Origin of the sequence: Micromonospora sp. NPDC005553 (genome assembly GCF_042871765.1) — a bacterium.
Classification (GTDB): domain Bacteria; phylum Actinomycetota; class Actinomycetes; order Mycobacteriales; family Micromonosporaceae; genus Micromonospora.
Map to the genome: position 1 here is coordinate 1 of NZ_JBIAJD010000011.1, position 56,137 is coordinate 56,137.

General features: G+C 72.1%; 56 protein-coding genes (1 of these 56 cut by a window edge). 32 read left to right on the forward strand and 24 right to left on the reverse strand.

Translation table 11 applies throughout. The annotated features are described in order from the left end of the window. Window positions 1–166 precede the first annotated feature (166 nt). On the reverse strand, window positions 167–400 hold the full coding sequence (locus tag ACFYPG_RS31095) for a hypothetical protein (RefSeq protein WP_091402071.1): 234 nt from the start codon (window positions 398–400) through the stop codon (window positions 167–169). Window positions 401–645: 245 nt separating this feature from the next. Further along, on the reverse strand, window positions 646–2,250 hold the full coding sequence (locus ACFYPG_RS31100) for an RNA polymerase sigma factor (protein WP_355009337.1): 1,605 nt from the start codon (window positions 2,248–2,250) through the stop codon (window positions 646–648). Window positions 2,251–2,915: 665 nt separating this feature from the next. Between ACFYPG_RS31100 and ACFYPG_RS31105 the strand changes: the two genes are divergently transcribed. Next, entirely contained in the window at window positions 2,916–3,734 is an 819-nt protein-coding gene (locus ACFYPG_RS31105; protein ID WP_355009338.1) for an inositol monophosphatase family protein, read from the forward strand. A gap of 139 nt (window positions 3,735–3,873) precedes the next feature. On the opposite strand, the gene ACFYPG_RS31110 is transcribed toward ACFYPG_RS31105, so the two are convergent. Beyond that, window positions 3,874–4,386, reverse strand: coding sequence for a LytR C-terminal domain-containing protein (locus ACFYPG_RS31110; protein WP_355009418.1), 513 nt, complete (start codon window positions 4,384–4,386; stop codon window positions 3,874–3,876). Window positions 4,387–4,819: 433 nt separating this feature from the next. Here ACFYPG_RS31110 and ACFYPG_RS31115 point away from each other — a divergent pair, with 433 nt between their 5' ends. Together ACFYPG_RS31115 and ACFYPG_RS31120 are read left to right on the forward strand one after the other, a co-directional pair. Continuing rightward, window positions 4,820–5,116 (forward strand): DUF4193 domain-containing protein, encoded by a 297-nt coding sequence (locus ACFYPG_RS31115; RefSeq protein WP_007075406.1) that lies wholly within the window; start codon window positions 4,820–4,822, stop codon window positions 5,114–5,116. Window positions 5,117–5,235: 119 nt separating this feature from the next. Continuing rightward, window positions 5,236–6,168, forward strand: a complete 933-nt coding sequence (locus ACFYPG_RS31120; RefSeq protein WP_387354796.1) for a hypothetical protein — start codon at window positions 5,236–5,238, stop codon at window positions 6,166–6,168. 79 nt (window positions 6,169–6,247) lie between these two features. Here the strand turns inward: ACFYPG_RS31120 and ACFYPG_RS31125 are convergent, their stop codons facing one another. Then, window positions 6,248–6,781, reverse strand: coding sequence for a DUF3093 domain-containing protein (locus tag ACFYPG_RS31125; protein ID WP_387354798.1), 534 nt, complete (start codon window positions 6,779–6,781; stop codon window positions 6,248–6,250). Between the two features lie 84 nt (window positions 6,782–6,865). Between ACFYPG_RS31125 and dut the strand changes: the two genes are divergently transcribed. The 4 genes from dut (at window position 6,866) to ACFYPG_RS31145 (ending at window position 9,294) form a co-directional block, all read left to right on the forward strand. Continuing rightward, a complete protein-coding gene (dut, locus tag ACFYPG_RS31130) occupies window positions 6,866–7,402 on the forward strand; it encodes a dUTP diphosphatase (protein WP_355009340.1) in 537 nt (178 codons plus the stop codon). 25 nt (window positions 7,403–7,427) lie between these two features. After that, window positions 7,428–8,090 (forward strand): DUF3710 domain-containing protein, encoded by a 663-nt coding sequence (locus ACFYPG_RS31135; protein WP_238683354.1) that lies wholly within the window; start codon window positions 7,428–7,430, stop codon window positions 8,088–8,090. A 114-nt stretch (window positions 8,091–8,204) separates the two neighbouring features. Continuing rightward, the gene (locus ACFYPG_RS31140; RefSeq protein WP_238671853.1) at window positions 8,205–8,585 is read left to right on the forward strand and encodes an OB-fold nucleic acid binding domain-containing protein; all 381 of its coding nucleotides are present in this window, start codon (window positions 8,205–8,207) and stop codon (window positions 8,583–8,585) included. A 25-nt stretch (window positions 8,586–8,610) separates the two neighbouring features. Next, window positions 8,611–9,294, forward strand: a complete 684-nt coding sequence (locus tag ACFYPG_RS31145) for a DUF3159 domain-containing protein (RefSeq protein ID WP_355009342.1) — start codon at window positions 8,611–8,613, stop codon at window positions 9,292–9,294. A gap of 38 nt (window positions 9,295–9,332) precedes the next feature. Here ACFYPG_RS31145 and ACFYPG_RS31150 read toward each other — a convergent pair whose 3' ends face one another. Together ACFYPG_RS31150 and ACFYPG_RS31155 are read right to left on the reverse strand one after the other, a co-directional pair. Next, complete coding sequence (locus tag ACFYPG_RS31150; RefSeq protein WP_355009343.1) at window positions 9,333–10,022, reverse strand: TrkA family potassium uptake protein; 690 nt, start codon at window positions 10,020–10,022, stop codon at window positions 9,333–9,335. A gap of 3 nt (window positions 10,023–10,025) precedes the next feature. Then, the gene (locus tag ACFYPG_RS31155; RefSeq protein ID WP_355009344.1) at window positions 10,026–10,691 is read right to left on the reverse strand and encodes a TrkA family potassium uptake protein; all 666 of its coding nucleotides are present in this window, start codon (window positions 10,689–10,691) and stop codon (window positions 10,026–10,028) included. Window positions 10,692–10,854: 163 nt separating this feature from the next. Between ACFYPG_RS31155 and ACFYPG_RS31160 the strand changes: the two genes are divergently transcribed. The 3 genes from ACFYPG_RS31160 to dxs all read left to right on the forward strand — a co-directional run bounded on the left by ACFYPG_RS31160 (window position 10,855) and on the right by dxs (window position 16,291). Next, window positions 10,855–12,939, forward strand: a complete 2,085-nt coding sequence (locus ACFYPG_RS31160; protein ID WP_355009345.1) for an APC family permease — start codon at window positions 10,855–10,857, stop codon at window positions 12,937–12,939. A gap of 37 nt (window positions 12,940–12,976) precedes the next feature. After that, complete coding sequence (locus ACFYPG_RS31165) at window positions 12,977–14,230, forward strand: class I SAM-dependent RNA methyltransferase (protein ID WP_387354875.1); 1,254 nt, start codon at window positions 12,977–12,979, stop codon at window positions 14,228–14,230. Window positions 14,231–14,344: 114 nt separating this feature from the next. Then, a complete protein-coding gene (gene dxs / locus ACFYPG_RS31170) occupies window positions 14,345–16,291 on the forward strand; it encodes a 1-deoxy-D-xylulose-5-phosphate synthase (RefSeq protein ID WP_387354801.1) in 1,947 nt (648 codons plus the stop codon). Between the two features lie 1,010 nt (window positions 16,292–17,301). Here the strand turns inward: dxs and ACFYPG_RS31175 are convergent. Then, the gene (locus ACFYPG_RS31175) at window positions 17,302–18,495 is read right to left on the reverse strand and encodes a hypothetical protein (protein ID WP_387354803.1); all 1,194 of its coding nucleotides are present in this window, start codon (window positions 18,493–18,495) and stop codon (window positions 17,302–17,304) included. 269 nt (window positions 18,496–18,764) lie between these two features. On the opposite strand from ACFYPG_RS31175, the gene ACFYPG_RS31180 reads away from it, so the two are divergent. Then, a complete protein-coding gene (locus tag ACFYPG_RS31180) occupies window positions 18,765–20,654 on the forward strand; it encodes a hypothetical protein (protein ID WP_387354876.1) in 1,890 nt (629 codons plus the stop codon). Continuing rightward, window positions 20,654–22,450 carry a hypothetical protein gene (locus ACFYPG_RS31185; RefSeq protein WP_387354805.1) on the forward strand — a complete coding sequence of 599 codons (1,797 nt, stop codon included), beginning with the start codon at window positions 20,654–20,656 and terminating at the stop codon, window positions 22,448–22,450. The genes ACFYPG_RS31180 and ACFYPG_RS31185 overlap by 1 nt, the downstream gene beginning before the upstream one ends. Here ACFYPG_RS31185 and ACFYPG_RS31190 read toward each other — a convergent pair whose 3' ends face one another. Next, window positions 22,451–24,349, reverse strand: a complete 1,899-nt coding sequence (locus ACFYPG_RS31190) for a hypothetical protein (protein WP_387354807.1) — start codon at window positions 24,347–24,349, stop codon at window positions 22,451–22,453. 97 nt (window positions 24,350–24,446) lie between these two features. On the opposite strand from ACFYPG_RS31190, the gene ACFYPG_RS31195 reads away from it, so the two are divergent. Continuing rightward, a complete protein-coding gene (locus tag ACFYPG_RS31195) occupies window positions 24,447–25,745 on the forward strand; it encodes a PQQ-binding-like beta-propeller repeat protein (RefSeq protein WP_387354808.1) in 1,299 nt (432 codons plus the stop codon). Further along, the gene (locus ACFYPG_RS31200) at window positions 25,742–27,019 is read left to right on the forward strand and encodes a PQQ-binding-like beta-propeller repeat protein (protein ID WP_355009350.1); all 1,278 of its coding nucleotides are present in this window, start codon (window positions 25,742–25,744) and stop codon (window positions 27,017–27,019) included. The genes ACFYPG_RS31195 and ACFYPG_RS31200 overlap by 4 nt, the downstream gene beginning before the upstream one ends. On the opposite strand, the gene ACFYPG_RS31205 is transcribed toward ACFYPG_RS31200, so the two are convergent. Beyond that, the gene (locus ACFYPG_RS31205) at window positions 27,020–28,171 is read right to left on the reverse strand and encodes a peptidase C39 family protein (RefSeq protein ID WP_387354810.1); all 1,152 of its coding nucleotides are present in this window, start codon (window positions 28,169–28,171) and stop codon (window positions 27,020–27,022) included. A 141-nt stretch (window positions 28,172–28,312) separates the two neighbouring features. On the opposite strand from ACFYPG_RS31205, the gene ACFYPG_RS31210 reads away from it, so the two are divergent. From ACFYPG_RS31210 to ACFYPG_RS31220, 3 genes are all read left to right on the forward strand, one after another. Then, the gene (locus tag ACFYPG_RS31210) at window positions 28,313–28,981 is read left to right on the forward strand and encodes a response regulator transcription factor (RefSeq protein WP_355009352.1); all 669 of its coding nucleotides are present in this window, start codon (window positions 28,313–28,315) and stop codon (window positions 28,979–28,981) included. Further along, window positions 28,978–30,153 carry a HAMP domain-containing sensor histidine kinase gene (locus ACFYPG_RS31215; protein WP_355009353.1) on the forward strand — a complete coding sequence of 392 codons (1,176 nt, stop codon included), beginning with the start codon at window positions 28,978–28,980 and terminating at the stop codon, window positions 30,151–30,153. The genes ACFYPG_RS31210 and ACFYPG_RS31215 overlap by 4 nt, the downstream gene beginning before the upstream one ends. A 240-nt stretch (window positions 30,154–30,393) precedes the next feature. Continuing rightward, window positions 30,394–30,831 (forward strand): VOC family protein, encoded by a 438-nt coding sequence (locus tag ACFYPG_RS31220; RefSeq protein ID WP_355009354.1) that lies wholly within the window; start codon window positions 30,394–30,396, stop codon window positions 30,829–30,831. Between the two features lie 124 nt (window positions 30,832–30,955). Here ACFYPG_RS31220 and ACFYPG_RS31225 read toward each other — a convergent pair whose 3' ends face one another. From ACFYPG_RS31225 to ACFYPG_RS31260, 8 genes are all read right to left on the reverse strand, one after another. After that, the gene (locus tag ACFYPG_RS31225; protein ID WP_387354813.1) at window positions 30,956–31,582 is read right to left on the reverse strand and encodes a dihydrofolate reductase family protein; all 627 of its coding nucleotides are present in this window, start codon (window positions 31,580–31,582) and stop codon (window positions 30,956–30,958) included. Beyond that, window positions 31,579–32,055, reverse strand: a complete 477-nt coding sequence (locus ACFYPG_RS31230; RefSeq protein ID WP_387354815.1) for an SRPBCC domain-containing protein — start codon at window positions 32,053–32,055, stop codon at window positions 31,579–31,581. The genes ACFYPG_RS31225 and ACFYPG_RS31230 overlap by 4 nt, the downstream gene beginning before the upstream one ends. Further along, window positions 32,052–32,390, reverse strand: coding sequence for a metalloregulator ArsR/SmtB family transcription factor (locus tag ACFYPG_RS31235; RefSeq protein ID WP_355009357.1), 339 nt, complete (start codon window positions 32,388–32,390; stop codon window positions 32,052–32,054). Before ACFYPG_RS31235 ends, ACFYPG_RS31230 begins: the two co-directional genes overlap by 4 nt. A 158-nt stretch (window positions 32,391–32,548) precedes the next feature. Next, entirely contained in the window at window positions 32,549–33,409 is an 861-nt protein-coding gene (locus ACFYPG_RS31240; RefSeq protein ID WP_387354817.1) for a hypothetical protein, read from the reverse strand. A 170-nt stretch (window positions 33,410–33,579) separates the two neighbouring features. Continuing rightward, a complete protein-coding gene (locus ACFYPG_RS31245; protein WP_387354819.1) occupies window positions 33,580–35,649 on the reverse strand; it encodes a 3-hydroxyacyl-CoA dehydrogenase NAD-binding domain-containing protein in 2,070 nt (689 codons plus the stop codon). Next, window positions 35,646–36,842: a thiolase family protein gene (locus ACFYPG_RS31250; RefSeq protein ID WP_387354821.1), complete on the reverse strand. Its 1,197-nt coding sequence runs from the start codon at window positions 36,840–36,842 to the stop codon at window positions 35,646–35,648. Before ACFYPG_RS31250 ends, ACFYPG_RS31245 begins: the two co-directional genes overlap by 4 nt. 216 nt (window positions 36,843–37,058) lie before the next feature. After that, window positions 37,059–38,387, reverse strand: coding sequence for a ribonuclease D (locus tag ACFYPG_RS31255; protein ID WP_387354823.1), 1,329 nt, complete (start codon window positions 38,385–38,387; stop codon window positions 37,059–37,061). A gap of 95 nt (window positions 38,388–38,482) precedes the next feature. Then, complete coding sequence (locus tag ACFYPG_RS31260; RefSeq protein ID WP_357207090.1) at window positions 38,483–39,055, reverse strand: DUF3000 domain-containing protein; 573 nt, start codon at window positions 39,053–39,055, stop codon at window positions 38,483–38,485. Between the two features lie 136 nt (window positions 39,056–39,191). Between ACFYPG_RS31260 and hemE the strand changes: the two genes are divergently transcribed. Genes hemE through hemQ form a run of 3 tightly spaced genes read left to right on the forward strand, consistent with a single transcriptional unit; the run spans window position 39,192 to window position 42,403 of the window. Then, entirely contained in the window at window positions 39,192–40,289 is a 1,098-nt protein-coding gene (gene hemE, locus ACFYPG_RS31265) for a uroporphyrinogen decarboxylase (protein ID WP_355009363.1), read from the forward strand. 6 nt (window positions 40,290–40,295) lie between these two features. Further along, a complete protein-coding gene (hemG, locus tag ACFYPG_RS31270) occupies window positions 40,296–41,705 on the forward strand; it encodes a protoporphyrinogen oxidase (protein WP_387354825.1) in 1,410 nt (469 codons plus the stop codon). Continuing rightward, window positions 41,702–42,403, forward strand: coding sequence for a hydrogen peroxide-dependent heme synthase (gene hemQ / locus ACFYPG_RS31275; protein ID WP_355009365.1), 702 nt, complete (start codon window positions 41,702–41,704; stop codon window positions 42,401–42,403). Before hemG ends, hemQ begins: the two co-directional genes overlap by 4 nt. A gap of 295 nt (window positions 42,404–42,698) precedes the next feature. Here hemQ and ACFYPG_RS31280 read toward each other — a convergent pair whose 3' ends face one another. From ACFYPG_RS31280 to ACFYPG_RS31300, 5 genes are all read right to left on the reverse strand, one after another. Next, complete coding sequence (locus ACFYPG_RS31280) at window positions 42,699–43,214, reverse strand: GNAT family N-acetyltransferase (protein WP_387354828.1); 516 nt, start codon at window positions 43,212–43,214, stop codon at window positions 42,699–42,701. 90 nt (window positions 43,215–43,304) lie between these two features. Beyond that, window positions 43,305–44,405 (reverse strand): lytic polysaccharide monooxygenase, encoded by a 1,101-nt coding sequence (locus tag ACFYPG_RS31285; protein WP_387354829.1) that lies wholly within the window; start codon window positions 44,403–44,405, stop codon window positions 43,305–43,307. Window positions 44,406–44,522: 117 nt separating this feature from the next. Next, entirely contained in the window at window positions 44,523–44,978 is a 456-nt protein-coding gene (locus tag ACFYPG_RS31290; protein ID WP_387354830.1) for a GNAT family N-acetyltransferase, read from the reverse strand. Window positions 44,979–45,002: 24 nt separating this feature from the next. Then, window positions 45,003–45,944: a DMT family transporter gene (locus ACFYPG_RS31295; RefSeq protein WP_387354831.1), complete on the reverse strand. Its 942-nt coding sequence runs from the start codon at window positions 45,942–45,944 to the stop codon at window positions 45,003–45,005. 211 nt (window positions 45,945–46,155) lie between these two features. Beyond that, complete coding sequence (locus ACFYPG_RS31300; RefSeq protein ID WP_355009369.1) at window positions 46,156–46,416, reverse strand: Prokaryotic metallothionein; 261 nt, start codon at window positions 46,414–46,416, stop codon at window positions 46,156–46,158. 156 nt (window positions 46,417–46,572) lie between these two features. Here ACFYPG_RS31300 and ACFYPG_RS31305 point away from each other — a divergent pair, with 156 nt between their 5' ends. The 3 genes from ACFYPG_RS31305 (at window position 46,573) to ACFYPG_RS31315 (ending at window position 48,371) form a co-directional block, all read left to right on the forward strand. After that, entirely contained in the window at window positions 46,573–46,848 is a 276-nt protein-coding gene (locus ACFYPG_RS31305) for an isoamylase early set domain-containing protein (protein WP_355009370.1), read from the forward strand. A 109-nt stretch (window positions 46,849–46,957) separates the two neighbouring features. Beyond that, window positions 46,958–47,698 carry a lytic polysaccharide monooxygenase gene (locus tag ACFYPG_RS31310; protein ID WP_387354832.1) on the forward strand — a complete coding sequence of 247 codons (741 nt, stop codon included), beginning with the start codon at window positions 46,958–46,960 and terminating at the stop codon, window positions 47,696–47,698. A gap of 64 nt (window positions 47,699–47,762) precedes the next feature. Beyond that, window positions 47,763–48,371 carry a DUF305 domain-containing protein gene (locus tag ACFYPG_RS31315; protein WP_387354833.1) on the forward strand — a complete coding sequence of 203 codons (609 nt, stop codon included), beginning with the start codon at window positions 47,763–47,765 and terminating at the stop codon, window positions 48,369–48,371. A 12-nt stretch (window positions 48,372–48,383) separates the two neighbouring features. Here ACFYPG_RS31315 and msrB read toward each other — a convergent pair whose 3' ends face one another. Beyond that, window positions 48,384–48,788 carry a peptide-methionine (R)-S-oxide reductase MsrB gene (msrB, locus tag ACFYPG_RS31320; protein WP_091400676.1) on the reverse strand — a complete coding sequence of 135 codons (405 nt, stop codon included), beginning with the start codon at window positions 48,786–48,788 and terminating at the stop codon, window positions 48,384–48,386. A gap of 47 nt (window positions 48,789–48,835) precedes the next feature. Here msrB and ligD point away from each other — a divergent pair, with 47 nt between their 5' ends. Beyond that, a complete protein-coding gene (gene ligD / locus ACFYPG_RS31325) occupies window positions 48,836–49,867 on the forward strand; it encodes a non-homologous end-joining DNA ligase (protein WP_387354835.1) in 1,032 nt (343 codons plus the stop codon). Window positions 49,868–49,880: 13 nt separating this feature from the next. On the opposite strand, the gene ACFYPG_RS31330 is transcribed toward ligD, so the two are convergent. Further along, window positions 49,881–50,051, reverse strand: coding sequence for a hypothetical protein (locus tag ACFYPG_RS31330; protein ID WP_387354836.1), 171 nt, complete (start codon window positions 50,049–50,051; stop codon window positions 49,881–49,883). A gap of 202 nt (window positions 50,052–50,253) precedes the next feature. On the opposite strand from ACFYPG_RS31330, the gene ACFYPG_RS31335 reads away from it, so the two are divergent. The 8 genes from ACFYPG_RS31335 to ACFYPG_RS31370 all read left to right on the forward strand — a co-directional run. Then, window positions 50,254–50,442 carry a hypothetical protein gene (locus ACFYPG_RS31335; protein WP_357221000.1) on the forward strand — a complete coding sequence of 63 codons (189 nt, stop codon included), beginning with the start codon at window positions 50,254–50,256 and terminating at the stop codon, window positions 50,440–50,442. Window positions 50,443–50,515: 73 nt separating this feature from the next. Then, a complete protein-coding gene (locus tag ACFYPG_RS31340) occupies window positions 50,516–51,766 on the forward strand; it encodes a DUF222 domain-containing protein (RefSeq protein ID WP_387354837.1) in 1,251 nt (416 codons plus the stop codon). Window positions 51,767–51,970: 204 nt separating this feature from the next. Then, window positions 51,971–52,225: a hypothetical protein gene (locus ACFYPG_RS31345; RefSeq protein WP_355009376.1), complete on the forward strand. Its 255-nt coding sequence runs from the start codon at window positions 51,971–51,973 to the stop codon at window positions 52,223–52,225. 47 nt (window positions 52,226–52,272) lie between these two features. Further along, window positions 52,273–52,917, forward strand: a complete 645-nt coding sequence (locus tag ACFYPG_RS31350) for a YdeI/OmpD-associated family protein (protein ID WP_355009377.1) — start codon at window positions 52,273–52,275, stop codon at window positions 52,915–52,917. A 31-nt stretch (window positions 52,918–52,948) separates the two neighbouring features. After that, complete coding sequence (locus ACFYPG_RS31355; protein WP_355009378.1) at window positions 52,949–53,428, forward strand: DUF2975 domain-containing protein; 480 nt, start codon at window positions 52,949–52,951, stop codon at window positions 53,426–53,428. Further along, the gene (locus ACFYPG_RS31360) at window positions 53,428–53,643 is read left to right on the forward strand and encodes a helix-turn-helix transcriptional regulator (protein WP_030336216.1); all 216 of its coding nucleotides are present in this window, start codon (window positions 53,428–53,430) and stop codon (window positions 53,641–53,643) included. The genes ACFYPG_RS31355 and ACFYPG_RS31360 overlap by 1 nt, the downstream gene beginning before the upstream one ends. Next, window positions 53,640–53,804: a hypothetical protein gene (locus ACFYPG_RS31365; protein ID WP_355009379.1), complete on the forward strand. Its 165-nt coding sequence runs from the start codon at window positions 53,640–53,642 to the stop codon at window positions 53,802–53,804. Before ACFYPG_RS31360 ends, ACFYPG_RS31365 begins: the two co-directional genes overlap by 4 nt. Window positions 53,805–53,919: 115 nt before the next feature. Next, on the forward strand, window positions 53,920–56,137 hold the 5' portion of the coding sequence (locus ACFYPG_RS31370) for an FtsX-like permease family protein (protein WP_387354838.1). The gene runs 968 nt beyond the window's last position; 2,218 of the gene's 3,186 nt are visible here — the first part of the coding sequence; its start codon is at window positions 53,920–53,922; the stop codon falls past the right edge of the window.

A 56,137-nucleotide genomic window follows, 5' to 3' on the forward strand; every position in this document is an offset into this window, starting at 1 on the left:
GGGGCGCGGGGCGCGGGGCGCGGGGCGCGGGGCGCGGGGCGCGGGGCGCGGGGCGCGGGGCGCGGGGCGCGGGGCGCGGGGCGCGGGGCGCGGGGGTGTCCAGACAGAAAGAGCTGACCGGAGGCACCCTCGGGGTGCCTCCGGTCAGCTATGTCGGTTTGCGGATTTAGTTCGCCATCAGATCGGCGCCACGCCAGCTGAAATCGGGCTCCGTTGCGAACCGCTCGGTGATCTTCACGAGATCCTCCGCGTACTTGTTCGCGTGGTGCCCGCAGAACACCAACTCGCTCCCACCCGCCAGAGTGATCCGGAGCTTCCCGGCAGCATTGCAGCGGTCGCACCGTTCATCGGCGGCTGGGGGAGCCGCCGTGACGGGCGGCGGCGTGAGGGTCGGGGTCATCGCCTTCCTCCTCTGGTCGTCACCGATGAACAATCTCTTCGGTCGTTGCTCACCTATCGTGCAACACCCTTACTAGGCACTGCCTTCCCTGTGTGCCCGCGGGGGACCGAGGTCACACCTGGAAGGGACAGTGTGCCGTGCACCCAGGGTGCCACGTCAACGATCACATTCGTGCATCCGGACGATCACCATCTGGTGTTGCACACCAGGTGGTCAAAACGACACGTTCGGTTGACGAAACCCGCTCAGTCCAGGTAATCCCGGAGGACCTGCGACCGGGACGGATGACGCAGCTTGGACATCGTCTTGGACTCGATCTGCCGGATCCGCTCCCGGGTCACCCCGTAGACCTGGCCGATCTCGTCGAGCGTCCGCGGCTGGCCGTCGGTCAGGCCGAAGCGCAGACGTACCACGCCCGCCTCACGCTCGGAGAGCGTCTGCAGCACCTGCTGGAGCTGGTCCTGCAGGAGCGAGAACGAGACGGCGTCGACGGCGACGACGGCCTCGGAATCCTCGATGAAGTCGCCGAGCTGGCTGTCGCCCTCGTCACCGATGGTCTGGTCCAGTGAGATGGGCTCCCGAGCGTACTGCTGGATCTCCAGCACCTTCTCGGGTGTGATGTCCATCTCCTTGGCCAGCTCCTCCGGGGTGGGCTCGCGGCCCAGGTCCTGGAGCAGCTCACGCTGTATGCGGCCGAGCTTGTTGATGACCTCGACCATGTGCACCGGGATGCGGATGGTGCGGGCCTGGTCGGCCATGGCGCGGGTGATGGCCTGTCGGATCCACCAGGTGGCGTACGTGGAGAACTTGTAGCCCTTGGTGTAGTCGAACTTCTCCACGGCCCGGATCAGACCGAGGTTGCCCTCCTGGATCAGGTCGAGGAAGGCCATGCCACGGCCCGTGTAGCGCTTGGCCAGCGACACCACCAGTCGGAGGTTCGCCTCCAGGAGGTGGTTCTTGGCCCGCTCGCCGTCGCGGGAGATCCAGCCCAGGTCACGGACCATCTCCCGGACGAGCTTCTCTTCGCCCTCGTCGGCGGCCCGCAGCCGCTCGGCGGCGTAGAGCCCGGCCTCGATCCGCTTGGCCAGCTCCACCTCCTGCTCGGCGTTGAGCAGCGGAACCTTGCCGATCTGCTTCAGGTACGCCCGGACGGAGTCGGCGGAGGCGGTCAGCTCGGCGTCGCGTCGCGCCTGCTTGAGGGCCTCGGACTCCTCGTCGTCCCACTCGAAGTCGTTGTCGGTCGCCGAGGCGGCGGCGTCGGTCTCGGCTGCCTGGGCCAGCTCGGCCGGCTCCTCGACCACCACGTCCTCGATCGCGGCGGCCAGCTCCTCCGGGTCGATCTCGCCCTCGGCGCCCTCGCCCTTGGCCTTGCCGCCAGCCTTGGTCGGCTTGGCCCCGGCAGCCGCTGCCACCGTCGCCTTGGTGGCTCGGGTCGACTTGGTCGCCTTCGTCGGCGTCGCCATTGCGGCCTCGGCGCCGGTCGCCTTGCGAGCGGCCACCTTGCGCGGGGCCGACGTCGCCGGGGCGTCGTCGCCGGCGGGTGCCTGCTTCGGAGCCGGCGCGGCGGCCTTCTTGGTGGTCTTGGCCGTGGTGGCCCGGGACGCGGGCGTGGTCGAGCGGGCCGCGGCGACGCGGCGGCGGGTGCTCGCCGAGCCGTCCACCACGACGGTCACTCCCGCCTCGGAGAGCGCCCGCAGGATCTTCTTGGCCTGGGCCGGAGTCACCTCGGCGGACTCGACGGTGCGCGCGAGCTGAGCCGACGTGAGCTGACCGCCGGCGCTCTGGGCGTGGGCGATCAGGGTGTCGGTGAGCGAGCGAACGTCGGCGCCGGGCTGGCGGGGTTCTGTCACGAATGACCTTCCGGAGGCGAAGAGCGGGCACGGCGGGTTCGTCCAGCGCAGCGAGGGTTACCGTGCCGGGCGATGTGGTTGAGGGACCCTCGTGTCACGGTCCGGCCGGTGGTCGGCGGTCCGTGCCGCGTGGGCAGGGGTGAATTGTAACGCCGTCTGCGGCGATCATCCTGCTCCGCACCGCGTACCGCCGGTGGGGACCGTCGGTGGGGTGGAGATATGGGCTTCGCGGTAATGATAGCCGCGCCTCCGGCGAAGGGCTTCCGTCGTTGCGCCGGGTGGCGCGCAGAACGTGTCCGAACTGCCGTTTGAGCAGGCAGTACGTGGTCGACGTGGCGGTTGCGAGGGTGCGCGTGTGGATCACCGGGGTCGTTGTCGGCCTGGCCGGTGGCGTCCCCACCGGGTCGCGGTTGGGCAACGGTTGTGAGCCGAGCGTGGACGGGGCGGTAAGCACTTAAGCGACATTACCAACCGAAAGGGGCATATTGGCGGAGGTCGGCCGCTCAAGCTTCGAGGGCGGTGCGGTGCGCCCACGTCGCAGCGGATCCCGGCGCCGAAGATCCTGCTCTGGTGCCGTCGTACGGCGTCGGGAACGATGATCTTCCGAGGCTGGGTCGGTAGTTTCACCCACCCACATGCACTCGGAGTGCGGAAAGAGGCGAATCATGACCAACTCGGCTACGACACCGTCGGAGCTGTTGACCATCGCGGTGAAGGTGGCTCGGGACGCGGCGGACACCGCGTACCGGATGCGTGCCGAGGGGGTCGTCGTCGCCGCCACCAAGAGCACCGTCACCGACGTGGTCACCGCCGCCGACCGCGCGGTCGAGCGGCAGATCCTCGCCGCTTTGGCCGCGCTACGCCCCGACGACTCGGTGCTGGGCGAGGAGTACGGCGAGGAAGCCGCCGGTGCGGCGCACAGCGGAGTGCGCTGGATCGTCGACCCGATCGACGGCACTGTGAACTACCTCTACGGGCTGCCGTACTCCGCTGTCTCGTTGGCCGCCGAGGTGAACGGGGTGGTGGTTGCCGGCGTCGTGCGCAACGTGAGTACCGGCGAGGAATGGACCGCCACGGCCGGCGGCGGGGCCTGGCGCGACGGTGCACGCCTGCGCTGCTCCGGCGAGGTGGACCTGGGGCAGGCACTGGTGGGCACCGGCTTCGGGTACGACGCCGGCCGTCGGGCGCACCAGGCGCAGGTGGTGGCCGGGCTGATCGCACACGTACGGGACATCCGCCGGCTCGGCGCCGCGGCGCTGGACCTCTGCCTGGTCGCCGAGGGGCGGCTCGACGCGTACTTCGAGAAGGGACTTGCGGCTTGGGACCTGGCGGCTGGCGGGCTGGTGGCCGCCGAGGCGGGGGTCCGGGTCGCTGGCCTGGCCGGTCGGCCGCCGGGGCCGGACCTGGTGGTCGCGGCACCGCCCGCGCTCTTCGCGCCGCTGCACGACCGGTTGGCCGCGCTGGACGCCTCCGGCGGCCCCTGACCGGCGGACCAGGTCGGCCGGCTCTGAGCGGCCGGCTCCGGCCTTCCGACACCCATTCCGGCCGGTGGGCCGGGTTCCGGCCGGTGGGCCGGGTCGCTACCGGTCGCCGGCCTGGCGCTGCGGGGGACCGGTTACGCCGTCACTTGGCGGGTGGGGACGGGCAGGCGCCCTTGGGTGCCTCCGGGGGGCCCGAGTCGCCGAGCGACTGGTTGACCTCGGTCGTGGTGGCGAGCTGCTGGAAGCGGTTGCCCAGCACCACGTCGACGGTGTCGTCGGCGCGCTTCGGGTCGTAGCCCGGCACCGCGTTGTTGAGGAAGTACGCCTGGAGCAGGTGCGCGGAACCGACGCCCTTCGGGCCGTACCGCAGCACCGCGACGCTGTCGACCTTCTTCTCGTTCCCGGTCTTCTTGACCTGGAACTGTCGATTGCTGAACTCGTCGGCGACGGTGTGGGCGAGGCCGGGCTGATCCGTGGCGTTGAAAACGTTGATCTTGACGTCCTTGCGCTCGCGCAGGGTCAGATCCGCCAGCGGCCAGCCCTCGGGGCAACCCGCCGCGGTGCCCACGTTGCCCTGGCTGTCGCGGACCACGGCCACGACGACGAAGACCAGGGCGATGATCGCCAGCAGGCCGACGACGACGAGTGCTCGCACGCGCGCAAAACTCATCAGGGCGCTCCCCGGAACCTCAGTGGGTGATGGCGGCCGGGAACGATCGCTCAGGCCGCCGGCCGTCGAATACGCCGCTGAGGTTAACGGTTGTCCGGCCGTCGCGTGGAAACAGCCCGACATGCCGGCGCGCCGACCGCGAACCGGGTACTACTACCCCTATCTTCGTGTCGCCTGAGTCACATTGGGAACAATCTCGCGTGCGGGGGCGTACATCTCAGCCGCAAGGGCGGTATACATGCCTCGCCCAAGGGGGGGTAAGGTTCCGCGCTCGCAGGGGAGTCTCCCCAGCGAGCTCGACCCGTTCGGTCCTCGGGTCGGGTGCCCGACACAAGTGATGGCCGGCCAGCGGAACCGAAACAGCGTCGTCCGGCGTTACAACCGGAAGCGACAACATCGATATGGGAGAGTGAAACCGATGGCCACCGACTACGACGCCCCGCGTCGCGACGAGGTCGACCTCGGCGAGGACAGCCTGGAAGAGCTCAAGGCACGGCGCGTCGACTCACAGTCGGGCGCGGTGGACGTCGACGAGGCCGAGGTCGCCGAGAGCTTTGAGCTGCCCGGTGCCGATCTGGCCGACGAGGAGCTCACGGTCAAGGTGCTTCCGATGCAGCAGGACGAGTTCCGGTGCGCCCGCTGCTTCCTGGTCCACCACCGTAGCCAGCTGGCAGTCGAGCGTAACGGCGAGCTGATCTGCCGCGAGTGCGTCTGACAAGCACGACAACACCGGCGGCGGCCTCCTGAACGGGGTCGCCGCTGCCGGTGTAGGCATGCGGCTGCGGTGGGTACCTGCTTGACTCGTAGCGGGTAGCCACAGCACCGGGAGGTCCGATGAGCGATCGAGGCGGCACCACCGAAGGCGGCACGGACGGCCTGGGTGCCACCCGTGGCACGGACGACCTCGGTGCCACCCGTGGCACGGACGACCTCGGTGCCGACGGTGGCACCGACGACCTCGGTGCCGACGGTGGCACGGACGACCTCGGTGCCGACGGTGGCTCGGACGACCTCGGTGCCACCGTCGCGGCGTTGACCGCGGACGACATCGCGCCGGCCCGACGCCGCCAACTACTGACCCGGATGGTCGGGCAGGCCCGTGCGCGGGGCATCTCCGACCTGTTCAAGCCCCGTGCCGCCGTGCGGTGGATGGTCGACGCCGTGGCCGAGATCGCCCCGCACGTGCCGGTACGGGACCTGGACACGTTGCGCCAGCACTTCCCCGGCCTGGATGACACCGCCCTGGCCGACCGGCTCATCCGTAACGCGTCGAGGACCACCGCCGCCATCGGCGCGGCCGGTGGGGGCGTCGCGGCCGTCGAGTGGACGGTGGCCCCGACCCTGCTCTCCGCGCCGGTGCTGCTCGCCGCCGAGACCGTGGCCGTGGTGGCGGTGGAGCTGAAACTCGTCGGCGAGCTGCACGAGATCCACGGCGTGGCGCTACCGGCCGCTGGCAGCCAACGGGCGGTCGCGCTGGTGCACTCCTGGGCCACTCAACGCGGCGTCAACCCGATGGTGCCCGGCGTGGGAGTGGGAGCGGTGCTCGGCACCGCCGCCCGCAAAGAGTTGCGGGACATGCTGCTGCGGCGCTTCGGTCGCAACCTCACCACGCTCGGGCCGTTCCTGACCGGGGCGGCGGTGGCCAGCTTCCTCAACCGTCGGGCCACCCAGCAGATGGCCGAGCAACTCCAGATGGACCTGCGCCGGCGGGGCATCGCCCGGCCCGCGCCACCGGCGGCCCTCCCAGGCCCGCCGACCGGCACCTGAGCGGGCCCTTCGGCGTCAGACCGGCAATTGAGCGGCTCTTCGCCGTCGGACCGGCACCTGAGCGGCCCTCGGCGTCGGGTCAGCCCCGCTCGCCCGCCGTCGGGTGGGAGGCCGACAGGGCGTCCCGTGCGGTCAGCACCGCTTCGGCCAGCTCGACCGGGTGGCGGGTGCTCACCACCCAGAACGGGGTCGGGTCCGCGGGATCGTCGAGGATCACCTGCACGGCGCCGCCGATCCACGGTCGCTGCACCACGAAGGCGAGCGGGTCCGCGCCGACGCCGAGCACCTCACGTCGGCCGGCCACGTCCAGCGGCACCACGTCGGCCACAAAACGGACCGGCAGGCGGGCGTCGTCCACCCGCAGCTCGGCGTCGGCAACTGCGACCCGGATCCGGCCCAGCCACCACAGCCCCACCGCGGTGAGCGGCACCAGCACGGCGAACGGCAGCCAGGAGCGGACGCCGGGGGCGCCCATCCAGATCTCGACGGCCAGCAACGCGGCGGCCACCAGCCCGGCCAGCCACAGCCACCAGGGCAGATTCAACCGCTCGGAGTACGCCGAGCGGGCGGCGACCGGCGGCTGATCGGCGGACGGGGAGGGCGACATGCTCACTCCTGCGAGGGTACGGCGCACGGCGGCTCGACGAACCGGCAGGATGGCAGGGTCACCCCGCGAACCGGACGGAAGAGGGGACCCGTGACCGACGTCGTACCCGTGCCTGTGCAGTTGCTCGACCCGGAGTTGCCGTTGCCCACGTACGCGCATCCCGGCGATGCCGGGGCCGACCTGGTGGCGGCTGCGGACGTGGAGCTGCCACCTGGCGGCCGTGCCCTGGTGCCCACCGGCGTGGCCATCGCGCTGCCGGAGGGGTACGTGGGCCTGGTCCATCCTCGCTCCGGTCTGGCGGCCAGGCTCGGCGTGACGGTGCTCAACGCGCCCGGTACGGTCGACGCCGGCTACCGGGGTGAGATCCTGGTCAACCTGATCAATCATGATCGGGATGTGCCGGCGAAGATCTCCCGCGGCGATCGGATCGCTCAGCTCGTGGTCCAGCAGGTCGCGCGGGCGCGGTTCGAGCCGGTGGTCGAGCTGCCCGCGTCCCGGCGCGGGGCTGGTGGGCACGGGTCCACTGGTGGGCACGCCGGGCTGGTGCCGTCGCCGACGGGCCAGGACCGGGTCGAGCGGCGGCCGAGCGAGCCGGGCCGCGGGCAGACGGAAGAGGTGGCAGGGTGAGTGTGAACAGCGGAGGGCAGGCGCAGTGATCTTCTCCCGAAAGCGGGCCGACGCGGAACGGCAGACCCGCGACGAGCGAGCCACCCAGGTCCCGGACCAGGGCGATGCGACGCCGACGTTGGAGCGCGGCCCGTACGACATCTCCGAGAGCTACGACGACGTGCAGCGACTCGACCTGGGCAGCCTGCACATCCCGGCGATCGCCGACGTCGAGGTGCGGGTGCAGGCCGACCCCCAGGGTGTGGTCCAGCAGGTGGTGCTGGTGCACGGTGACAACGCGCTCCAGTTGGGCGTCTTCGCCGCCCCCCGGTCCGAGGGCATCTGGGACGAGGTGCGTGAGGAGATCCGGCAGTCGCTGCTCCGCGACGGCGCGAGCGCGCAGGAGGTCGCCGGCGAGTACGGCCCGGAGCTGCACGCACAGGTGAATACCCCGGACGGCGCGACGAACCTGCGGTTCGTCGGAATCGACGGGCCGCGTTGGATGGTCCGGGGCGTCTTCCAGGGCCCGGTGGCCACCGACCCGGCCATGGCCGGTCCGCTCGTCGAGTGCCTGGACGGCCTGGTGGTCGACCGTGGGCAGGAGGCGAAGCCGGTCCGCGAGCCCCTGCCGCTGCGGCTGCCCCGGGAGATCGCCGACCAGGCCGAGGCCGAGGCGGGCGACGCCGCCGCCGCGCCGCGTCAGGTCTGACCCGCGCGCACCGGCCCGCCGGAACCAGCCCCGTCGGCGTACGCTGGCGGCACGGTTCCGGCGCCGCCGGGGCCGGCCGGGGACGGCGAGCGTGGAGAGGGTGACGCGGAGGTCATGACGACCGACGAGGGCCGGGTGTCGCTGCGGCGCATCCTGCAGAGGTTCACCGCCAGCGAGGCCGAGATCGACGCGCAGGAGCTGCGTCGGGAGAGCGCCCAGTGCGGTGGGATCCCCGCCCAGCAGTGTTCCCGGGGTCAGCTGGTCTCGGTCGCCGGTCGGCTGCGCACCGTGGTCTACACGCCGCGCACCAACCTGCCGACCCTTGAGGCCGACCTGTACGACGGCAGTGACGTGGTCACCCTGGTCTGGCTGGGGCGACGGCACATCGCCGGGATCGAGCCGGGACGGCATCTGACCGCCCGTGGCCGGGTGGCCGTGCGGGACGATCGCAAGGTCATCTACAACCCCTACTACGAGCTGGACTCGCCCAAGTGACGGCACTGCGGACGGAAGGCCGGCGATGACGACGGGACAGGACCGGGCGGCACAGCCGGATACCGACCCTCAGGACGAGGAGCCGCTGCCGACGATCGCCGAGCAGATGGCCGACCAGCTCGGCGGCTGGCGCGGGCTGGTCGAGTCCAGCATCCCGGTCGTGGTGTTCGTCGTCGCCAACGTCATCGGCGAGCTGCGGCCGGCGGTGATCGCGTCGATCGCGGTCGCCGTGTTGATCGCGGGGCTGCGGCTGGCCCAGCGTCGACCGATCCGACACGCCGTCAACGGGCTCTTCGGCGTCGGTGTCGGCGCGGCCATCGCGTGGCGCACCGGCGACGAGCGTGACTTCTACCTTCCCGGCATCCTCTACGGCATCGGCTACGGCATCGCCCTGCTGGTCTCGGCCGCGATCCGGCAGCCGTTGGTGGGCTGGATCTGGTCGGTGTTGGTGGCCAAGGGCCGTTCGGAGTGGCGGTCCGACCCGAAGCTGGTACGCACGTTCACCCAGCTGACGGTGCTCTGGGGCGTGGTCTGGCTTGCCAAGGTGGGCGTGCAGGCCGGGCTCTACCTGGCCCACCAGGACACCGCGTTGGGCGTGGCCCGGCTGGCGTTGGGCTACCCGCCGTACGCGCTGCTGTTGCTGATCACGGTCTGGACGGTGCGCCGGGTCACCCGGGAGGCGCCGCCGGCCCCGCTGCCCAGCGCCTGAGCGACGTCGGGCGGCCGGCCCGCTCAGCCCCGTGCGGGTCAGCGTGAGCCGCGGGTCCGTTCGACGCTGTCCGGCCCGAGGATCACCGCGCGGACGGCGTCCTCCACCTCGGCGGTGCAGACGAAGATCAGCTCGTCCCCGGCCTCGATCGGGTCGTCCGGGCTGGGCACCAGGACCCGCTTGCCGCGCAGGATCGCCACCAGGGCGGCGTCTCGGGGCAGCGGCACGGCGTGGATCGGTTGACCGACGTAGGGGGCGGTCGGCGGCAGGGTGATCTCGACGAGGTTCGCCTCGCCCTGTCGGAAGGTCATCAGCCGGACCAGGTCGCCGACGGTGACCGCCTCCTCGACGAGCGCGGCCATCACCCGCGGCTTGCTCACCGCGACGTCCACGCCCCACTGTTCGGTGAACAGCCACTCGTTCTCGGCCCGGTTGACCCGGGCGACCACCCGGGGCACCGCGAACTCGGTCTTGGCCAGCAGCGACAGCACCAGGTTGGTCTTGTCGTCGCCGGTCGCCGCGACCACCACGTCGCAGCCGGCGACGTCGGCCTCCTCCAGGCTGCTCACCTCGCACGCGTCGGCCAGCACCCACTCGGCGGCCGGCACCCGGTCCGGGCGAAGCATCTTGGGTTGACGCTCGATCAGCATCACCTGGTGGCCGTTGTCGATCAGCTCCTGGGCGATCGAGCGGCCGACGTTGCCCGCGCCCGCGATGGCGACCCGCATGGCTCAGTGCCCTCCTTCCGGCGGCGTCGCCGCCACCGACGTGACAGTCGCCACGATGTCATCGCTGACCAGCATGAACGCCTGGTCGCCCTCCTGAATGACTGTGGAGCCGGTGGGCAGTGTGCCGATGCCGAAGCGGATCAGGTAGGCCACCCGCGCCCCGGTCGCGTCCTCCAGCGTCCGCACCGGCCGGCCGATCCAGTCCTTGTGTACGGGCACCTCGACGATCGACACCGTGCTCGTGGGGTCGCGGAAGATCTCCACGTTGCCCTCCGGGACCAAATGCCGAAGCATCCGGTCCGCCGTCCACCGCACGGTCGCCACGGTGGGGATGCCCAGCCGCTCGTAGACCTGCGCCCGGCGCTGGTCGTAGATGCGGGCGGCGACCCGGGACACGCCGAACGTCTCGCGGGCCAGCCGGGCCGAGATGATGTTGGAGTTGTCGCCGCTCGACACCGCCGCGAAGGCGTCCGCGCGTTCGATGCCGGCCTGCCGGAGCACCTCGCCGTCGAAACCGGCCCCGGTCACGGTGATCCCGGCGAAGTCGGGGCCGAGCCGGCGGAAGGCGTCGGCATCCTGGTCGATCACCGCCACCGAGTGCCCTCGGGACTCCAGGCTGTGGGCGAGCGTCGATCCGACCCGACCACATCCCATGATCACGACGTGCACGCTGTCCCTCCCAAGGTGCGTACCACTCCCGTTGCCGGTGGCCTTCGAGTGCGAGCCTGCCACGTCCCGGTGGCGAGCGGGGACCGACCGTACCCCGCCGTCGCGAGCAGCGGTGATCGCCCACCCCCGCGCCCCCGCCGTGGTGGTCGTACTCTTGGCGTTCGTGGCCAGTCCCACCTCGCTGCTGAAGCGGCTTCTTCTCGGTCGACCGTTCCGGTCCGACCGGCTCCAGCACACCCTCCTGCCGAAGCGCATCGCGCTGCCCGTGTTCGCGTCCGACGCGCTGTCCAGCGTCGCGTACGCGCCCGACGAGATCCTGCTGACCCTCTCCATCGCCGGTGCCTCCGCGTACGTCTTCTCGCCGTGGATCGCGCTGGCCGTGGTCGTGGTCATGCTCACCGTGGTGGCGAGCTACCGGCAGAACGTGCACGCCTACCCGTCCGGTGGCGGCGACTACGAGGTGGCCACTGTCAACCTGGGGCCGAAGTTCGGCGTCGGGGTGGCCAGCGCGTTGCTGGTCGACTACGTGCTCACGGTGGCGGTGTCGGTCTCCTCCGGGGTGGCCAACCTGGGCTCGGTGGTGCCGTTCGTGGCCACCCACAAGGTCCTGATCGCGGTGAGCGCGGTCGTCCTGCTGAGCGCGGTCAACCTGCGTGGGCTGCGCGAGTCGGGCACGGCGTTCGCCATCCCCACCTACGGCTTCGTGATCGTGATGGCCGGGATGCTGCTCACCGGTCTGTTCAGGGTCTTCGTCATGGGTGACGAGCTGCGCGCGCCGAGCGCCGACCTGGTGATCCAGGCCGAGCACAGTGTGACCGGTTTCGCGCTCATCTTCCTGCTGCTGCGGACGTTCAGCTCGGGCGCCGCCGCGCTCACCGGTGTCGAGGCGATCTCCAACGGGGTGCCCGCGTTCAAGGCGCCGAAGAGCCGCAACGCCGCCACCACCCTGCTGCTGCTCGGCAGCATCTCGGTGAGCATGCTGGTCGGGATCATCTGGCTGTCCCGGCTGACCCACCTCCAGTTCGTGGAGGACCCGGGCCTCCAGATCGTCTCCGGCCCCGAGGGGTACGTGCAGAAGACGGTCACCACCCAGCTCGGCGAGACGGTCTTCGGCTCCGGGTCCATTCTGCTCTACGTGGTGGCCGGGATGACCGCCCTGATCCTCTTCCTGGCCGCGAACACCGCGTTCAACGGCTTCCCGGTGCTCGGCTCGATCCTCGCCCAGGACCGCTACCTGCCCCGCCAGTTCCACACCCGGGGCGACCGGCTGGCCTTCTCCAACGGCATCGTCTTCCTGGCTCTCTTCGCGATCGTGCTGATCGTCGGTTTCCAGGCTGAGGTGACCCGACTCATCCAGCTCTACATCGTCGGAGTCTTCGTCTCGTTCACCGTCTCCCAGGCCGGCATGATCCGGCACTGGAACCGGCACCTGCGCACCGAGCGGGACCCGGAGGCGCGTCGCCGGATGCACCGCTCGCGCGCCATCAACACCTTCGGCGCGGGCCTGACCGGCGCGGTGCTGGTGATCGTCCTGATCACGAAGTTCCTGCTCGGCGCCTGGATCGCCATCGCCGCGATGGCGGTGATCTACGTGCTGATGCTGGCGATCCGCCGGCACTACGACCGGATCGCCGTCGAGCTGACCCCGCCGGACGAGGGCCGGGCCGTGCTGCCCGCCCGCAACCACGCCATCGTGCTGGTCAGCAAGCTGCACCAGCCGACGCTGCGGGCCATCGCCTACGCCCGCGCCACCCGGCCGGACACGCTCACCGCGGTGACTGTCAACGTGGACGAGAAGGACACCCGGGACCTGCAGGCCGACTGGGAGCGACGGGAGATGGCCATCCCGCTCACCGTGATCGACTCGCCGTACCGGGAGATCACCCGCCCGATCCTCGACTTCGTCGCCTCCACCCGCCGCAAGTCGCCCCGGGACGTGGTCACCGTGTTCATCCCCGAGTACGTGGTCGGCCGTTGGTGGGAGAACCTGCTGCACAACCAGAGCGCCCTGCGCCTCAAGGGCCGGCTGCTCTTCGAACCGGGGGTCATGGTGGTCAGCGTGCCGTGGCAGCTCGCGTCGACAGCGAGCAAGAACCTGGACCGGCTGGACGCCACACTGTCCCGGACACCGGCGCGTGGGCCACGGAGCGCCGTGCCACCGCCGGTCGCCGCACCGCCGGTGGCCGCCGCGCCGCCCGGCGAGGGCGGGCCCGAGAACAGCGCAACGATGGGGAACACTCGTGACTGAGCCAGGCGGTCAGCGGACCGCGACATCCGGGACGCCGTTGGCGTCGGCCTCACCGGCGTTCGAGCGGGGCCTGGCCGAGACGGACCGGGTCGAGCTGACCGTCGACGCGGTCGCGCCCGGCGGGCACTGTGTCGCCCGGGTGGACGGGCAGGTGGTCTTCGTCCGGCACGCGCTGCCGGGTGAGCGGGTCGTCGCCGAGGTCACCGAGGTGCACCGGGGGTTCGTCCGCGCCGACGCGGTGACAGTGCTGGACCCCTCACCGGACCGGGTCGAGCCGCCCTGCCCGTACGCGAAGCCGGGTGCCTGCGGGGGCTGCGACCTCCAGCACGTCGCACCGGCCGCCCAGCTGGCCTGGAAGACCGCAGTGGTCCGCGAGCAGTTGGTCCGCCTCGGTGGGCTGACCGACGTCGAGCTGGACCGCCTCGGCGTGCGCGTCGAGGCGTTGCCCGGTGGGCTGCTCGGCTGGCGCTCCCGGGTCCGTTACGCGGTCGACGCCGCCGACCGTGCCGGCCTGCTCAAGCACCGCTCGCACGAGGTGGTGCCGATCGACCGCTGCCGGATCGCCCACCCAGCCATCCAGCAGCTTCCGGTACTCACCCCCACCGGTGCGCGCTGGCCGGCCGCCGAGGCGGTGGAGACCGTCGCCAGCACCGGCGGAGACGTGACCGTCACGGAGATCCGCGACGGGGCGCCCGCCCCGGTCAGTGGCCCGACCGAGGTCCGCGAGGTCGCCGCCGGACGGGACTGGACGCTGCCCGCTTCCGCGTTCTGGCAGGTGCACCCGGCCGCCGCGGACGCCCTCTCCGCAGCCGTGCTGGAGTTGCTGGACCCGCAGCCGGGCGAGGTCGCCTGGGACCTCTACGGCGGCGCTGGGCTGTTCGCCGCCGGGCTGGCCGCACGGGTCGGCGCGACCGGCCGGGTGACAGTCGTCGAAGCGGCGGCGCAGGGTGTCGCCGCCGCCCGGGAGAACCTCGCCGACCAGCCCAGCGTCGAGGTGGTGTCGGCCCGGGTGGAGACCGCCCTGGCCCGCCGACGGATCACCGGCCCGGTCGACGTGGTGGTGCTCGACCCGCCGCGCTCCGGGGCCGGCGCCCAGGTGGTCCGCGCGCTGGTCGCCGCCGGCCCGCGGGCGGTCGCGTACGTGGCCTGCGACCCGGCCGCCTTCGCCAGGGACGTGCGTACCTTCGCCGACCTCGGTTGGCGACTGGCGGCGCTCCGGGGCTTCGACCTCTTCCCGATGACCCAGCACGTCGAGCAGGTCGGGCTGCTGCTTCCCCCGGACGTGCGGTAGAACACCCGCGTCGGCGCCTGACCGGGTGCTCAGCTGCCCACTCCCGGCCCGGCCCGGGTGCGTGCGGCTCGGGCCGGGCTGCGGAGTACCGGGGGGCCGATAGACTCTCCGTTCATGAGTGTTGAAGAGGACACGGCCAACCACGGCCGGCTGCTGGGGACGGTTCGCGGTCCGCAGGACGTCAAGCGGATGTCTGGCGAGGAACTGGACGTCCTCGCCGCCGAGATCCGGGACTTCCTGATCACCAAGGTCTCCCGCACCGGCGGGCACGTCGGGCCCAACCTCGGTGTGGTCGAGCTGACGCTCGCCATGCATCGCGTCTTCGACTCCCCCCGGGACCGGCTCCTGTTCGACACCGGCCACCAGGCGTACGTACACAAGATCCTTACCGGGCGTCAGGCCGGCTTCGACAAGCTCCGCCAGCGCGGTGGCCTCTCCGGCTACCCCAGCCAGGCGGAGAGCGAGCACGACCTCATCGAGAACTCGCACGCTTCCACCGCGCTGTCCTACGCCGACGGCCTCGCCAAGGCGTACGCCCTCCGGGGCGAGGCGCGCAGCGTCGTGGCCGTGGTCGGCGACGGCGCGCTGACCGGCGGCATGTGCTGGGAGGCGCTGAACAACATCGCCACCGCCGGCAACTCCCTCGTGATCGTGGTCAACGACAACGGCCGGTCCTACTCGCCGACCATCGGCGGGCTGGCCGACCATCTCTCCTCGCTGCGGCTCAACCCCGGCTACGAGAAAGTCCTCGACACCGTCAAGGACGCCCTCGGCTCCACGCCGCTCGTCGGCAAGCCGATGTACGAGGTGCTGCACGCGGTCAAGAAGGGCATCAAGGACGCGGTCGCCCCGCAGGCCATGTTCGAGGACCTGGGCATCAAGTACGTGGGCCCGGTGGACGGGCACGACGTGACGGCGGTCGAGGCGGCGCTGCGCGCGGCCAAGAACTTCGGCGGCCCGGTCATCGTGCACGCCGTCACCCGCAAGGGCTACGGCTACCGTCCCGCCGAGGAGGACGAGGCCGACTGCCTGCACGGCCCCGGCAGCGCCTTCGACGTGGAGACCGGCGCGCTGCTGGCGGCCCCGTCGGTGAAGTGGACGCACGTCTTCGCCGACGAGCTGCTGGCCATCGCCGACGAGCGCCCGGACGTGGTGGGCATCACCGCCGCCATGGCCGAGCCGACCGGCATCGCCAAGCTGGCCCGCAAGTACCCCGAGCGGGTGTACGACGTGGGCATCGCCGAGCAGCACGCGGCCACCTCGGCGGCCGGGTTGGCGCTCGGTGGCCTGCACCCGGTGGTCGCGGTCTACGCCACCTTCCTCAACCGCGCCTTCGACCAGGTCCTGCTGGACGTGGCGATGCACAAGCTGCCGGTGACCTTCGTGCTGGACCGGGCGGGCATCACCGGCCCGGACGGGCCCAGCCACTACGGCATCTGGGACATGTCGGTCTTCGGAGTGGTGCCGGGGCTGCGGATCGCCGCTCCCCGCGACGCCGCCACCCTGCGCGAGGAACTGCGCGAGGCGATGGCCGTCGACAACGGCCCGACAGTGGTGCGGTTCCCGACCGGTGCGGTCGCCGCGGACCTGCGGGCGCTGCGCCGGGTCGGCACTGTCGACGTGCTGGCCGAGTCCGCCCGTACCGACGTGCTGCTCGTCGCCGTCGGCTCCTTCGGCCAGTTGGGCATGGAGGTGGCCGCCCGGGTCGCCGAGCAGGGCTACGGCGTCACCGTCGTCGACCCCCGCTGGGTGCGTCCGGTCCCGGCGGAACTGGTCGACCTGGCCGCCCGCCACCGGCTCGTGGTCAGCGTCGAGGACGGCGTCCGAGTCGGCGGGGTGGGCGACGCGCTCGCCCAGGCGATGCGCGACGCCGACGTCCGGGTGCCGCTCAAGGACCTGGGTGTACCGGCCGACTGGCACCCGCACGGCACCCGCGCGCAGATCCTCGCCGACCTGGGTCTGACCGCTCAGGACGTGGCCCGCAACGTCACCGGTTGGATCTCCGGCCTGGACGCCACCCCGGACCGCCTCACCCCCAGCGACGCAGCCGCACAGAACTGACGAGACAAACAACGGCGGGCGTCCCTCGGGACGCCCGCCGTCGCATATCCACCCCAGTCCCCAGTCCCCAGTCCGCAGTCCGCAGTCCGCACCCTCAGGCCGCAGTCCGCAGGCCGCAGCCCGCAGCCCGGAGCCCGCAGCCCGGAGCCCGGAGCCCGCACCCCCAGCCCGCAGGCCGCACCCCCCAGCCCGCAGTCCGCACCCTCAGGCCGCAGCGCCCAAGCCCTCCGACTGCCTCCGCCCCGCCCCAGCCCCGCCTCGGCTGCGTCGATCAAGGACTTGTGGTGCCCCGCAAAAGGTGCGTATGGCCAGTAGTTGCCCACCACAACTCCATGATCGACTCTGCGAAGGGGTGGCGGGGAGCGTGGCGGGGGCGGCGGAGCGGCGGGGTGTGGTGCGGCGTGGCGTGGCGCGTTGTGGCGGGGCGCGGTGTGGCGCGGCCGGACGCCCGACGTCTCATATCCGCCCCACCGCCACCGCCCAACCCTTCCCACCCGCTGCGCGCCGCCCGCGCCCCTTCCCACCCCCGCTGCGCGCCGCCCGCGCCCCCACCGCGCGCCGCCCGCGCCCTTCCCGCGCCGATCTTGCACTTTCGGTCGACGTAATGCGCCTTGAGCCCGTTTTGTCGGCACAGAAAGTGCAAGATCGGCGCGGGGTGAGCGGGGTGAGCGGGGTGAGCGGGGTGAGCGGGGGCGAGGCCGGCTGAGGGCCTGTTCTGGCCTGGCCCGGCCCGGCCTGGCCCGGCCCGGCCTGGCCCGGCCCGGCCTGGCCTGGCCCGGCCTGGCCTGGCCCGGCCTGGCCCGGCCTGGCCCGGCCCGGCCTGGCCCGGCCTGGCCCGGCCCGGCCTGGCCCGGCCCGGCCTGGCCCGGCCTGGCCCGGCCCGGCCTGGCCCGGCCTGGCCTGGCCCGGCCTGGCCCGGCCTGGCCTGGCCCGGCCTGGCCCGGCCTGGCCTGGCCTGGCCCGGCCCGGCTCGGTGGGGTGGGGTGGGGTGAGGGGGTGGGGTGGGTGGGTTAGCGGGGGGAGATTGAGCGGTAGTGGGTCTTGTCGGTGTTGGCGAGGCTGTAGGTCTGGGAACGGGACGGGGTGGGGACTACCACCAGGCCGGGGCGCTCGACCAGCAGGGGAGTGCCCGGCGGAACGGACAGGGAGCTGTCCCGGGTGGCTCGCCAGCTCAGCACCACCAGCGGCTGACCGGGCACAGGCAGTTGGTACGCCTGCAACGGGGTGGCCCGGTCGGCGGGTGAGACGACGGGCGCGCTCCCGTCGGCCGGTCGATAGATCACCGCCGTCATCGCACCGGCGTCGGTGTCCCAGGTGAGCTGTTGCAACTCGGCCGGCTCTCCGCCGCCGAGGGCAACTTCGCCGAGCGAGCGCACGGTGAGTTTCGCCATCGGCCAGGACGTCGGCACCGAGCGTGGGGCGTCCCGGTCCCCGATCCGGCGCGGGATGCTGCCGAAGGGGCCCCGGTCGCCGGACAGCACGCAGGTGTCCAGACCGGTGAGCGCCCGCCGGCCCGTGCCGGACTCGTCGCGGACCAACGGGTAGCGCGGGTCGACGGTGCCGGTGCCCAGGTCGAGCAGCCGGTCGGCGGCCCGACCGCGGGGGAGCGACTCCGTGGTTCGCAGGGTCGCGGTCACGCCGACGGCCGTGCAGGACGGCACGTCGACCGGTGCGCTGAGACCGTCCGCGATGGTCAACGTCCGGTCCTTGGGCCCGAGGAGGCTCTGCACCCGGGCCGAGACCAGGTAACGCCGGCCGCTGGCCGTCTGCACCGGCAGCACGTCGGAGTAGACGAGGTAACCCGGATCGGTGTATTCGGTGGCGCGGGTCACCGTGTACCGGTCGCCCTCGCGAGTCAGTTGCAGAAGCCAGGACGCGCTTTCGCCGGGCACGTCGGCGGCCACCAGCGCCACCGGGGCGCCGTCGACCCGACCGGAGAAGAGGATGCCCGACGAGGGCAGGTGCGCGCGATCGTCGGCCGGCGACCGCCAGCTCCGGACCGCCGCGGTGACCGCGGACGTCGCCGTGGCGTCGCTGGAGAGGTCGCCCCGGGGCGGCCACACGGCGAGGGTGCCGTCCAGGCTGTCGTACCCGACCCGGAGGTCCTGCGGCTTCCGCTCGGCAACCGGACCGCAGGCCGTGCCGGCCAGCAGCGCGCTCAGCAGGACGGGAAGCGCCCTGCCGTACCGACGGCCTGGAATCACCTGGACCGCCCCCGATCGCCTCGCCGTCGCTGTCGGAAAGCGCCATAGTACGAGATGTCCGATGCGGCCCCTCAGTTGGCCGGCACCCGAAGCACCACAATGGACACCACCGGGGGTTTAGGGCGTTTTGGTTGCTCCGGTAGACTCCGCCGACTGTGACGCCTGCCGAGTCCCGCGCCCTGCCCGCGCCGCACCCGGAGGCGGTAGCCGACTCCGCCGAGCTGGTGAGCTACCGCACACCGGCCGGTCTCTTCGCCGGCCCGCCCGCGCTGGCCGCCCCCACCACAGCGCCGGCCGATCCCGAAGCGCCGGCCGTCCCAGGAGTGCCCGCCAAGCCCGGAGCGCCGTCCGAGCCCGAGGCGCCCGCCGAACCCGGAGCGCCGGCCGAGAGCGCGGTGCCGACGCGAGCACGGTGGCAGCGGTGGACCCGGCGCCGGCAGCATCTGGCGGTGGGCGGGCTGTTTCTGCTCGCCGCACTCTGGGTGACCAGCCGGATCTGGCTGGACCCCTCCGGTCGGGTGGCCTCGCTCTACACCGGTGACCCGGCGCAGGTGCAGTTCTTCCTCGCCCACTCGGTACGCGTGGTGCTGCACGGCGAGTACCCGTTCTACACCGAGCAGTTCAACTACCCCGACGGCGTCAACCTGATGGCCAACACGGCCGTGTTGGCGCTGGGCATTCCGATGGTCCCGGTGACGCTGCTCTTCGGGCCGGCGGTCTCCTTCGTGGTGCTGGTCACGCTCGGTCTCGCCGGCACCGCGATGGCCTGGTACCTGATGCTCTCCCGCCACCTGGTGCGTACCCCGCTCGCGGCGGCGGTCGGCGGTTGGTTCTGCGGGTTCTCGCCCGCGATGCTCTCGCACGCCAGTTGGCACCCGAACATCATCAGCCAGTTCCTGCTGCCGTTCATCGTGTGGCGGGTGCTGGTGCTCACCCGCTCCGGAAGACCGGTTCGGGACGGGGCCCTGCTCGCCCTGCTGGTCACCGCGCAGGCGTTCATCAACGAGGAGATCCTGCTCTTCACGGCGCTGGCCTGCGGCGTCTTCCTGCTGGCGGTGCTGGCTCAGGAGCCGGCCCGGTGGCGAGCGGCCTGGCGGCCTCTGGGCGTCGGCGTGGTGACCTGCGCGCTGCTGGCGGGGGCGCTGCTGGCGTACCCGCTCTACGTGCAGTTCGCCGGGCCGATGGCCTACCACGGGCTCAGCGACGCGGTGAAGGACTACGGCAACGACATCGCCGCCTTCTTCGCCCCCGGCTCGCCCACCCTCGGCGGCAACCAGCGAGCCAACATCAACCTGGCGCCGAACTACTCCGAGGAGAACGCCTTCTTCGGCTGGAGCCTGTCGATGCTGGCCATCGGCATCGTGGTCTGGCTGCGCCGGGAGTTGATCGTTCGGGCGCTCGCGGCGACCGGCGTGTTCTTCGCCGTGCTGTCCCTCGGCGAGCGGGTCTCCTGGTGGGACCGTGAGCTGATCACCGGACCGTGGCAGTGGTTGGTCCACCTGCCGCTGCTGGACGCGGTGGTGCCGACCCGGTTCGGGCTCATCACCAGCGTGGTGATCGGCCTGCTGCTGGCGCTCGCCGTCGAGCGGGCCTGGGCGCTACGCCCGGCCGACCGTCGTACCGTCCGGGTGCTGACCGCCGCGGGCCTGGCCTTCGCGCTGCTGCCGATCGCACCGATGCCGCTGCGGATGGTCTCCCGGCCGCCGGTGCCGGACTTCATCACGGCGGACCGGTGGCGGGCGTACGTCGGGCCGGACCAGACGCTGGTGCCGATCCCGGTGCCCAGCATGGGCAACACGCACGGCATGCGCTGGGCGGCGGCCACCAACCTCGACTTCAAGATCCCAGGCGGCTACTTCCTCGCGCCCCGCAACGGCAACACCGGCGACGCGGGCCGGTTCGGCGGTCGTCCCAGCGGGGTGGGTCAGATGCTGGAGGAGGTGGCAACCACCGGGCGTACGCCCAAGCTTGACGACCGGCAGCGTCGGCGCTTCGCCGACGAGCTGCGGCACTGGCGGGCGGCGATCCTGGTGCTGCCGGTGCGGCAGCAGAACGTCGAGCCACTGCGTCGTACTGTCGAGGAGCTGGTCGGTCCGGGCCGCCAGGAGTTGGACGTCTGGGTCTGGGACGTCCGGACGCTCACCGACCGTTCGGTCTGATGACCACCGGGACGACGTCCCCGAACATCTCGCCCCCGGCGACGGTCGGCGCGTCCCGCTCGGCCTGGCTGCGGGACGCGCTGGTGGTGGCCGGCTATCTGGGCCTCGCGGTGCTGGTGACCAGCGGGCAGTGGGGTCACCCGTGGCGGCTGTTCCACCAGGCGGGTGACCAGATCCTCTTCGAGTGGATGCTGGCTCACGCCGCGCATGCGGTGGTCGAGGGGGAGAACCCTCTCTTCAGCACCGGCTTGAACGCGCCCGACGGGGTCAACCTGATGGCGAACACGTCGGTGCTCGGTCTGGGTGTTCCGCTCACTCCGGTCACAGTGCTCTTCGGCTCCCAGGTGGCGTTCTGCGTGGCGGTCGTCTGCTGCCTCGCCGGGACCGCCGTCGCCTGGTACGTGCTGCTGCGCCGCCGGCTGGTCGGCACCCGGGCCCCGGCCGCGGTGGGTGGGCTGATCTGTGGCTTCGCCCCGGGCATGATCGCCCAGGCGGGGGCCCACCTGCACATCGCCGCCCAGTTCCTGGTGCCCGCGATCCTCGCCCTGGTGTTCCGGCCGGCTTCGAAGACGACACGGGACGGCGTGTGGCGGCCCGGCGTCGCCCTGGGGCTGCTGCTCGTCTGGCAGGTCTTCATCGGCGAGGAGGTGCTGGTCTTCCTGGTGCTCGCGGCCGGCGTCTTCGCGTTGGGTTACGCGCTCGCCGACCGGGTGGCCGCACGACGGCTGGCGCCGGCCCTCTTCGGTCGGCTCGCGGTGGCGGCCGGCGTGGCGGGGGTGCCGCTGGCGTACCCGTTGTGGTTCCAGTTCTACGGCCCGCAGCACTACTCCGGGATGGCGTTCGCCACGCAGGGCTTCCAACTGGACCTCGCCTCGTTCACCGCGTCGGCCCGGCAGACCGTGCTGGGTGACGACTGGCTGCCGGGGCTGCTCTCGCCGAATCCGACCGAGGAGAACTCGTTCTTCGGCCCGGGCCTACTGGTGCTCGCCGTGGTGATCGTGATCTGGCAATGGCGACGACCGCTGATCCGGGCACTGGCCGCCTGCGGCGTGGTCTTCGCCCTGCTCTCGCTCGGCGACGAGTTGCGGGTGGACGGTGCGGCCACCGGCATTCCGGGGCTGTACCGGCTGGTCGGTGAGTTGCCGTTGCTCGATCTCGCGGTGCCGGCCCGGTTCGCGCTGGTCTGCGTACCGGTGCTGGGGGTGCTGGTGGCGCTGTCAGTGGACCGGGTCCGGGCCGCGCGGGGGCCGAATGTGGCGCCGGGCCTGCCGGTGCGGCTGCTGTGGGCCGGCGCGGTCGCCGCCGCGTTGCTGCCCCTGTTTCCGACGCCGATCCGCGTGGTGCCGGTCGCGCCGGTGCCGGGGTTCCTCGCCGCAGGTGGCTGGCGTCCACTGGTGCCGCCCGGTCGGACGGTGGTCGCGGTGCCCCCGGTCACCGGTGCCGGGCGCAGCCCGGTGATGCTCTGGTCCGCCCGTACCGGTCTGGGGTTCGCCGCGCCGGGCGGTTACTTCATCGGCCCCAGTGGCCCGGACGACCCGACGGCCCGTTGGGGCGCGCCGGACCGGCCCACGTCGGTGCTGCTGCGGCAGGTGGCCGAGACCGGCGTGGTGCCGGTGCTCGACGACGCCGACCGCCGCCAGGCGGTCGAGGATCTGCGGCACTGGCGTGCCGCCGTGGTCGTACTCGGGCACCTGGAGCACGGTGACCCGGTCCGCCGAACCGTCGACGACCTGCTCGGCCCGGGCCGACCGGTCGACGGCGGATGGTTGTGGGACGTCCGGGACCGGGTCGGCTGACTAACCCACCAGGGCGCGCACGTCCCAGACCCAGACGTCGTCGACCCGCTGCGGTGGCCCGATCAGGGCGGTGACCAGCTCACGGAGCACCGCCTCGCGGGGGTGCGCCCCGAGCACCACCACCGACGCCCGCCAGAACCGTAGGTCCTCGACGGCCTGGCGGCGGTTCTCGTCGGTCAGCGCCGGAACCGTGCCACTGTCCATTGTCGAGTAGATGAGGGTGCTGGTCGGTCGGTTCGGCGCGCCGAAGACCCCCTCACCCAGCTCGTTCGGGCCGATGAAGTAGCCGCCCGGAACGGGGAACTCCTGCCCGGTCAGCGCACTCCACCGCAGCGTCGGCAGACCGTGCACGTTGCTCGGGATCGGCACCGGCACCAGGGTGCGACCCGCCGGCACGTACGGCCGCCAGCCGCCTGCGGTGATGAAGTGCGGCGGCGGGTCGATCTGCTGAGCGGGCAGCGGGCGGGGGAAGAGCGGCAGCACGGCGAGGGCGACCGCCGCGTACCCCACCGGGCGCAGCCACCGGTGGCGGGAGGCGGTCGGCGCGGCCGGCTCGTCGTCGGTCGTCGCCGGGGTCGCGTCGTCGACGCGCTGGGCCGGCACCCGCGGCCGGTCGGCCACCGCGCGCCCCTGGCGGTGCGCGGCGTCCCAGGTCAACGCGAGCAGTACGCCCACCGCGGCCGCGACCACCAGCGTCAACCGGGTCGGCATCATCATCTCGACCAGCGGCAGGTCGTCCGACACGTACGACCACGGGCCGCGCACGCCGGTCTCCACACCGTTGAAGCGCACGAACGGCCCGATCGCGGCCACGCTGAACACCACGATGAGCACCGCGGCGATCCGGGCGGCCAGCGAGCGGCGTACGAGCAGCACCAGAGCCACCACCGAGAGCAGCACCAGCGGCCAACCGAACCAGGTGTTCTGCTCGGTCAGACCGATCGTCTTCTCCACTGCCGGGTCACCGGCCCAGGTGTCCCTGGCGAACGTGACGAAGGCGACCAGGTCCTCGCCCCAGTTGTGGAACACGCCACCCTGCAGGCCCCGGTAGGACTGCGGGCCGTTGAACTGGAACCAGATCGGGTACGCGGTGAGCACCAGCGCCAGCCCGCCGGCGACGCCGAGTCCGGCCAGGAAGGTGCCGGCGGCGGCCCGGGTGGCCCGCGGCCGCTGCACGGCGTACGCCAGCACGATGACCAGGCAGGCCAGCGCGGTGAGCAGCAGCATCTCCTCGTTGATGAAGATCTGGTACGCCACCAGCGCACCGAGCACGAGGCCGTTGCGGCGCCACCGGCCCGGTTCACCCAGGGTCAGCACCCGCACCACGATCAGCGGGAGCAGGAAGTTGGAGACGAAGTTCGGTTGGCCGTTGGCGTGGTGGATGATTCCCGGCGCGAAGCCGAGGAACGCGCCGCCGACGAACGCCGCCGCCCGGGAACGCACCAGGTGGCGGGAGAGCATCCAGTACCCGGTGCCGGCGGTGGCCGCCAGCGCCGCGCCCAGGTAGACGGCGTACATCACCTGGGGGCCGAGCAGCATGGTCAGCGGGGCCAGCGGCAGGGTCACCCCGAGCAGCGAGGTGTTGGCCATCATGTTCACCCCGTCCGGGGCGTTCTGACGGGCCGTGAACAGCGGGTTCTCCAGGTGCCGCACCGAGTACTCGCCGTGCGCGAACAGCCACTCGAACCAACTGTGGTCGGTGGGCAGGTGCGAGGAGACCCGGCCGTTGACGTCACCCCAGTAGTTGAGGCAGACGAAGACGCCCAGCAGCACATAGGCTCCGAGGGCCAACAGGTCGGCTCGGGCCGGACGGCGTCGAGGCCGCCGTGTCGACTCGGCCTCGACCGGGTCGGCGTCGGTCACGGGAATCAGCGAAGGGTCTACCACCGGCACAGCCACGACGCGCCATCGTACAGGCGGGGTTCCGTCACTTTTGCCGGGCCGGTGCGCTGACGGTCGGTTTGCCGGACGGTGACTCGTCGGCCAGCCTTACCTGGTGACGGAAGGACGGTCGTTGTCGATCATCGAGCTGGGCGAGATCAGCGACGAGCCCGCGTCGGCACCTCCGGTTCGCCGCCCGCGCGCCGTCGGTCGCCCGATGCGCAGCGCGACTGTGTTGCTTCTCAGCCTGGTGATGCTGGCCGGTGCCGCGCCGCCGACGCAGCGCACGGTGAGCGTGGTGCCGGGGTCGCGGATGGCCACCGCGTATCTGGCCGGGGACGGGGTCTACGTGGTCGATCCGCCGGCACCCGACGGGGAGCGGTACCTGACCGCGTACGCCCAGCCGGCACCGACCGGCGTCGGGGTGCGGCGGCGGTGGCAGGCGCCGGTGGCCCGCACGGCCAACTACCTCGAGGTCCGGGTCGAACGGGGTCTGGTGCTGGCGCTGGCGGTCAACGCCCCGAACCGGCGGTTCCAGACCACCGCCTTCGACAGCGCGACGGGCCAGCAACGCTGGCAGCATCCCGGTGCTCCCCAGCCGACCCCCGGCGGTGGCCTGCTGGTGACCAATGGCCGAGAGGACGGGTCGGGCGCGATGAGCGGGGTCGAGCCCGACACCGGCCTGGTGCTCTGGTCGGTGCCGCTCCCGCCGGCCGCCAGCCCCACCTACCACCACACTTCCGAGGGGCAGGTCGACCGGTTCGTGCTCCTGCAACCGACCGGCGAGGTGCAGGTGCACGACGCCGGCACCGGCCAGCTGCTGCGCAGCATCGACACGCTGCCCGGTGACCGGTCGGCGTACCAGCGGGTGCAGATCGTCGACGACCTGCTGCTGCTCGTTCCGCCGGGCAGCACCCGGCTGGTGAGCTTCGGGCTGGCCGAGTTGGAGCCACGGTGGACGGCGGAGGTGACGTTGGTGTCGCATGTGCTCGAATGCGGCGGTCTGCTCTGCGCGGTGCCGCAGACCGGCGGCCTCCAGGTGCTCGACCCGGCCACCGGCTCGGTGCAATGGTCGGAACCGGGCCAGGACGTCCTGGCCGACGTCCGGTACGGTCGGCTGCTGATGGCCAGGCCCGGCCAGGGGTACGCGGTGCGGGACGCGGCCACCGGGCAGGTACGAATCGAACTGGGCGTGTGGAGTCTGATGCCGGTGCTGGGGCCGGACGATCCGCTGGTCGGTGTGCGGCGAAGTGACGACGGTCGGATGGTCGTCGCCGAACTGGACCTGGTGGCCGGTCGGACGCGGATCGTCGACGTGCTGCCGGGTATCGCCGGCAGCTGCCAGGCGTCCCTGCCGGTCCTGCTCTGCCAGCGCCTCGACGGCACCACCGCGCTGTGGCGGTTGACGCGATGACCGGGCCGGTGATCGACCTCGGTGAGCTGCGGCACGACCCGGACCCGGACCCGGTGCCCCGCCCGCCCCGCGCTCATGGTCGTCCGCTGCGCGTGGCGCTGGTCGTGGTGCTCGCGCTCGTCACGCTCGCCGGCTCTGTCGTCACACCATCCCGGCCGGCCCCGGTGACGCTGCCGGTTCGATCCGGGTCCGACGTCATGGTCGACGGTGACCTCCTCCTGGTCCTGGAGCCGACCAACACCACGACCCGACGGGCGCGGGTGTCCGCCTACCGCTTACCCGGCGGCGAGCCGGTCTGGCAGGCGCCGCTGTCGGCGGAGGCCAGGTACTGGGGGATGACCCCGCTGGCCGGGATGCTGCTGGCCACCGGCTACGAGATCGGCCCGGATGGTCGGGACACGATCACCGTCGCGCTGGATCGGGCGACCGGGGCGCACCGGTGGCAGCAGCCAGGCACCGTCTCCAAGCTGACCGACGGCAACGTGCTGCTGCGTAGCGGCGGCGAGACCTTACCGTCCACTCTGCGCGCGGTCGATCCGTGCTGCGGCACCGTGCGTTGGCAGCTCTCCGGCGCCAGCGCCGAGACGACTGTGCGGGGCACCGAGCGCGGGGTGGACCGGGTGGTGCTCAGCGAGGCGGACGGGCCGGTCGAGGTACGCGACGCGATCACCGGCGCGGTGCTGGCCCGCGCCGACCTGCGCCCGCCCGACGGTGGTCGGATCGGCCTGGACCTGACGAAGGACCTGCTGCTGGCCATCGACAGAGGCTCGGGCACTGTCACCGCGTACGGGCTGGATCAGCTTGAGGCCCGCTGGACCCGCGCCCGGCTCCACGTCGACTTCGCGCTGGACTGCGGCCCCGTCCTGTGCGTGCGCACCGGCAACAACGAGCTACAGGCGCTCGACCCGGCGACCGGCGAGGTGCGCTGGAGCAGCACCCAGTGGGGGTGGGCCTGGCCTACCGGCGGCCGGCTGATGGCCAACATCAGCGGAATCGGTCCGCTGGAGCAGTACATCGTGCTCGATGCGCTGACCGGCCAGCAGGTGGCCGACCTGGGCCGGTGGGAGCTGTACCAACTCGGTCCCGGCGGCCGGTTGGTCGGCATACGGCGGCACCCCGACGCAGGGGTGCTCGTCGGTGAGTTGGACGTCGGCGCCGGAGAGGTGCGCATCGTGGACGTGCTGCCCGACGCCACCGGGGAGTGTCAGGCGATCACCGGCTACCTGGTGTGCAGTGCGGCCGGCGGGTACCAGCTCTGGAAACTGACCGACTGATCACCAGTTGGCCTGGGCGGGTGGCGGGGGCAGCGGCACCGACGGGGGTCGCAGCACGTACGCCACCCCACCGCTGCCCCGTTGCCAGACCGCCTCGAACGCCTGCCGGGGCACTGTGCGGCGGACCGCGTCGTCGTCCGGGGCGTACGGGTCGTTGAGCACCGGGTCGCCGTCGGCGCTGAAACCGACCAGGACCATCAGGTGCCCACCGGTGTCGTACCCGAGCCCCGGCACCTCGTCGGCCCGGAACGCGGCGGAGACGATCAGGGGGATGCCGGCGACGACGAACTCCTCCGCCTCGACCAGCGACCGCAGCCGGGTGACGAACGCGTCCACCCCGTGCAGACCGGCGTACGCGGTGTTGAACGGCCAGTTGCCGGCCCCGGCGTACGCGTGGTCGTAGCAGTGCCGGGCGGCGTGGACCACCACCGGACGCGGGCCGGACGGCTCCACCCAGGCGTAGCGGTCCGGCGTCGGCTCGGCGCCCCAGTAGGCGAGCACCATCGAGGTGCAGGTGGGGCTGCACCAGGAGTCCCCGCCACCACCCCACTGCGGGTACTGGCCGGCGTGCAGCCGCTGTGAGTAGCGGGGCACGTCCAGCACCCGGCCCCAGGCAGCGGACGAGACAGGTTCCCCCGCGTACCCCTGGTCGACCGTCGCGGGGCCGGTGGCGACAGCGCCGATGCTGCGCAGCACCGGGCCGGTCGGGTTGCCGGCGGGCCGGCACAAGGTCACCCGCGTCTGCCAACCGGTGACCGTCGCTCCGGTCACGATCAGGGTGTCGGTGTCGACCCGGGCGGCACTGTCGCGCTGTCCGGGCAGCGAGGTCCGCCGTACGGTGTCGTCGCCGGCGGCCCAGCGGGCCAGCCGGTACCAGTCGGTGCTGGGCGCGTCGTCGTGCCAGCCGCGCAGGTCGACCTCGATCCAGGAGCCGTCGGGGGTGTCCGCCGTCCAGGACGGCACCACCTCGGCGACGGCGAAGCCGACAGGTACCGGCGGTGACGTCCAGGTGCCCCGTTCGGCGACGCCGTCGAGGACGAGCCCTCGACCGTCGGCGAGCAGGCCGTCGCCGCTGCCGCTGGTCAGGTCGGCCGGCAGGTGGAAACCCCGGTAGGCGATGTCCCGCCGGGTGGGTGGTGCCGCAGTGGTCATGCCAGTCCGTCCGTCGCTCGATACCGCCGGCCAGCATCGCGTACGCCGCGGTGGCCCGCAACGCCGGCCGGCGCGGACGGCGAGGGACGATGGTTGCCCGCCGGCACTAGGTTGTCGGTGGTCAGCAGCGAGGAGGCCGGGATGCGGGTACTGGTGGTCGAGGACGAGCGCAACCTCGCCGACGCGATCGCGCGGGGGTTGCGCAAGCGGGGCATGGCTGTCGACGTGGCGTACGACGGCGACGCCGGCCACGAGGCGGCGTTCGTCACCCGGTACGACGTGGTGGTGCTCGACCGCGACCTGCCGGGTGTGCACGGCGACCAGATCTGCGCCGACCTGGCGTCCTCCGGCGCGTTGACCCGGGTGCTGATGCTCACCGCCAGCGGCACGGTGGCCGACCGGGTGGAGGGCTTGCAGCTCGGCGCTGACGACTACCTGCCCAAACCGTTCGCCTTCGACGAGTTGGTCGCCCGGGTGCAGGCACTGGGCCGGCGGGCCACCCCGGCCGCGCCTCCGGTGCTCGAACTGGCCGACCTGGTGCTCGACCCGGCCCGCCGGGTGGCCACCCGCGCCGGGGTGCCGGTGGACCTCACCAACAAGGAGTTCGGGGTGCTCAGCGAACTTCTCAGGGCGCGTGGCGCGGTGGTCTCCAGCGAGGAGCTGCTGGAACGCGTCTGGGACGCGAACACCGACCCGTTCACCACCATCGTCCGGGTCACCGTGATGACGCTACGCAAGAAGCTCGGCGAGCCGCCGTTGATCGAGACGGTGGTCGGTGCGGGCTACCGCACCGCCGAGGTGAGCGCGTGAGCCGCCGGCTGCGACCCACTCTGCGGTTGCGGCTGACCCTGCTCAACGGGGTGCTGCTGGTCGGGGCCGGAGCGATCCTGGTGTTGCTGGCCTGGCTGCTGGTCCGCGACGCGTTGCGACCCACCGACGAGTTGGTGCCCGGCACGATCGTGCTGCTCTCCGACGGTCGGCGGATGGACGCCGCCGAGTGGCAGCGGCAGTTGGTCGATGCCGCCTCCGGGGAACTGCTGGCCAAGGGCCTGGTCGCGCTGCTGGCGATCAGCGTGGTCGGGGTGGCCGGCGCGTACGCGGTGGCCGGTCGGGCGCTGCGCCCACTGCACCAGGTCACGGCGACCGCCCAGCGGCTGGGCGAGGCGACCCTGGACCAGCGGATCGGCTACTCGGGCGCCGACGACGAGGTGGCCGAGCTGGCCAAGACGTTCGACGCCATGCTGGACCGGATCGCGTCCGCCTTCGAGGCCCAGAAGCGTTTCGTGGCGAACGCCTCGCACGAGCTACGTACCCCGCTCGCGGTGATGCGCACGGAGATCGACGTTACGCTCAGCGACGACGACGCGGATGCCGCCGAGTATCGACGGATGGCGACGGTGGTCCGCGACGCCTCCGAGCGGGCCAACGGCCTGGTGGACGCGTTGCTGGTGCTGGCCCGCAGCGAGGCGCAGGCCGGGCGGCAGCTCGGCAGGCGTACCGAGTGTGACCTCGCCGCGGGCACCGCCAACGCGCTGTCGGCAATGCGCCGCGAGGTGGAACGGATCGGCCTGCGGGTGCAGACGTCGCTGGAGTCCGCGCCGGTCGTCGGCGATCCGGGGCTGCTCGACCGGTTGGCCGGAAACCTGATCGAGAACGCGGTCCGCTACAACCACCTGCACGGTCGGCTCTGGGTGCGTACCGGCACCGACGGTGACCGGTCCTGGCTGGTGGTGGGGAACACCGGTTTCGAGGTGGACCAGGCCGACGTGCCGGGGCTGTTCGAGCCGTTCCGCCGTGGTGGCCGGGAACGCACCGGTGCCCGTGGCTCCGGCCTGGGGCTGTCCATCGTCCGGGCGGTCTGCACCGCGCACGGCGGCACCGTACGGGTGGTCGCGCAGGCCGGCGGGGGCTTGGAGGTCACTGTCACCCTCCCGTCGTCGGACGCCCCGGCCGTGCCCGGAACGGTTTCCGCCGCCGGCTGATCGGGGTTGCGCACCTCGCTCGGCCGATGGCAAGATCGCCGGGTCAGCTCGACAGGGAAGGGGGTGCGTCGATGTCCACCAGTCTCGGCTCCGCGCCCCGGGTCAGCGTCGGCTGACGTCCCGGAGGCGGAGCGCCCCCGCACGGGTCGGGCGCTGATCGCCCACTCGAAGGGGATCCAGTTCCTGCGTGGTGCGCCGGGTACCCGGGGCCGCACCACGTCACCACCGTGGAGGACCACTGTGAGTTCGACGATCCACAACATCAGCATCGACTGTCACGACACGTACGCCCTCGCCGGCTTCTGGTCGCAGGTCTTCGACTGCCCCCGGCAGCCCGACGACTTCCCGGGCGACCCGGAGGCGATGCTTCTGCCCCCGGGTGGCCCCGAGGTGCTGTTCATCGCGGTGCCCGAGGGCAAGACGGTGAAGAACCGGCTGCACCTGGACCTGCAACCCGCCGACCGGACCCGGGCCGAGGAGGTCGAGCGACTGCTCGGCATCGGCGCGAGGCTCGTCGCCGACCACGTCAGCCCGACCGGTGGAGGTTGGGTGGTGCTCGCCGACCCGGAGGGCAACGAGTTCTGCGTGCTCGGCAACGCCGCCGAGCGGGCGGCAGCGGCGGCGGCGCGGGCAGCGGCGGCGGCGCTCGCCACGTCGGAGGTTGCCGAACCGGCCTGATGGTCGACGTACGGCACCGGGGCACCGGCCACCTTCGCGTGGCCGGTGCCCCGGCTTCCCGCTGTCGGGGCGGGACCTGATCGCGAGATTCGGGCGGTGGCCGGGCCGTGTCGTGTCGCGGTGACTAGACGAAGGCTGTCGCGCCTTCGTACTGCGCCGTCGGGGCGGTGCCGACATGCTCGTACTCGAGCAGGAGCAAGCCCTTCGCCGTAGCTTCGTGGTGAACCAGTCGGAGGCCGACGGGTGCGTTCGGGTGGTCGAGCAGCCGCCGCCCGGAGCCGGCCACGGTGGGGGCCATGACGAGTCGGAGGGTGTCGACGAGGCCAGCTGACAACAGAGCCTTGCCAAGTCGTGCGCTTCCGTGAATCTGGAGCTCCCGTCCTGGCTGCGCCCTGAGCTCCCCGACGCTGTGGATCGGGTCGCCGTGGAGCACTGTCGTCGGGTGCCAACCACCCTCCGTCAGGGTGTTGGTCACGACGTACTTCGGTAGTGAGTTCATCCGTTCAGTGAACGGATCGTTCGGGTCGGTGATCTGCGGCCAGTCGCGAGCGAACGCCTCGTAGGTCCGCCGTCCGAGCAGCAGACCGTCGGCGAGACCCAACCACTCCGAGGTACGGCGGACGAAGACCTCGTCCAGGTAGGGCACGAGCCAGCCGCCCAGGGCGAAGCCGCCGCTCGTGTCCTCGGTCGGCGAGCCGGGCCCCTGGCTGACGCCGTCGAGAGTGACGAACTCGGTAAGGACGATCTTCACAGCGCCTCCTGGCCCTCGGCGAGCCCGGCGAGTTGTTCGGTGACCGAGCCCCAGCCGTCCGCGAAGCCGATCTTCTCGTGAAGGTCACGAGCGGCGGGATCGCCGTGGCGGACGATGATCCGGTAGTCGGTGCCGTCCGGATGGTCCTTCATGGTGATCTCCGCCGTCATCGGGACCGGGGTGGGGTTCGCGGGCCGCCAGGCGCTGTCGATCACGTTGGTGAACACGATCCGTTCGAGGTCGTCGACGACGAGGAAGCACGCGTCGAGGTGCGGGACGAACTCCACCCCGTCCTCGCTCAGTCGGGTCACGAGTGCGCCACCGGGCCGGACGTCCAAGCGGTCGACGCGGCACAGCGCCGGCACCGGTACCCACCACTTCTCGAAGCGGGACGGGTCGGTCCAGGCGGCCCACACGGTGGCGCGAGGGGCGCGGATGACCCGCGTCATGGTCAGGTCCAGGTCGGGATTCATTGCTGGTTCTCCTGCTGATCGGTGACGAGGCGTTCCAGGCGATCCGTGCGCTCTTCCCAGACCCTGCGCTGCTCCGCGAGCCAGTCGTCGACGACAGCGAGGCGCTCGCGGTTGAGCACGCAGGTGCGCACCCGGCCGGACTTGGTCGTGTGGATCAGTCCGTTCGACTCGAGCGTCCGCACGTGCTTCATGAACGAGGGAAGGGTCATCGGAAGCTCGCGGGCGAGGTCGCCGACGCTTGTCGGACCGTGGCCGAGGCGTCGGATGACCCAGCGCCGGGTCGGGTCGGCGAGGGCGACGAACACGCCGTCGAGATGCGCCGAATACTGTGCCATGCGGCTAAGTATTTCGGGAGATGATACTTAGCGCAAGGGCAAAGTATTGGCGGCCGCAGGGAGTGCGCTGACGCCCCGCCGGTCGGTTGGCGTGCTTCAGGAGAAGCAATCGGGGCCCCGGCCACCCGAAGGTGGCCGGGGCCCCGGTCGCGTACGGATCAGGACTGCTGCTCGACCTGGCCCCGGATCGTGGTGAACTCGGCCTTCGCCTGGTCGGCGGACTTGAAGTACATCACCACCATGCCCAGGCTGCCCCGGTCGGCCCAGACGCAGATGCCCAGCGGCACGGTCTTGGCCTTGCCGTCGCCGCAACGCGCCTCACCGCCGAGCGGGCCGGCGTCGACGGCCGTCATCGTGTCCACCGTCAGCTGCTTGGACAGGCCGTCCACATAGGCGTCCAGCTCCTTCTTCGGGTCCGACAGCAGCCCGGACACGCCCGCGATCATGACGAGGTCCTGCTTGGTCGGGTCGCCGTAGAAGGCGGCGACCGTGCTCGTCTCGTTCCCCGCCGCCGTCTTCATCCCGGCGACCGCCTGCTCGGCGGCCCTCAGGAGCTCCGGGTTGGTGAGCTTCGGCCGGCCGGCGAGGGTGGTCGGTGCGACGACCCGGGTCTTGCTGGCGTCCACCACGGCGCCCACGTCGTCCTTGACGACGAGCCAGGTGATCGCCGCGCCGCCGACGCAGAGCACCAGCACCACTGCCAACACGATCAGCACGATCTTGCCGACGTTCGACTTCTTCGCCGGGGGAGGACCGCCGGCAAAGTTCGGGTCACCGTACGGCTGGCCAGGCTGGGCCTGTGGGAAGCCAGGCTGGGCCGGCGGGAAACCGGGCTGCGCGGGCGGGAAGCCCTGCTGCGCGTACGGCTGACCCGGCTGCGCGGGCGGGAAACCACCGGGCTGCTGCGGCTGTCCCTGCTGCTGCGGCGGCGGCCACCCGCCAGGCTGCTGGCCCGGCTGCTGCGACGGGTCGGGGGAATCGTGCGGCGGGCCGTAGGGATTGGCCGGCGGCTGAGACATCAGTCAGCTCCAAGATGGGGTTGCAAAACGCGTGATCCTAACCCGGCGCGATGCCCGCCGCCGTCCCCGCGAAAACCCGCATCCCGCAATCGTCTGATCACAAACGGTCGCGGTGGCCGGTCCGTCCGATAGGGACGGTCCGACCACCGCGACCGTGGTGCTGCGATCTGTCAGGCGGGCAGGCTCGCCGCGCCGCGCGGCAGGAACCGCTGGCCGGTGACCCGCTCGGAGGTGCCGGTCCGGTCCAGGTACGGCGTGACACCGCCCAGGTGGAACGGCCAGCCGGCGCCCAGGATCATGCACAGGTCGATGTCCTGCGCCTCGGCGACCACGCCCTCGTCCAGCATCAGCCGGATCTCCTGCGCGAGCGCGTCGAGGGCGTTCTGGCGTACCTGCTCGGCGGTCAACGGCTGGTCACCCACCACGAGCAGCTTGGCGACCTCCTCGTTGACCTGGTCGTCGACCACGATCGGCTGACCGGAGTCGGCGATCCGCTTGAGGTTCTCGCTGACCCCGAACCGGTCCGGGTACGCGGTGTGCAGGGTGCCGCCCACGTGGTACGCGACGGCCGGCCCGACCAGCTGGAGCAAGGCGAGCGGACGCATCGGCAGGCCCAGCGGGTCCAGTGCGCTGTTCGCCACGTCCAGCGGGGTGCCGGCGTCGACGGCGGCGAAGACGGTGCCCAGGAAGCGGGTGAGAAGCCGGTTCACCACGAACGCCGGAGCGTCCTTGACCAGCACGCTCGACTTCTTGAGCTGCTTGCCGACCGCGAACGCGGTAGCGAGGGTGACGTCGTCGGTGCGTTCACCCCGGACGATCTCCAGCAGCGGCAGCACCGCCACCGGGTTGAAGAAGTGGAAGCCGACCACCCGCTCCGGGTGCTCCAGCTCGGCGGCCATCTCGGTGATCGACAGCGAACTGGTGTTGGTGGCGAGCACCGCCTCCGGGGAGACGATCTTCTCCAACTCGGCCCAGACCTGCTTCTTGACACCCAGGTCCTCGAAGACCGCCTCGATGACGAAGTCGGCGTCCGCGAAGGCGCTCTTGTCGACAGTGCCACTGACCAGGCCGTACAGCTTGGCGGCGGTGCCCTTGTCCATCCGGCCCTTGGTGACGGCCTTCTCGATCTGGGTGTGCACGTAACCGACGCCCTTGTCCACCCGGGACTGGTCGAGGTCGGTCATCACCACCGGCACCTGGAGGCGGCGCGCGAACAGCAGCGCCAGCTGACTGGCCATCAGACCCGCGCCGACGATGCCGACCTTGGTGATCGTGCGAGCCAGGCCCTTGTCCGGTGCGCCGGCCGGGCGCTTGGCCCGCCGCTGCACCAGGTCGAACGCGTACAGGCCGCTGCGCAGCTCCTCGGAGAAGACCAGATCCGCGAGGGCCTCGTCCTCGGCGGCGGTGCCGGCGGCGAAGTCGCCGTCCTTCGCCGCCTCCAGCAGGTCGAGCGCCTTGTACGCGGCCGGGACTGCACCGTGCAGCCGCTGGTTCAGCGTCTCCCGGGCGAAGTAGAGCACGCCCGCCCACATGTCCTTGTCGACCTCGGGTCGGGTCACTGTGACCTGACCCCGGACCACGCCGGCAGCCCACTCCAGGGACCGCTCCAGGAAGTCCGCCGGCTCCAACAGGACGTCCGCGATGCCCAGCTCGGCGGCCTGCTTCGGCTTGAGCATCTTGTTCTGCATCAGCGGGTTCTGGATGATCACCTGGGTGGCGGCGGGAATGCCGATCAGGTTCGGCAGCAGCTGGGTGCCGCCCCAGCCCGGCACCAGGCCGAGGGAGACCTCGGGCAGGGCCAGAGCCGCCGCACCACCGGAGAGCGTCCGGTAGTGACAGTGCAGCGCCAGCTCCAGGCCGCCGCCCATCGCCGCGCCGTTGACGAACGCGAAGGTGGGGACGGTGCTGTCCTTGAGCCGGGCGAAGACCCGGTGACCCAGCCGGCCGATCTCCAGCGCCTGCGCGCGGTCGGCGAGCTGCGGCAGGCCGACGATGTCCGCGCCCACGCAGAAGATGTACGGCTTGCCGGTGACCGCGATGAACGCCGGGTCGGCGGCGAGCGCGGCGGTGATCGCCTCGTCCAGGCTGGCCAACCCACCCGGGCCGAAGGTGTTCGGCTTGGTGTGGTCGAAGCCGTTGTCCAGCGTGATCAGGGCGGCGGGCCGGTCCAGCCCCGGCACGTTCACCTGGCGCAGCAGCGCCCGGGTGACGACCTCGTTCGGTGCGGCCAGTGCGCTCACTTGTCGCCCTCCGTCCAGTGCGGGTTCTCCCAGATGACCGTGCCGCCCATGCCGATGCCGATGCACATCGCCGTGAGGCCGTAGCGGACCTCCGGGTGCTCGGCGAACTGGCGGGCCAGCTGCGTCATCAGCCGTACGCCGGAGGACGCGAGGGGGTGACCGATGGCGATCGCACCGCCCCACGGGTTGACCCGCGCGTCGTCGTCGGCGATGCCGAAGTGGTCGAGGAAGGCGAGCACCTGCACGGCGAAGGCCTCGTTCAGCTCGAACAGGCCGATGTCGTCGATGCTGAGCCCGGCGAGGCGCAGCGCCTTCTCCGTCGACGGGATCGGGCCGACGCCCATCACCTCCGGCTCGACTCCGACGAAGCCGAATGACACCAGCCGCATGGCGACCGGCAGACCCAGCTCGCGGGCGGTGGCCTCGTCGGCCAGCAGACTCGCGGTGGCGCCGTCGTTCAGGCCGGCCGCGTTGCCCGCGGTGACCTTGCCGTGCGGGCGGAACGGGGTCTTCAGGGTGGCCAGCTTCTCCAGCGAGGTGTCCCGCGGGGCCTCGTCCACGCTTGCCAGGCCCCAGCCGCCCTCCGCGTCGCGGATCGACATCGGCACCAGGTCGTCCTGGAGCTTGCCGTTGGCGTACGCCTTGGCGGTCTTCTGCTGCGAGGCGAGCGCGAACGCGTCGGTGCGGGCCTTGGTGATGTGCGGGACCAGGTCGTGCAGGTTCTCCGCGGTGGAGCCCATCACCAGCGCGGACGGGTCGACCAGCTTTTCCGCGATGATGCGCGGGTTGGGGTCGACGCCCTCACCCATCGGGTGGCGGCCCATGTGCTCGACGCCACCGGCGATGGCGATGTCGTACGCGCCCATGGCGATGCCGCTGGCCACGGTGGTGACCGCTGTCATCGCCCCCGCGCACATCCGGTCGATGGCGAAGCCGGGAACGGTCTTGGGCAGCCCGGCCAGCAGGGCGGCGGTGCGGCCGATGGTGAGGCCCTGGTCGCCGATCTGGGTGGTGGCCGCGATGGCGACCTCCTCGACCCGCTCCGGGGGCAGCTGCGGGTTACGACGCAGCAGTTCCCGGATGCAGCGGATCACCAGGTCGTCGGCGCGGGTGTTGGCGTACATGCCACCCGCCTTGCCGAACGGGGTACGGACGCCGTCGACGAAGACGACATCGCGAACTTCACGGGGCACTTGAGCCTCCTAGCCGAGGGGCACGTTGCCCCGAATGCTACTCGCCAGTAACCAACCCCGTCCCCCACCCCCCGCTGTGGCCCACCCCACACCGGCGCGCGCCAACGCCCCGTTGATCATGAAGTTGTTGCCATCGGCATCGGCGTGTCCTGGCAATAACTTCATGATCAACGGGCGGGGGCGGGGGCGGGGCGGGGCGGGTGGGGGTGGGGGGTGTTAGGGGGTTGGGGTTATTGGGGTCAGGGCTTCGGCCAGGTCGGGGGTGAGGAGGCCGATCTGCCACTCGCGGGCGTTGAGGCCGCGCAGGGTCTCCGCCACCGACTCCTCGGTGATCTCCTCCGGCGGGGTCCAGGCCAGCCGGCGGACCGAATCCGGAGTGATCAGGTTTTCCGGCGGCAGGTTGTGCTCGCCGGCGATGCGGATCACGACCTCCCGGCAGCGGGCCAGCCGACCGGCCGCCACCGGGTCCCGCTCGGCCCATCGATGCGGCGGGGGCGGGCCCTCCACGGCCGGCGAGACCGGCAGGGAATCCTCCGGTAGCTGCCGGGCGTCGTCGAGCGCGGCGAGCCAGGTGCGGGCCAGCCGACGGACCGACCGACCGCCGAAGCCGGGCAGGGTCAGCAGGGTTTTCTCGTCCTTCGGGTCCAGCTCGGCCGCGGCGATGATCGCCGAGTCGGGCAGCACCCGACCGGGAGCGGCGTCGCGCCGGGACGCGATCTGGTCCCGGGCGTACCACATCGAGCGGACCCGGGCCTGCGCCCGCGCCCCCCGCAGCCGGTGGATGCCCGAGGTGCGCCGCCACGGCTCCGCCCGAACCCGGGGCGGGCGTGCCCCGGTGCGGACCAGCGCGGCGAACTCCTCCGCGGCCCAGGCCGACTTGCCCTGCCGGGTCAACTCGGCGTCCAGCGCGTCGCGCAGGTCGGTGAGCAGCTCCACGTCGAGGGCGGCGTACGTCAACCACGACTCGGGCAGCGGTCGGCTCGACCAGTCGGCCGCCGAGTGGTGCTTCTCCAGGGTGAACCCGAGCAGCTGTTCGGTGAGCGCGGCCAGCCCGACGCGTTCGAACCCGGCCAGCCGAGCCGCCAGCTCGGTGTCGAACAGTCGGCGTGGACGCAACCCCACCTCGGCCAGGCAGGGCAGATCCTGGCTGGCCGCGTGGAGGACCCACTCGGCCTCACCGATCACGGCGTCCAGTGCGCTGAGGTCGGGCAGTGGCAGCGGGTCGATCAGCGCCGTGCCCGCACCGGCCCGGCGAAGTTGCACGAGGTAGGCCCGTTGGCTGTAGCGGTAGCCGGAAGCCCGTTCGGCGTCCAGCGCGACCGGGCCGGTGCCCGCCGCGAAGCGGGCCACGACCTCGGCAAGCTCGGCCGGGGCGGCCACCGGATCGGGGGTGCCGTCACGCGGGGCGATCAGCGGAACGGGCCCACCGTCGGCCGGGTCAGCTCCCACGCCCGCCGGCTGCGGCTGGGCCGACGGCGGGTGCTGGGGTGCGTTTCCCGGAAGGTCTTCGGTGGGCCGACGGCGCAGGGGTGGTTCGTCGGTCACCTGCCAACCCTAGTGCGCGCGGAGATCCGGCGGGTGCAGCCGGTCCGGCGTGTGTCGATCAGGTGTCCGCAAGATGTCCTCCCGAGGGCCGAACGTCAGGCTGCGCCAGCCGGGCGGCGGTCGGCGAGGGCGGTGACGCCCGGTGGGGGGAGACCGGCGGTGGAGGCGAGCAGGGCGCACCAGCCGAGCAGGTGCGGTGTCAGGTCGTCGTCGACCGGCGTCCAGGACGCGCGGATCTCGATGTCGCCGATGGTCGGTGGCCCGGCGAGATCGCCGAACCGGGTCGACATGGTCTGCGTCACCGTTCCACCGATCGCCCGGTGGCCGGCGTCCTGGGCGTCCAACGCGTCGGTCAGCCACGTCCAGCCGACCCCGGGCAGCAGCGGGTCGGCGGCCAGATCGACCTCCAACTCGGCTGTCACGTAGGTGACCAGCCGCAGGGTGCCCTGCCACGCCTCGTGCCCGACCGGGTTGTGCAACAGGATCAGCCGACCGGTCGCCACCTCGTCGTCGTCGCGCAGCACTGTCGCGGCGAGCGCGAACGCGTACGGGGCCAGTCGCTGGGGGGCACCGACCTCCTCCAGGGTGATCTCCGGCCGGGGGGCGGCCGACCGCAGCCCGGCGACCGCGCGGGCGAACGTCTCCGGGAGCGCGATCGGGGGGGCCATGTCGGCAGCCTATGCCGCCGTCCGTCGCCCGCTTCGACGGCGCGCCGACGCTCGGAAGGGCGCCGGGCGTAAGGAACGGTGCCCTTCCTCTCACCCCCACCCGGTTTCCGGTGGTGGGCGTGGCACGATTGCGGCGATGACCACGGACACCACGGGCACTGTCGCCCGAGACGGAGAATCCCGCCCCGGCGGACCGGCCGACTCGCCCTTCATTCGGGCCTGCCGACGTCGGCCCGTCCCGCACACCCCGGTCTGGTTCATGCGCCAGGCCGGCCGCTCCCTCCCGGAGTACCGGGAGATCCGGGCGAGCGTGCCGATGCTGGAGTCCTGCCGGCGCCCGGAGCTGGTCACCGAGATCACCCTCCAGCCGGTTCGCCGCCACGGCGTGGACGCGGCGATCCTGTTCAGCGACATCGTGGTGCCCGTCGCCGCCGCCGGGATCGACCTGGACATCGTGCCGGGCACCGGCCCGGTGGTCGCCGAGCCGATCCGCACCGCCGCCGACGTGGAGCGCATCCGCCGGATCACCCGCGACGACGTCTCGTACGTCGACGAGGCCGTCCGGCAGTTGGTGGTCGAGCTCGGCGACACCCCGCTGATCGGTTTCGCCGGTGCGCCGTTCACGCTGGCCAGCTATCTGGTCGAGGGCGGGCCGTCGCGCACCCACGCGAAGACCAAGGCCCTGATGTACGGCGATGAGGAGCTGTGGCACGCACTGTGCGCCCGGCTGGCCGACGTGACGCTTGCCTTCCTGCGGGTGCAGATCGAGGCCGGCGTCTCCGCCGTGCAGCTGTTCGACTCGTGGGCCGGCGCGCTCTCCGAGGCCGACTACCGCCGTTTCGTGCTGCCGCACTCGACCACCGTGCTGAGCGGGCTCGTTGACGCCGGGGTGCCCCGGATCCACTTCGGGGTGGGCACCGCCGAGCTGCTCGGCGCGATGGGCGAGGCCGGGGCCGACGTGGTCGGCGTCGACTGGCGTACGCCGCTGGACGTGGCCACCGGCCGGATCGGCGCGGACAAGGCGGTGCAGGGCAACCTGGACCCGTGCGTGCTGCTCGCGCCGTGGCCGGTCGTGGAGGCCGAGGTGCGCCGCATCCTGGAGCAGGGCCGGGCGGCCCCCGGGCACGTGTTCAACCTCGGCCACGGGGTCATGCCGGAGACCGACCCGGAGGTGCTGACCCGGGTGGTCGCGCTGGTGCACGAGCTGTCCAGCCGCCGAGCCGACCAGGGCTGACCGGGAATGCGGCGGCCCTGGCGGGTGGCGGTGGTCGGCGGCGGGATCGCCGGGCTGGCCGCCGCGGTCCGCCTGCGCGACCGCGCACCCGCCGGCACCGAGATCACTGTGTACGAGCAGTCCGGCGCGCTGGGCGGGAAGCTGCGCACCGGGGAGCTGGCCGGTCAGCCGGTGGAGTTCGGCGCGGAGTCTTTCCTGATGCGCGACCCGACCGGCGCCGAGAGCGCGGCGGTGGCCCTCGCCCGCCGGCTCGGGCTGGCCGAGAAGATCGTGCACCCCACTGTGGGGCAGGCCGCGCTGGTCATCGACGGAGGGCTGCGCCCCATCCCGGGCGGCACCCTGGTGGGCGTACCCGGGGATCTGGATCGGGTGGCCACTGTCGCCCGCCCGGCCGCGGACGCCGACACCGACGGCGGTCGGCCGCTGGTCGGGCCGGACGCTGACGTCTCGGTGGGCGCGCTGGTCCGGTCCCGTTTCGGCGACGAGGTGGTCGAGCGGCTGGTCGACCCGATGCTGGGCGGCGTGTACGCGGGCCGCGCCGACGATCTTTCCCTGGTCACGACGATGCCGGCGCTGGCCCGCACGGCCCGGGTGGAGCACACCCTGGTCGGTGCGGTCCGGGCCGCGCAGGCCGCCGCGCCGCGTGCGCCCGGCGCTCCGGTCTTCGGCACCCTGGCCGGTGGGCTCAGCACCCTGGTCGAGGCCGCCGTGACGGCCAGCGGCGCGACGGTACGGCGGGACGCCGCCGTGCGCGAGCTGACAGCGACCGACACGGGTTGGCGGCTCACCGTCGGCCCGACCCGCGACCCGGAGTTCGTGGACGTGGACGCGGTGGTGCTGGCCGTGCCGGCGCGACCGGCGGCGCGGCTGCTCGCCGGCCCCGCGCCGGCGGTGGCGGCGGGCCTCGGCGCGCTGGATTACGCGAGCGTCGCGCTGGTCACCATGGCGTTGCCGCAGCCGCGACTACCCGAGCTGTCCGGCTTCCTGGTGCCGAGCACCGAGGGCCTGCTGATCAAGGCGGCGACCTTCTTCACCACGAAGTGGGGGCACCTGCGCCAGCCGGACGGGTTGGCACTGGTGCGCGCCTCGGTGGGCCGGTACGGCGAGGAGGCGCACCTGCAGCGCCCCGACGCGGACCTGGCGGCCACAGTGCACCGGGAGTTGTCGGCGGTGCTCGGCACCTCGCTGCCCGCCCCGGTCGACGGGCACGTGCAGCGGTGGGGCGGTGCGCTGCCGCAGTACGCGCCGGGGCACGCCGACCGGCTCGGCGCCGCGCGGGCGGCGCTGCGGGCCGCGCACCCCACACTGGTTCTCGCCGGCGCCGGCTACGACGGCGTCGGCATCCCGGTCTGCGTCCGCTCCGGCGAGACGGCGGCCGAAGAGATCATCACAGCACTGGGAGGATCGGCGAGATGACCGAGCAGACCAACGCGGCCCGGTTGCGGGAGCTGAACGACAGCATCCGCTACACCATGTGGTCGGTGTTCCGGGCCAGCTCCCCGCTGCCGTCGCTGCGGGACAACGTCACCGGCGAGGTGGTGTCCCTCTTCGACGAGCTGGCCGGTAAGGACGTGGTGGTCCGGGGCGTGTACGACGTCTCCGGGCTGCGCGCCGACGCGGACGTGATGATCTGGTGGCACTCCGCGTCCCCCGACGCGCTCCAGGACGCCTACCTGCGGTTCCGCCGCACCACGCTGGGCCGGGCGCTGACCCCGGTGTGGTCGCAGATGGCGCTGCACCGGCCGGCGGAGTTCAACAAGAGCCACATTCCGGCGTTCCTGGCCGGTGAGGAGGCTCGCCCCTACATCTGCGTGTACCCGTTCGTCCGCTCCTACGAGTGGTACCTGCTGCCCGACTCCGAGCGGCGCGAGATGCTGGCCGAGCACGGCAAGATGGCCCGCGGCTACCCGGACGTGCGAGCCAACACCGTCGCCTCGTTCGCGCTCGGCGACTACGAGTGGATGCTCGCCTTCGAGGCCGACGAACTGCACCGGATCGTCGACCTGATGCGGGACCTGCGCGCCTCCGGCGCCCGCCGGCACGTCCGCGAAGAGGTCCCGTTCTACACCGGCCGCCGCCGCTCAGTAGCCGAAATCGTCAACTGCCTGGTCTGACGGCCCTCGCCCTCGCCCCCGCCCCCCGCCCCCGCCCCCGCCCCCGCCCCCGCCCCCGCGATCTTGCACTTTCTGTCCCGGCGAAAGGGGCGTAAGCCGCGATCTGGCAACCGAAAGTGCAAGATCGGCGCACCGGCTGCCCCGACCTGGCCGATCATGGAGTTGTGGTGCCTGGTTTGGGAACCCGCGGGTGCTTTGTCGACCACCACAACTCCTTGATCGACGAGGGGCACGGGGGTTGGGCGAGCCGGGACGGGGTTGGCTCGGCGGCATGGAGGGTGACGGGGTGTCTCGCTCAGCGTGACGGGGTGAGGTGTGGTGGTTGGAGGGGGCGGAGCATGATCTGTTCTGGGCGTACGCCGTCGGGCATGAGGTCGCCTGGCTCGTCGGTCAGGCGGAAGCCGGCGCGGTGGTAGAGGGCCTTCGCGCGCGCGTTGTCCGGCATGACGGTGAGCCGTAGCCGATCGGCGCCGCTTTCGCGGGCCCAGCACGCCACCTCGTTCACCAGGCGGTCGCCGACACCGCTGCCGCGAGCGTCGGGGTGTACCCACATCGAGATCAGGTCCACCATGAGCGGGTCCGACGTGGGTACGCCGCTCGACATCCCGACCGGACGCCCGGCCAGGACGGCCACCAGGTTGTGTGAGCCCGGGATGCTCAGCCGGTCGCGCCAGCGTTGCTCACGGTCGCCGTCGCCCTGCCAGTCGGTGAGTCGGGAGCTGAACGCTCCCGGTGCCTCGGTGAGGGCGGCCAGCCGCAGTTTGCGCCAGGTCTGCCAGTCGTCGGGGGTGAGCACCCTGATGTCGATCATGCGGCGATGGTGCCCGGACGGATCGCCGGGCACCACCGCATTCCACCGGTCGGCGCCGCACCCCCGCCCGGGTGCGGCGCCGGCCGGGGATCAACTGGTCGTCGTACAGGAGACCAGCGGAACCGGGTTGCTGCCGTTCCACGAGCCGAGGAATCCGAACGTGGTGCTCGCGCCGGCGGCAAGCGTGCCGTTGTGGTTGACGTTACGTGCGGTGACGAGCGTGCCGCTGGTGCTGACCGTCGCGTTCCACGACGAGGTGACCTGCTGGCCGTTGCCGTAGTTCCAGCTCACCGACCAGCCCCGGGTCGGTGAACCGCCGGCGGTCACCTTCACGTCGGCCTGGAAGCCACCGGACCACTGACCGGTCACCTGGTACGTCGCCGTGCAGGCACCGGCCGGCGGCGGAGTGCTCGGCGGGGAAGTGGTGGGCGGCGGCGTGGTGGGCGGCGGGGTCGTCGGCGGGGGCGTGGTGGGCGGTGGGGTGGTCGACCCGCCGCCGAAGTCGACGTCGCTGCACAGGTAGTACGACTGGTCCAGGTGGCTGGCCTGCCAGACGGTGTAGACGATGTGCCGTCCGGTGCGTCCCGGCGCGCTCACCGGGATCTGGATCGAGACACCACCGGTGTCCGGGTTCCACTGGGAGGCCGGGGTGTTGCCGATCTGGCCGGCCAACTCCAGGTTGCCCCAGCCGAGCGGTTGGGTGGCCGAGTTGAAGCCCTGCTTCGTCACGTACACCCGGATGTAGTCGGCGCCGTGGCTGGCCTGGTCGAAGAAGCGGAGCCGGAAGTTGTTCGACACCGACGTGGTCTTCCAGGCGCCGACGGTGTCCAGCGCGTTGTAGCGGGGGCTCTGGGTGCGTCCGCCGCTGCACAGTTGGCCGTCGGGGACGGCGGCCTGGTGGTTACCGCCCACGCCCTCGCGGAACAGGCCGTTCCAGTTCCACATGGCGGCCGGGTCGGACTGCCAGGCCTGCCAGCACATCGGGTCCTCGGTGGCCATCCGAGGGTTCTGGAAGTCGGCGCCCCAACGTTGCCAACAGCTGTAGTTGCGCGACGCCGGGTCGACCACCGAACCGTGCGCCGAGGCGGGCTTGGTCAGGATGGTGGTCAGTGCGGTCGTCATCAGGAGCGCGGTGGCCGCCACGATGGCGAACAGCCAGAGCACGCGTCGTGATCGGGTGAGTGTGGACATGGAGCCCCCGGGGGGATGAGGTGGGACGTCGACACCCGGATCGCCGGGAGTTGCCCACTCCCGTGCCTGTCGCTGGCTCCCGCGACGGCTCTACCCGGCACCATGCCAGCTCGATAGTCAGCCGTCAATGGCATCGCGCCGCATCGGGGTGTGCGGGATGCCGTCTTCGACGTACTCGGGGCCGCTGACCGTGAAGCCGTGCCGGCTGTAGAACGCGACCAGGTGCGACTGGGCTTCCAGCACGCAGGTCCGGTTTCCCACCACCTCCAACGCCGCCGTCATCAGCCGGCCGGCGTGTCCGCCGCCGCGCGCCGCCGGGGCCACCACGACCCGACCGATCCGGGCGACACCGTCCGGGTCGGCCAGAATCCGCAGGTACGCCAGCGGCGCGCCGCCGTCGGTGAGCCAGACGTGCCGGGTGCCCGGCTCGACGTCCCGCCCGTCCAGCTCCGGGTACGGGCAGTTCTGCTCCACAACGAACACGTCGATGCGCAGTTTGAGCAGGTCGTGGAGGGTGCGGGCGTTCAGGTCGGCGAAGGAGGCCGTCCGGAGTTTGGTGGTCTGCTGGGGCATCCACCGATGGTAGGTCGGGCGGGTTCACCTGAGATCCGCCCGGTCGGGTGCGAGGTAGGTGGCGGCCACGGCGGTGAGCAGCAGGACACCGCCGACGATCACCGGCAGGGGGAGCGGTTCGCGCAGCAGCGCCACCGCCAGCGCCGCCGCGGTGAGCGGCTCGAGCAGGGTCAGCACGGCCGCGACGCTGCCCGTTGTGGTGCGCAGCCCGGCGTAGAACAACGCGTACGCGACCGCCGTGGTGATCACGCCGAGGTGCAGCAGCAGCGCCAGGGTGTCGAGGCGTACCGGCACGCTGACCCCGGCGACCAGGGCGAACGGCGCCAGGGTCAGCGCGCCGACCGTGGTGGAGATGGTGGTCAGCGTCATGGGCGCGGTGCGCTGCGACACCCGACGGCTGACCAGGGTGGTCACCGCGTACCCGAGGCCGGAGCCGGCCGCCGCGAGCAGGCCGAGCAGCGGGGCGGGCGCCGCCGCGCCGGGGTGCTCGGTGGCGGCGGTGATCAGGACGAGGCCGGCCAAAGCCGCGACCAGCGTGCCGAGTCGCAGCGAGCCGGGGAGCCGGCGGGCGTGCGCCGACTCCCAGGCCGCGGCGAGCACCGGTGCGAGGCCCAGGCTGACGACGGTGGCCACGCTGACTCCGGCCCAGGCCACGGCGGCGAAGTAGAGCGCCTGGTAGAGGCCGAGGCCAACGCCGGTGAGCAGCAGCGGTACGGGTGCGGCGCGCACTGTGGTCACGATCGTGCGGAGCTGGCCGGCGGTGCACGCCAACAGCACGAGCGCGGCGATGGCGAGGCGGTGGAAGCCGATGCTCACCGGGCTGAGCCCGGTGCTCTCGCGCAGGAGTTGCACCGCCACACCGGTGGTGCCCCACAGCACCCCGGTGACGGTGATCTGGATCAGGCCGCTGCGGGCGGCGTGGCTGGCGGCCGAGGCGGCCGTCAGCGCGGTGCGGGTCGTGGACACGGGAGCGCTCCGAAGGGTGAGCCGTTGACGGGGACGACGTCGACGGAGCGCGTACGACAGGGTGGCCGAGCGGGGTCAGGTCACCCGGTCGGCGAGAGGCGCGGCACTCCGCTCAGAAGCGCGGCGGGGGCAGGACGCCCAGGAACGGCCGCATGGCGACGACCGTACCCCAGCGTGGTGGTCCGGTTGGCCCGCGGCCGGGCGGGCGCGGTCAGGCCGGGCGGGCGCCGACGGCGTCGCGGATCTCGGCGCCCACCGCTCCCTCGACGGCGCGGGCGCAGTGTGCGCAGCAGAAGAAGCGGCCGTTGACCTCGACGCCGTGCCCGGAGATCTTGACCTGGCAGTGCTCGCAGATCGGTGCCATGCGGTGGATCGCGCACTCGAACGAGTCGAAGGTGTGCACGTCGCCGCTGACGGTGTGCACCTCGAACGCCATCCAGTAGTCGTTGCCGCAGACCTCGCAGGTTGCCACCGAAAACCTCCGTTAAATGGACAAGTGCCTACAGAATCCTCCAGGTGGCACCGAGGTGGGGGCGGAACGTCGACGCCCGACCGCGACGGCGGCGTGTCGGCGTCGGCGTGTTGCCCGTTGTGCCTGGTGAACCGCCGCAACCCCCGGAGGATCACCGTGATCAAGCGCAACAGGCTCTTCGGCAACCAGACCCGGGTCACCTTCTGCCTGCCCCGGGATGTCCCGCCCGGCCCGGTGAGCGTCGTCGGCTCGTTCAACGGCTGGCAGCCCGGTCGACACGAGTTGATGACCCGCCGCGACGGCACCCGGACGGTGACGGTGAAGCTGCCGCCGGGGGAGTACCGGTTCCGCTACCTCGGCACCGGCGGCGTCTGGTTGGACGACGAGTCGGCCGACGAGGTCGACGACGGGGGTAGCCTGCTCCGGCTCTGAGAAGAAAACTGCCATCATCGATGGATTTATCGATGAGAGTCTTTACTGTTAACAATGTTTAAATTACTTTGAGGGGCACCTCACCGGACCTGGAGAAGGAGCTGCCCCGATGCGTCGAAGAATCACCGTCCCGCTGGTGGCGGCGGGCGCTGTCGCCGCCACCCTCACCGTCGCCGCCCCCGCGCAGGCGCACGGCTACGTCTCCGCCCCACCGAGCCGGCAGGCGCTCTGCGCGCAGGGCCGGGTGCCCGACTGCGGGCAGATCAGGTACGAGCCGCAGAGCGTCGAAGGGCCCAAGGGCCTGCGCAGCTGCAATGCCGGAATCTCCCAGTTCGCCGTCCTCAACGACGACAGCCGGGGCTGGCCGGCCACCTCGGTGGGCAGCTCGCTGACCTTCACCTGGGTGAACACCGCCCGGCACGCCACCAGCAACTGGGAGTACTGGATCGGCAACACCCGCGTCGGTGTGGTCAACGGCAACAACCAGCAGCCGGGCGCCACGGTGTCGCACAACGTCAACCTCGGCGGCTTCTCGGGCCGGCAGAAGATCCTCGCGGTGTGGAACATCTCCGACACGGCGAACGCCTTCTACTCCTGCATCGACGTGCAGATCGGTGGCGGCGGGTCGAACCCGACCCCGACCCCGACCCCGACCGCCACCCCACGGCCGACCCCGACCCCCACCCCGACCAATCCGCCCACCCAGGGCGGCACGTGGGCGACAGGCCGGGCGTACCAGGTCGGCGACCAGGTCACCTACGGCGGAGCGACGTACCGCTGCCGGCAGGCGCACACCGCGATCCCGGGCTGGGAGCCGCCGAACGTACCGGCGCTCTGGCTCCAGGTCTGACCGCACGGGTGCGGCCCCTGGTCGCACCCGTGTCGCCACTCTCGCGCGAACGGAGGCAACCGGCATGCCCCGCCGTACCCCGCTGGCCTTCCTCGTCGCGGCTCTGCTGCTCACCGGAGCCTGCGCCGGACCGCCCACGTCGAGCCCGTCGACAGTGCCGCAGCCGACACCCACGTCCCCGGCCGGCTCGGCGGCGGCCGGGTCCGCGGGTGCCGGGTCCCCGATCGGGGCGGACTCGATGAGCGGGATCGACGTGGTGTTCCTGAGCACCATGGTCGGACACAGCGAACGCACCCTGCAGATCGTCAGGCTGGCCCGGGACCGGGTACGCGACGACGCGCTGCGCACCCTCGTCGCCGCCGTCGAGGCGACCGAGGCCGACGAGCTGGCCGCAATGCGCGGCTGGCTGCCCACGGCCGGGCCGGGCGCCAGCGCGGCCGCACACCACCACGACGGGCACGGCGACGACGCCGCGCTCGACCGGCTGCGGACCGCGCCGGGCGCGGACGTCGACCGCGTGCTGCGCGAGGTGCTTGCCGACCACCAGCGATGGGCCGCCGACCTGGCCAGATCGCAGGTCGGTGTCGGCCGCAACGAGCAGGTCCGCGACCTGGCCCGCCGGATCGAGCAGTCCCGGACCGCCGAGGTCGAAATGCTCAGGGGTACGCCCTGAGCGGCTCCTCGCTCAGCGGGGTTCCAGCTTGATGGAGACCGAGTTGACGCAGTGCCGGGTGTCCTTCGGGGTGAAGCCCTCGCCGTGGAAGACGTGCCCGAGGTGACTGTCGCAGCGGGCGCAGCGGATCTCCGTACGGGCCATGCCGAGGGTGCGGTCCTCGATCTCCTTGACCCGGCCCGGGATGGCGTCGTCGAAGCTCGGCCAGCCGCAGTGCGAGTCGAACTTCGTGTCGCTGGAGAACAGCTCCAGCCCGCAGGCGCGGCAGTGGTAGACCCCCTGGGTCTTCGTGTCCACGTACTCGCCCGTCCACGGGCGTTCGGTGCCGGCCTCCCGGAGAACGTGGAACTCCTCGGGGGTCAGTCGGACCCGCCACTCTTCGTCGGTACGGGGCAGCTCGTTGTCGTCAAGACTCACCCGTCAACGGTACGTCGAACGTCGGGGGCGTGGCATAAGGTCGCGGGATGGGTGGCACCAAGGCTGCGGCCGCCGAGGTCGAAGTAGCCGGGCACACCGTCCGGTTGAGCAGTCCGGATCGGGTGATCTTCCCGCGGCGGGGTTTCACCAAGGCGGACGTCTTCCACTACTACCTCGCGGTCGGCGACGGGATCATGCGCGCCCTGCGGGACCGGCCGACCACCCTGCAACGCTTCCCCGAGGGCGTCGAGGGCGAGGCCTTCTTTCAGAAGCGGGTGCCCACCCGGGGGGTGCCACCCTGGGTGACGACCGCCCAGATCACCTTCCCGAGCGGTCGGAGCGCCGCGGAGCTCTGCCCGGCCGACCTGGCGCACGTGGCCTGGGCGGCGCAGATGGGCACCATAGTCTTCCACCCGTGGCCCGTGCGATCCGCCGACGTCGACCGCCCCGACGAGCTGCGCATCGACCTGGACCCGCAGCCCGGCACCGACTTCGCCGACGCCGCGCGGGCCGCCGGCGAGGTCCGCGCGCTCCTCGACGAGCTGGGCGCGACCGGCTGGCCGAAGACCTCCGGCGGTCGGGGCGTGCACGTCTACCTGCGCATCCAACCCCGCTGGACGTTCACCGAGGTGCGCCGGGCCACCATCGCGCTGGCCCGGGAGGTGGAACGCCGCAACCCCGACCTGGTCACCACCGCCTGGTGGAAGGAGGAGCGCGGCACCCGGGTCTTCGTCGACTTCAACCAGATGGCGCGCGACCGCACGATCGCCTGCGCGTACTCGCTGCGGGCCAACGCGCGGGCCACCGTCTCCACCCCGGTCACCTGGGACGAGCTACCCGACGTCGACCCGGACGACTTCGACCTGCGCACCGTGCCGGCCCGGCTCGCCGAGCGAGGTGACCCGCACGCCGGGATCGACGACGCACCGTGGGACATCACCCCGCTGCTCGAGTGGGCCGAGCGCGACGCCGCCGCCGGCCAGGGCGACCTGCCGTACCCGCCGGACCACCCGAAGATGCCCGGCGAACCCAAGCGGGTCCAGCCCAGCCGCGCCAAGCGCACCCCCGACGGTCCGTGACCGCCCCGCCGCCTCACGGCGGTGGCGGGGCAGTCCACGCCAGGAACCTGGTGAACAGCTCCTGCGGGTCGGGTTCCGGCTCGGGGTTGAGCCTGAGCAGGTCGGCTGTCGCGTCGAAGAGTTGACCGGCCATGTAGATCGACAGCCCTACCCGATCGTTCCCGTACTGCGCCCGCAGCAACATCCTGGCTAGTGGGCATGGCCAGATGGCTGCGCACACCCGGCACAGCCACGATGGCCGACGGGGCAGGTGCTGGTGGACCGGGTGCAGGTCGCTCAGTGGCTTGCCAGGGGGCGGCTGTTCATTCGACGTGGACATGCCCTTTACGGTGACCGGTGAGTTGCCCCGGGTCAAGGAGCAGGGTCATCTGTTTAACGTCCGCCGTATGGATCTGGTAGGCGCTGCGGAGATTCGCGCGATGCTCGGTGGCATCAGCAAGCAGCGCGTTTACGTGATCACCAGCCACCGCAACTTTCCGGAACCCGTGGCCGACCTGGTGCAGGGCAAGGTCTGGCGGAGGTCGGACGTGGTGGCCTGGATCCGGGAGCACCGGCCGGAGTTGGCCGAGGGCTGACCGGGCCTGATTGGGTCGCCCAGGGCGCTCCGCGCGGCCGTTTTTTGTCGTACACCTGTTCTAGAGTTTGCTCGTGATCGATGAGTTGGCGCGGGCGGAGAATGCGGTGGCGAGCTGCGCCGACGCCGCTGCCTGGGCTCTCTCCGAGCGCGATCTGATCGCGGTGCTCGACGCCACCCACCGGCTGCAGCAGCGGCTGGCGGCGGTGCAGTTGGCGGCGGTCCGCGAGTTGGACGGTCGGGGCACCGCGGTCGCGCAGGGCGCGTCCTCGACGACCGCGTGGCTACGGCATCGCCTGCGACTCGACGTCTCGGCCGCGCGCCGGCTGGTCGGCCTTGCGGCCTCGGTCGACGTTGCCCCGCCCGGTGTGCGGGAGGCGCTGGCGAGCGCGGCGGTCAGCGTGGAGCAGGCCCGGGTCATCGCCGACACGGCCGCCACGGTGACGGCGTCGGCGGGTCCCGAGGTGGCCGAAAAGGCTGTCGGAGTGCTCGTCGAGTGGGCCAGGCAGTTCGACCCCACCCTGCTGCGTCGGCTGGGCGCCCGCATCCTCGACCACGTCGCCCCGGACCTCGCCGACGCCGCCGCTGCGGCGGCGCTGGCCGCCGAGGCCGCCCGAGCGGCGCGCGACCGGCACGTCACCATCTCCACCCAGACCGACGGCCGCCTGCGACTCAGCGGCACCCTCGACGCCGAGTCCGCCGCCCTGCTGCGCGCCGTCATCGACCCGCTGAGCGCACCCACCGACCCGGAAGACACCCGCTGCGCCGGGCAGCGTCGCCACGACGCCCTCGCCGACGTCTGCCGGCTCGCCCTGCGCACCGGTGAGCTGCCCGAGAACGGCGGTGACCCGGCCCAGATTGTCGTCACCACCGGCTATGACGGGTTGACCCGCCAGTTGGGCGCCGGCGCCCTCGACGTCGGTCTGCGGCTCACCCCCGACACGGTGCGCCGGCTCGCCTGTGACGCCGCCGTCCTACCCGCCGTGCTCGGCGGCGCCGGCCAGGTCCTCGACGTGGGCCGGCAACGCCGCCTGATCACGGGGCCGCTGCGGCGGGCACTGGTGTTGCGCGACGGCGGCTGCGCCTTCCCCGGCTGCGACCGGCCGGCGCGCTGGTGCGCCGCGCACCACATCCGGCACTGGGCCGACGGTGGCCCGACCAGCCTCGACAACACCGTGCTGCTCTGCGGCCATCATCACCGGCACGTCCACCAGAGCGACTGGGTCGTCCGGCTCGGCGACGACGGGCACCCGGAATTCCTTCCACCGGCCTGGCTCGACCCCGACCAACTCCCGCGCCGCAATCACTACCATCGACGGACGTAGACCGATCAGACGTCGCATCGTCACCACCCACCACCCGGCCCCGGCCCCGGCCCGGTTCAGGCTTGCGCGCGACGGTTGATTTCCGCGCCTCGTCCATGCCCCGGCCCACCGGGAGATCAGTGGTGGCCGGCACGGCGGCGGGCCATCGCCGAGGCGTTGACCCCGGACGGCGTGGACTGCACGCCCGACGGGGCGAGGGACGGCGTGCTGCGGGTCGGCTCGCACACCACGGCGGTCGTCAGTGACTTCGGGTCCCGTGCGGGCCTGCTGTTGTCGCGGTTGACCGGGGTTCAACATCTTCGCCATCGTGCTCGCCGCCCTGACCTTCGTGGCGCTGCCGAGCCCGACGCGGGGCTCTTGGCCTCGATGATCGGGCTGGCGATGCTCCTCGTGAACCTGAGCGCGTACCTCGCCTTCCGGCGGAAGATCAACGACCCGGGGCGAAACCTGCGTGCCTGAGCTGGACAGCACCGCCGGCTGTCGGACCCGGGGGTTAGCCTGCCGGCATGACGAGCGCCGAGCTGGATGAGCTGATCGTCGCGGACGCCGACGCCCTGCGCGTGTGGTTGTCGGCCCACCACGCCACGTCGCCCGGCGTCTGGCTCGCGTTGACCAGGAAGGGTGGCACGGTCACGACGCTGACCTGGCAGCAGACGGTCGACGAGGGCCTGTGCTTCGGCTGGATCGACGGGCAGGCCCGCAAGCGGGATGAGGAGTCCTCCTGGATCCGGTTCACTCCGCGCCGGGCGCGCAGTTCCTGGTCCCAACGCAACGTGGCGAACGTGGCCCGGCTGGAGGAGCAGGGGCGGATGCAACCGTCGGGCCGCGCGGCGGTGGACGCCGCGAAGGCGGACGGGCGGTGGGCCGCCGCCTACGCCCCGCCGTCCGAGGCCGAGGTGCCGGCCGACCTGCTCGCTGCCATCGCCGCCGAGCCCGCCGCCCAGGCCATGCTCGACGTGCTCACCAAGGCCAACCGGTTCGCTCTCATTCATCGGCTCAACGCCGTCAAGCGCATCGAGACCCGCGAACGCAAGATCGGCGAGTTCGTCGCCATGCTGGCCCGGCACGAGACCTTCTACCCCCAGAAGGCCAGGCCGTCCGCCGGGCCGACGCTGCCGTCAGTCGGCGCGGGCCTCGAGGGAACCGATTGACTTTCGATAGGTAGCAAGCGAAACTCGATGCATGGTTACTGAGCATCGAGCGGTTGCCGCTCTCCGAGTCTTCCTCGTGGTGCTGTTCGGGGTCCTGGTGGTGTTCCAGACCCTCTCGCTGCCCGGGCAGTTCAGGTACATGGCCGAGCAGTCGCCGCAGGACGCCCACCTCAGGTGGCCGGCGACCGCCGTGACGGTCTTCTGGGTGCTCTGCGTCCAGGTGGTCATCGTCGCGACCTGGCAGCTGCTCAGCCTGGTCAAGAACGACCGCATCTTCACCGAGGCGTCCCTCAAGTGGGTGGACGCGATCGTCTGGGCCATCGCCGCCGCCTGGGTGGTGCTGGTGGCGGTCTTCCTCTGGGTCGGGTTCAACGCGGACGACCCCGGGGTGCCACTGCTGCTGTTCCTGCTGACGGTGGGCGTCACCGTGCTGGGGCTCCTCATGGTGGTCATGCGGGCGCTGCTGCGGCAGGCCACCACCCTGCGGACCGACATGGAAGCGGTGATCTGATGCCCATCGTCGTCCGCATCGACGTGGAGTTGGCCAAGCGAAAGATGAGCGTCGGAGAGTTCGCCGAGCGCGTCGGGCTCACCCCTGCCAACGTGGCGGTGCTGAAGAACGGCCGCGCCAAGGCGGTCCGCTTCAGCACCCTCGAAGCGATGTGTCGAGTGCTCGACTGCCAACCCGGAGACCTGCTGGAGTGGGTCGAGGAAGAAACCCCATGAGGTACGTCCTGATCGTCGGCGTCGTCCTCTCGGTAGCGCTCGGCATCACCGTCGTAGTGCTCGGCGGGGCCGACGACTCCCCGGGACTGCAGCTCATCGGCGTCGTGCTGGTGCTCTGCGCGGTGGTCTTCGGCATCCGCAACCGTCGAGGCCGCAACTAGCCGTCCCACCCGACAACTCTCTCCGTAATAACGATCATGTAACGGGCGCGAACCTTTCCCGGTAGGTGGCCTGTCTTGATGGTCGTCGGCCCACCAGGGCCAGGGGAGGCGTCGGATGAAGCTGGTGTGGAGGCGGGCCCGCGAGGCGCGAGGGTTGCTGGTCGCGGCGGTGATCGCTGCCCTCGTCGCCGTCGCGTTGGTCACTGGGCTGTCCGACTACAACCGTCGGGCGGTGGACGCCGGGCAGCGGGCACTGGTCGCCGCCTCACCCGCCGAGGAGCGCGGCCTTCTGGTCAGCGGCTCGGGTGGGCGGGACGCGGCCGAGTTCGCCACCCGGGACAAGGCGGTCCGAGCCGAGTTCGCCACCGGGCTCGGCGGCGTCCCGGTCAGTGTCACCGCCGCCCGTTACGGCACCGGCCGGGAACTGACCGGCGACCTCGGGCAGATCCCGCGTACGGCCGACGAACCGGTCTTCGCGAACCTGGCCACGTTCGCCGACCTCGCCGGCCACGCGGAGCTGACCAGCGGAGCCTGGCCCAGCCCCGGGGCGAACCCCGTGCAGGTGAGCCTGCCCGAGCGGGTCGCCGGCGCTCTCGGCCTGACCGTCGGCGAACGCGTCCCGGTGCGCGACCGGGCCACCGAACGACGCGGGGAGTTGGTGCTCGCCGGCACCTGGCGGCCCCGCGACCCGGCGGACGCGTACTGGCTGCTGGCCCCCGGTGTGGGGGCGGGCAGCGCCGGTTCCGGCACCTCGTACGGGCCGTTCACGCTCGACCCGGCCGACTTCGCGGCCATCTTCCCGGGCTCGGTGTCGGCGTCCTGGCTGGCCCAACCGGACCTCGGTGCCGTCGACACCGCCGACCTGCCCGCCGTTCGGAAAGCCCTCACCGAGGCGGTCACCGCAGTGCCCGAGGCCGCCCAACTGGGCAGCTCCGGGCAGACGGTGACCAAGATGCCGCAGCTGCTGGACCGGATCGGCCGCGCCGACCTGGTGGGTCGCTCGTCGCTGGCCACCCCGCTGCTGCTCATCCTGGTGCTCGCCGGGTACGCGCTGGTGCTGGTCGCCGCGCTGCTGCACGAGGACCGCCGCCCACAGACCGCGCTGCTGCGCGCCCGCGGCGCCGCCCGTAAGCAGTTGGCCGGCCTGGCCGCCCGCGAGGCGACCCTGGTGGTCGCCCCGGCCGCCGTGCTCGGTCCGCTGATCGCCGGTGAGGCGTTGCGGTACATCCGACCCGGCGGGTCGGGTGACCTCTACACCGCCGGCGGCAACACCACACTGGTCTGGGCGGCGGCAGCGGCCACCGCGGCCGGCTGCCTCGTCGCCATGGTCCTTCCGACGCTGCGCGGCGCCGGGACGTACGTCGCCGACATGGCGGCCCGATCCCGGCCGAACCGGGCCGCGAGCGTCCAACGCGCCAGCGTCGACCTGGTGCTCGTGGCGCTCGCCGTGCTCGCCTGGGTGCAGCTACGCCGGTACGCCTCCCCGCTGGCCGGCTCGGGTGGACAGCTCGGGCTCGACCCGCTGCTGGTCGCCGCCCCGACGCTCGGCGTGCTGGCCGGTGCCGTGCTGGCGTTGCGGGTGCTCCCGCCGCTCACCCGGTTCGCGGAGCGGTTCGTCGACCGACGTCCCTGGACCGCCACCATGTTCGGCATGTGGCAGGCCGGCCGGCGTCCGCACGCCGGCCCGGTGCTGCTGCTCGCCCTCGCCGTCGGCGGCAGCACTCTGGCCTGGTCGCTGATCAGCACCGGCGAGCGGTCCCAGGTCGAGCAGGCCGGCCACACGGTCGGCGCCGACCTCCGGGTGACCGAACGGACCGGGGGTGCCCCACCGACCCGGGTCGGTGAACTCGCCGCGCTGCCGAGCGTGGACCGGGTGCTGCCGGCGTGGCGGGACGAGATCCGGGTCGGACGGGAGAACCTGCCGGCGACAGTGATCGGTGTCGACCCGGCCAGCGCCCCGGGCGTCGTCCGGCTCGCCGACCGCCTCGGCGACGGATCGGCGGCGGAGCAGTACCGGAAGATGGTCGACGCGCGGGGAGAGCGCGCCGGCGTCGAACTGCCCGCCGGAGCGCGGGCGATCACCGGCACGGTCCGTACCCCGGTGAGCAGCGCCGCCCGGTCGGTGAAGGTCGCGGTGACGCTGCTGGTCACCACCCCCGACGGGCTCGCTTTGCGGCTGCCGGCGGCCAACGCCGACGGCGACGGCCGGGTCACCCCGTTCACCGCGCGACTGCCCGACATGGGCGGGGCGCGGCTGCGGCTGGCCGGCTTCGAGGCCGACGGTGGGTTGGCCGCCGGCAACTCCTACGAGCTCCAGGTGGACGGGCTGACGG

Coding starts and splice junctions, on each gene's coding strand:
- ACFYPG_RS31240 (WP_387354817.1), bottom strand. CDS start 33,409: ATGTCTCAGCCGCCGGCCAATCCCTACGGCCCGCCGCACGATTCCCCC.
- ACFYPG_RS31315 (WP_387354833.1), top strand. CDS start 47,763: ATGCCCCGCCGTACCCCGCTGGCCTTCCTCGTCGCGGCTCTGCTGCTC.
- ACFYPG_RS31230 (WP_387354815.1), bottom strand. CDS start 32,055: ATGAATCCCGACCTGGACCTGACCATGACGCGGGTCATCCGCGCCCCT.
- ACFYPG_RS31310 (WP_387354832.1), top strand. CDS start 46,958: ATGCGTCGAAGAATCACCGTCCCGCTGGTGGCGGCGGGCGCTGTCGCC.
- ACFYPG_RS31115 (WP_007075406.1), top strand. CDS start 4,820: ATGGCCACCGACTACGACGCCCCGCGTCGCGACGAGGTCGACCTCGGC.
- ACFYPG_RS31330 (WP_387354836.1), bottom strand. CDS start 50,051: ATGTTGCTGCGGGCGCAGTACGGGAACGATCGGGTAGGGCTGTCGATC.
- ACFYPG_RS31140 (WP_238671853.1), top strand. CDS start 8,205: ATGACGACCGACGAGGGCCGGGTGTCGCTGCGGCGCATCCTGCAGAGG.
- ACFYPG_RS31150 (WP_355009343.1), bottom strand. CDS start 10,022: ATGCGGGTCGCCATCGCGGGCGCGGGCAACGTCGGCCGCTCGATCGCC.
- hemE (WP_355009363.1), top strand. CDS start 39,192: ATGACCACGGACACCACGGGCACTGTCGCCCGAGACGGAGAATCCCGC.
- ACFYPG_RS31335 (WP_357221000.1), top strand. CDS start 50,254: ATGGATCTGGTAGGCGCTGCGGAGATTCGCGCGATGCTCGGTGGCATC.
- hemG (WP_387354825.1), top strand. CDS start 40,296: ATGCGGCGGCCCTGGCGGGTGGCGGTGGTCGGCGGCGGGATCGCCGGG.
- ACFYPG_RS31235 (WP_355009357.1), bottom strand. CDS start 32,390: ATGGCACAGTATTCGGCGCATCTCGACGGCGTGTTCGTCGCCCTCGCC.
- dxs (WP_387354801.1), top strand. CDS start 14,345: ATGAGTGTTGAAGAGGACACGGCCAACCACGGCCGGCTGCTGGGGACG.
- ACFYPG_RS31105 (WP_355009338.1), top strand. CDS start 2,916: ATGACCAACTCGGCTACGACACCGTCGGAGCTGTTGACCATCGCGGTG.
- ACFYPG_RS31360 (WP_030336216.1), top strand. CDS start 53,428: ATGCCCATCGTCGTCCGCATCGACGTGGAGTTGGCCAAGCGAAAGATG.
- ACFYPG_RS31210 (WP_355009352.1), top strand. CDS start 28,313: ATGCGGGTACTGGTGGTCGAGGACGAGCGCAACCTCGCCGACGCGATC.
- ACFYPG_RS31145 (WP_355009342.1), top strand. CDS start 8,611: ATGACGACGGGACAGGACCGGGCGGCACAGCCGGATACCGACCCTCAG.
- ACFYPG_RS31200 (WP_355009350.1), top strand. CDS start 25,742: ATGACCGGGCCGGTGATCGACCTCGGTGAGCTGCGGCACGACCCGGAC.
- ACFYPG_RS31350 (WP_355009377.1), top strand. CDS start 52,273: ATGACGAGCGCCGAGCTGGATGAGCTGATCGTCGCGGACGCCGACGCC.
- ACFYPG_RS31355 (WP_355009378.1), top strand. CDS start 52,949: ATGGTTACTGAGCATCGAGCGGTTGCCGCTCTCCGAGTCTTCCTCGTG.
- ligD (WP_387354835.1), top strand. CDS start 48,836: ATGGGTGGCACCAAGGCTGCGGCCGCCGAGGTCGAAGTAGCCGGGCAC.
- ACFYPG_RS31290 (WP_387354830.1), bottom strand. CDS start 44,978: ATGCCCCAGCAGACCACCAAACTCCGGACGGCCTCCTTCGCCGACCTG.
- ACFYPG_RS31185 (WP_387354805.1), top strand. CDS start 20,654: ATGACCACCGGGACGACGTCCCCGAACATCTCGCCCCCGGCGACGGTC.
- ACFYPG_RS31095 (WP_091402071.1), bottom strand. CDS start 400: ATGACCCCGACCCTCACGCCGCCGCCCGTCACGGCGGCTCCCCCAGCC.
- ACFYPG_RS31205 (WP_387354810.1), bottom strand. CDS start 28,171: ATGACCACTGCGGCACCACCCACCCGGCGGGACATCGCCTACCGGGGT.
- ACFYPG_RS31285 (WP_387354829.1), bottom strand. CDS start 44,405: ATGTCCACACTCACCCGATCACGACGCGTGCTCTGGCTGTTCGCCATC.
- hemQ (WP_355009365.1), top strand. CDS start 41,702: ATGACCGAGCAGACCAACGCGGCCCGGTTGCGGGAGCTGAACGACAGC.
- ACFYPG_RS31260 (WP_357207090.1), bottom strand. CDS start 39,055: ATGGCCCCCCCGATCGCGCTCCCGGAGACGTTCGCCCGCGCGGTCGCC.
- ACFYPG_RS31120 (WP_387354796.1), top strand. CDS start 5,236: ATGAGCGATCGAGGCGGCACCACCGAAGGCGGCACGGACGGCCTGGGT.
- ACFYPG_RS31280 (WP_387354828.1), bottom strand. CDS start 43,214: ATGATCGACATCAGGGTGCTCACCCCCGACGACTGGCAGACCTGGCGC.
- ACFYPG_RS31365 (WP_355009379.1), top strand. CDS start 53,640: ATGAGGTACGTCCTGATCGTCGGCGTCGTCCTCTCGGTAGCGCTCGGC.